This is a genomic window from Amycolatopsis lexingtonensis, assembly GCF_014873755.1.
In the GTDB taxonomy this organism is placed as follows: Bacteria; Actinomycetota; Actinomycetes; order Mycobacteriales; family Pseudonocardiaceae; genus Amycolatopsis; species Amycolatopsis lexingtonensis.
In genome coordinates, this window is the sequence record NZ_JADBEG010000001.1 from 8,514,387 (window position 1) to 8,570,542 (window position 56,156).

Annotated in this window: 57 protein-coding genes and 1 tRNA gene (2 of these 58 cut by a window edge); 34 read left to right on the forward strand and 24 right to left on the reverse strand. The window is 71.1% G+C overall.

Translation table 11 applies throughout. The annotated features are described in order from the left end of the window. The 4 genes from H4696_RS39665 to H4696_RS39680 all read right to left on the reverse strand — a co-directional run. Positions 1-136 carry the 5' end (the start) of a DivIVA domain-containing protein gene (locus H4696_RS39665; protein WP_086857161.1) on the reverse strand. Its footprint begins 221 nt before the window's first position, so 136 of the gene's 357 nt are visible here — the first part of the coding sequence; it begins with the start codon at positions 134-136; its stop codon lies beyond the left edge, outside the window. 170 nt (positions 137-306) lie between these two features. Continuing rightward, the gene (locus H4696_RS39670) at positions 307-621 is read right to left on the reverse strand and encodes a DivIVA domain-containing protein (RefSeq protein WP_086857160.1); all 315 of its coding nucleotides are present in this window, start codon (positions 619-621) and stop codon (positions 307-309) included. Between the two features lie 21 nt (positions 622-642). Next, entirely contained in the window at positions 643-1,236 is a 594-nt protein-coding gene (gene pth, locus H4696_RS39675; protein ID WP_086857159.1) for an aminoacyl-tRNA hydrolase, read from the reverse strand. Positions 1,237-1,300: 64 nt separating this feature from the next. After that, positions 1,301-1,903, reverse strand: a complete 603-nt coding sequence (locus tag H4696_RS39680; RefSeq protein WP_086857158.1) for a 50S ribosomal protein L25/general stress protein Ctc — start codon at positions 1,901-1,903, stop codon at positions 1,301-1,303. 347 nt (positions 1,904-2,250) lie between these two features. Here H4696_RS39680 and H4696_RS39685 point away from each other — a divergent pair, with 347 nt between their 5' ends. Together H4696_RS39685 and H4696_RS39690 are read left to right on the forward strand one after the other, a co-directional pair. Continuing rightward, entirely contained in the window at positions 2,251-3,366 is a 1,116-nt protein-coding gene (locus H4696_RS39685) for a hypothetical protein (RefSeq protein WP_225955934.1), read from the forward strand. Positions 3,367-3,464: 98 nt separating this feature from the next. Further along, a complete protein-coding gene (locus H4696_RS39690; protein ID WP_086857156.1) occupies positions 3,465-4,106 on the forward strand; it encodes an NAD(P)-dependent oxidoreductase in 642 nt (213 codons plus the stop codon). On the opposite strand, the gene H4696_RS39695 is transcribed toward H4696_RS39690, so the two are convergent. From H4696_RS39695 to H4696_RS39715, 5 genes are all read right to left on the reverse strand, one after another. After that, positions 4,090-4,965: a TIGR03621 family F420-dependent LLM class oxidoreductase gene (locus H4696_RS39695; protein WP_086857155.1), complete on the reverse strand. Its 876-nt coding sequence runs from the start codon at positions 4,963-4,965 to the stop codon at positions 4,090-4,092. The genes H4696_RS39690 and H4696_RS39695 overlap by 17 nt on opposite strands. A 313-nt stretch (positions 4,966-5,278) precedes the next feature. After that, on the reverse strand, positions 5,279-6,259 hold the full coding sequence (locus H4696_RS39700; RefSeq protein ID WP_086857154.1) for a ribose-phosphate diphosphokinase: 981 nt from the start codon (positions 6,257-6,259) through the stop codon (positions 5,279-5,281). After that, entirely contained in the window at positions 6,256-7,728 is a 1,473-nt protein-coding gene (gene glmU / locus H4696_RS39705) for a bifunctional UDP-N-acetylglucosamine diphosphorylase/glucosamine-1-phosphate N-acetyltransferase GlmU (protein WP_192782788.1), read from the reverse strand. The genes H4696_RS39700 and glmU overlap by 4 nt, the downstream gene beginning before the upstream one ends. A 48-nt stretch (positions 7,729-7,776) precedes the next feature. Beyond that, positions 7,777-9,531, reverse strand: a complete 1,755-nt coding sequence (locus tag H4696_RS39710; protein ID WP_086861235.1) for a GGDEF domain-containing protein — start codon at positions 9,529-9,531, stop codon at positions 7,777-7,779. 36 nt (positions 9,532-9,567) lie between these two features. Further along, positions 9,568-9,639, reverse strand: a tRNA-Gln gene (locus H4696_RS39715). A 206-nt stretch (positions 9,640-9,845) separates the two neighbouring features. Here H4696_RS39715 and H4696_RS39720 point away from each other — a divergent pair. From H4696_RS39720 to H4696_RS39730, 3 genes are all read left to right on the forward strand, one after another. Then, a complete protein-coding gene (locus H4696_RS39720; RefSeq protein WP_086861234.1) occupies positions 9,846-10,811 on the forward strand; it encodes an acyl-CoA desaturase in 966 nt (321 codons plus the stop codon). A gap of 95 nt (positions 10,812-10,906) precedes the next feature. Next, positions 10,907-11,500 (forward strand): TetR/AcrR family transcriptional regulator, encoded by a 594-nt coding sequence (locus H4696_RS39725; RefSeq protein ID WP_125312529.1) that lies wholly within the window; start codon positions 10,907-10,909, stop codon positions 11,498-11,500. Further along, complete coding sequence (locus tag H4696_RS39730) at positions 11,497-11,880, forward strand: DUF6228 family protein (RefSeq protein WP_086861230.1); 384 nt, start codon at positions 11,497-11,499, stop codon at positions 11,878-11,880. The genes H4696_RS39725 and H4696_RS39730 overlap by 4 nt, the downstream gene beginning before the upstream one ends. Here H4696_RS39730 and H4696_RS39735 read toward each other — a convergent pair. From H4696_RS39735 to H4696_RS39745, 3 genes are read right to left on the reverse strand one after another with little or no spacing between them, the layout of a single operon-like run. Next, positions 11,873-12,262 carry an NUDIX hydrolase gene (locus H4696_RS39735; protein WP_086861228.1) on the reverse strand — a complete coding sequence of 130 codons (390 nt, stop codon included), beginning with the start codon at positions 12,260-12,262 and terminating at the stop codon, positions 11,873-11,875. The genes H4696_RS39730 and H4696_RS39735 overlap by 8 nt on opposite strands. Beyond that, on the reverse strand, positions 12,259-12,651 hold the full coding sequence (locus H4696_RS39740) for an NUDIX hydrolase (protein ID WP_086861227.1): 393 nt from the start codon (positions 12,649-12,651) through the stop codon (positions 12,259-12,261). The genes H4696_RS39735 and H4696_RS39740 overlap by 4 nt, the downstream gene beginning before the upstream one ends. Continuing rightward, a complete protein-coding gene (locus H4696_RS39745) occupies positions 12,648-13,142 on the reverse strand; it encodes an isochorismatase family protein (protein WP_086861226.1) in 495 nt (164 codons plus the stop codon). The genes H4696_RS39740 and H4696_RS39745 overlap by 4 nt, the downstream gene beginning before the upstream one ends. 30 nt (positions 13,143-13,172) lie before the next feature. Between H4696_RS39745 and H4696_RS39750 the strand changes: the two genes are divergently transcribed. After that, positions 13,173-13,892 carry an SDR family NAD(P)-dependent oxidoreductase gene (locus H4696_RS39750; RefSeq protein ID WP_086861225.1) on the forward strand — a complete coding sequence of 240 codons (720 nt, stop codon included), beginning with the start codon at positions 13,173-13,175 and terminating at the stop codon, positions 13,890-13,892. Positions 13,893-14,113: 221 nt separating this feature from the next. Here the strand turns inward: H4696_RS39750 and H4696_RS39755 are convergent, their stop codons facing one another. From H4696_RS39755 to H4696_RS39765, 3 genes are all read right to left on the reverse strand, one after another. Next, positions 14,114-15,295, reverse strand: coding sequence for a PQQ-dependent sugar dehydrogenase (locus H4696_RS39755; protein ID WP_086861224.1), 1,182 nt, complete (start codon positions 15,293-15,295; stop codon positions 14,114-14,116). Positions 15,296-15,575: 280 nt separating this feature from the next. After that, the gene (locus H4696_RS39760; protein ID WP_086861223.1) at positions 15,576-16,232 is read right to left on the reverse strand and encodes a response regulator; all 657 of its coding nucleotides are present in this window, start codon (positions 16,230-16,232) and stop codon (positions 15,576-15,578) included. Then, on the reverse strand, positions 16,229-17,347 hold the full coding sequence (locus tag H4696_RS39765; RefSeq protein ID WP_249027027.1) for a sensor histidine kinase: 1,119 nt from the start codon (positions 17,345-17,347) through the stop codon (positions 16,229-16,231). The genes H4696_RS39760 and H4696_RS39765 overlap by 4 nt, the downstream gene beginning before the upstream one ends. Positions 17,348-17,479: 132 nt before the next feature. Between H4696_RS39765 and H4696_RS39770 the strand changes: the two genes are divergently transcribed. Both H4696_RS39770 and H4696_RS39775 read left to right on the forward strand, forming a co-directional pair. Next, positions 17,480-18,076, forward strand: coding sequence for a class I SAM-dependent methyltransferase (locus H4696_RS39770; RefSeq protein WP_086861239.1), 597 nt, complete (start codon positions 17,480-17,482; stop codon positions 18,074-18,076). Continuing rightward, positions 18,048-18,536 carry a DedA family protein gene (locus H4696_RS39775; protein ID WP_086861221.1) on the forward strand — a complete coding sequence of 163 codons (489 nt, stop codon included), beginning with the start codon at positions 18,048-18,050 and terminating at the stop codon, positions 18,534-18,536. Before H4696_RS39770 ends, H4696_RS39775 begins: the two co-directional genes overlap by 29 nt. Here H4696_RS39775 and H4696_RS39780 read toward each other — a convergent pair. Beyond that, complete coding sequence (locus tag H4696_RS39780; RefSeq protein WP_086861220.1) at positions 18,512-19,285, reverse strand: helix-turn-helix transcriptional regulator; 774 nt, start codon at positions 19,283-19,285, stop codon at positions 18,512-18,514. The genes H4696_RS39775 and H4696_RS39780 overlap by 25 nt on opposite strands. A 74-nt stretch (positions 19,286-19,359) precedes the next feature. On the opposite strand from H4696_RS39780, the gene H4696_RS39785 reads away from it, so the two are divergent. Both H4696_RS39785 and mfd read left to right on the forward strand, forming a co-directional pair. Next, the gene (locus H4696_RS39785) at positions 19,360-20,283 is read left to right on the forward strand and encodes an LLM class flavin-dependent oxidoreductase (RefSeq protein ID WP_086861219.1); all 924 of its coding nucleotides are present in this window, start codon (positions 19,360-19,362) and stop codon (positions 20,281-20,283) included. A gap of 52 nt (positions 20,284-20,335) precedes the next feature. Beyond that, on the forward strand, positions 20,336-23,890 hold the full coding sequence (gene mfd / locus H4696_RS39790; RefSeq protein WP_086857614.1) for a transcription-repair coupling factor: 3,555 nt from the start codon (positions 20,336-20,338) through the stop codon (positions 23,888-23,890). 58 nt (positions 23,891-23,948) lie between these two features. Here mfd and H4696_RS39795 read toward each other — a convergent pair whose 3' ends face one another. Next, a complete protein-coding gene (locus tag H4696_RS39795) occupies positions 23,949-24,356 on the reverse strand; it encodes a hypothetical protein (RefSeq protein WP_086857613.1) in 408 nt (135 codons plus the stop codon). 85 nt (positions 24,357-24,441) lie between these two features. On the opposite strand from H4696_RS39795, the gene H4696_RS39800 reads away from it, so the two are divergent. The 10 genes from H4696_RS39800 to helR all read left to right on the forward strand — a co-directional run bounded on the left by H4696_RS39800 (position 24,442) and on the right by helR (position 35,575). Further along, the gene (locus tag H4696_RS39800) at positions 24,442-25,479 is read left to right on the forward strand and encodes a hypothetical protein (RefSeq protein ID WP_420831536.1); all 1,038 of its coding nucleotides are present in this window, start codon (positions 24,442-24,444) and stop codon (positions 25,477-25,479) included. Further along, positions 25,476-26,408 carry a nucleoside triphosphate pyrophosphohydrolase gene (locus H4696_RS39805; protein WP_086857611.1) on the forward strand — a complete coding sequence of 311 codons (933 nt, stop codon included), beginning with the start codon at positions 25,476-25,478 and terminating at the stop codon, positions 26,406-26,408. The genes H4696_RS39800 and H4696_RS39805 overlap by 4 nt, the downstream gene beginning before the upstream one ends. Positions 26,409-26,462: 54 nt before the next feature. After that, positions 26,463-27,020, forward strand: coding sequence for an RNA polymerase sigma factor (locus tag H4696_RS39810; protein ID WP_086857610.1), 558 nt, complete (start codon positions 26,463-26,465; stop codon positions 27,018-27,020). Beyond that, a complete protein-coding gene (locus H4696_RS39815; RefSeq protein WP_192782790.1) occupies positions 27,017-27,805 on the forward strand; it encodes a zf-HC2 domain-containing protein in 789 nt (262 codons plus the stop codon). The genes H4696_RS39810 and H4696_RS39815 overlap by 4 nt, the downstream gene beginning before the upstream one ends. A gap of 9 nt (positions 27,806-27,814) precedes the next feature. Beyond that, a complete protein-coding gene (locus H4696_RS39820) occupies positions 27,815-28,618 on the forward strand; it encodes an ABC transporter ATP-binding protein (protein WP_086858891.1) in 804 nt (267 codons plus the stop codon). Continuing rightward, the gene (locus tag H4696_RS39825) at positions 28,615-29,973 is read left to right on the forward strand and encodes a hypothetical protein (RefSeq protein WP_249026962.1); all 1,359 of its coding nucleotides are present in this window, start codon (positions 28,615-28,617) and stop codon (positions 29,971-29,973) included. The genes H4696_RS39820 and H4696_RS39825 overlap by 4 nt, the downstream gene beginning before the upstream one ends. Then, complete coding sequence (locus H4696_RS39830; RefSeq protein ID WP_086858893.1) at positions 29,970-30,533, forward strand: hypothetical protein; 564 nt, start codon at positions 29,970-29,972, stop codon at positions 30,531-30,533. Before H4696_RS39825 ends, H4696_RS39830 begins: the two co-directional genes overlap by 4 nt. Positions 30,534-30,746: 213 nt before the next feature. Continuing rightward, on the forward strand, positions 30,747-31,922 hold the full coding sequence (locus tag H4696_RS39835) for a glycosyltransferase (protein ID WP_249026963.1): 1,176 nt from the start codon (positions 30,747-30,749) through the stop codon (positions 31,920-31,922). A 27-nt stretch (positions 31,923-31,949) separates the two neighbouring features. Beyond that, entirely contained in the window at positions 31,950-33,383 is a 1,434-nt protein-coding gene (gene rox / locus H4696_RS39840) for a rifampin monooxygenase (protein WP_086858895.1), read from the forward strand. An 8-nt stretch (positions 33,384-33,391) separates the two neighbouring features. Continuing rightward, positions 33,392-35,575 carry an RNA polymerase recycling motor ATPase HelR gene (gene helR, locus H4696_RS39845; RefSeq protein ID WP_192782791.1) on the forward strand — a complete coding sequence of 728 codons (2,184 nt, stop codon included), beginning with the start codon at positions 33,392-33,394 and terminating at the stop codon, positions 35,573-35,575. A gap of 3 nt (positions 35,576-35,578) precedes the next feature. On the opposite strand, the gene H4696_RS39850 is transcribed toward helR, so the two are convergent. From H4696_RS39850 to efeU, 6 genes are read right to left on the reverse strand one after another with little or no spacing between them, the layout of a single operon-like run. Next, the gene (locus tag H4696_RS39850; RefSeq protein ID WP_086858896.1) at positions 35,579-35,989 is read right to left on the reverse strand and encodes a PPOX class F420-dependent oxidoreductase; all 411 of its coding nucleotides are present in this window, start codon (positions 35,987-35,989) and stop codon (positions 35,579-35,581) included. Between the two features lie 17 nt (positions 35,990-36,006). After that, the gene (locus H4696_RS39855; RefSeq protein WP_086858897.1) at positions 36,007-37,149 is read right to left on the reverse strand and encodes a GDSL-type esterase/lipase family protein; all 1,143 of its coding nucleotides are present in this window, start codon (positions 37,147-37,149) and stop codon (positions 36,007-36,009) included. Continuing rightward, positions 37,146-37,715 (reverse strand): TetR/AcrR family transcriptional regulator, encoded by a 570-nt coding sequence (locus tag H4696_RS39860; RefSeq protein ID WP_086858898.1) that lies wholly within the window; start codon positions 37,713-37,715, stop codon positions 37,146-37,148. Before H4696_RS39860 ends, H4696_RS39855 begins: the two co-directional genes overlap by 4 nt. 48 nt (positions 37,716-37,763) lie before the next feature. Then, a complete protein-coding gene (gene efeB / locus H4696_RS39865) occupies positions 37,764-39,023 on the reverse strand; it encodes an iron uptake transporter deferrochelatase/peroxidase subunit (RefSeq protein ID WP_086858899.1) in 1,260 nt (419 codons plus the stop codon). Continuing rightward, a complete protein-coding gene (gene efeO / locus H4696_RS39870; RefSeq protein WP_086858900.1) occupies positions 39,020-40,165 on the reverse strand; it encodes an iron uptake system protein EfeO in 1,146 nt (381 codons plus the stop codon). The genes efeB and efeO overlap by 4 nt, the downstream gene beginning before the upstream one ends. Then, positions 40,162-41,007 (reverse strand): iron uptake transporter permease EfeU, encoded by an 846-nt coding sequence (gene efeU / locus H4696_RS39875; RefSeq protein WP_086858901.1) that lies wholly within the window; start codon positions 41,005-41,007, stop codon positions 40,162-40,164. Before efeU ends, efeO begins: the two co-directional genes overlap by 4 nt. Positions 41,008-41,377: 370 nt before the next feature. On the opposite strand from efeU, the gene H4696_RS39880 reads away from it, so the two are divergent. Next, entirely contained in the window at positions 41,378-42,124 is a 747-nt protein-coding gene (locus H4696_RS39880; RefSeq protein ID WP_086858904.1) for a lysozyme family protein, read from the forward strand. Positions 42,125-42,338: 214 nt separating this feature from the next. Here H4696_RS39880 and H4696_RS39885 read toward each other — a convergent pair whose 3' ends face one another. Continuing rightward, on the reverse strand, positions 42,339-42,743 hold the full coding sequence (locus H4696_RS39885; RefSeq protein ID WP_169734945.1) for a tetratricopeptide repeat protein: 405 nt from the start codon (positions 42,741-42,743) through the stop codon (positions 42,339-42,341). A gap of 72 nt (positions 42,744-42,815) precedes the next feature. Between H4696_RS39885 and H4696_RS39890 the strand changes: the two genes are divergently transcribed. From H4696_RS39890 to H4696_RS39950, 13 genes are all read left to right on the forward strand, one after another. Continuing rightward, a complete protein-coding gene (locus H4696_RS39890; protein ID WP_086858905.1) occupies positions 42,816-43,262 on the forward strand; it encodes a VOC family protein in 447 nt (148 codons plus the stop codon). 96 nt (positions 43,263-43,358) lie between these two features. Next, positions 43,359-44,645: a phosphopyruvate hydratase gene (eno, locus tag H4696_RS39895; RefSeq protein ID WP_086865093.1), complete on the forward strand. Its 1,287-nt coding sequence runs from the start codon at positions 43,359-43,361 to the stop codon at positions 44,643-44,645. 195 nt (positions 44,646-44,840) lie between these two features. Then, on the forward strand, positions 44,841-45,203 hold the full coding sequence (locus H4696_RS39900) for an FtsB family cell division protein (RefSeq protein ID WP_086865095.1): 363 nt from the start codon (positions 44,841-44,843) through the stop codon (positions 45,201-45,203). Between the two features lie 24 nt (positions 45,204-45,227). After that, entirely contained in the window at positions 45,228-45,737 is a 510-nt protein-coding gene (locus H4696_RS39905) for a DUF501 domain-containing protein (RefSeq protein WP_086865094.1), read from the forward strand. A gap of 139 nt (positions 45,738-45,876) precedes the next feature. After that, a complete protein-coding gene (locus H4696_RS39910; RefSeq protein ID WP_192782792.1) occupies positions 45,877-47,052 on the forward strand; it encodes a lytic transglycosylase domain-containing protein in 1,176 nt (391 codons plus the stop codon). Between the two features lie 9 nt (positions 47,053-47,061). After that, positions 47,062-48,015, forward strand: coding sequence for a Ppx/GppA phosphatase family protein (locus H4696_RS39915; protein ID WP_086863662.1), 954 nt, complete (start codon positions 47,062-47,064; stop codon positions 48,013-48,015). A gap of 436 nt (positions 48,016-48,451) precedes the next feature. After that, a complete protein-coding gene (locus tag H4696_RS39920; protein WP_225955936.1) occupies positions 48,452-50,077 on the forward strand; it encodes a peptide ABC transporter substrate-binding protein in 1,626 nt (541 codons plus the stop codon). Positions 50,078-50,165: 88 nt separating this feature from the next. Then, positions 50,166-51,095: an ABC transporter permease gene (locus H4696_RS39925; RefSeq protein ID WP_086863660.1), complete on the forward strand. Its 930-nt coding sequence runs from the start codon at positions 50,166-50,168 to the stop codon at positions 51,093-51,095. Further along, positions 51,088-52,041, forward strand: coding sequence for an ABC transporter permease (locus H4696_RS39930; RefSeq protein ID WP_086863659.1), 954 nt, complete (start codon positions 51,088-51,090; stop codon positions 52,039-52,041). The genes H4696_RS39925 and H4696_RS39930 overlap by 8 nt, the downstream gene beginning before the upstream one ends. 6 nt (positions 52,042-52,047) lie before the next feature. After that, the gene (locus H4696_RS39935) at positions 52,048-53,043 is read left to right on the forward strand and encodes an ABC transporter ATP-binding protein (protein ID WP_086863658.1); all 996 of its coding nucleotides are present in this window, start codon (positions 52,048-52,050) and stop codon (positions 53,041-53,043) included. Then, positions 53,036-54,034, forward strand: a complete 999-nt coding sequence (locus H4696_RS39940; protein ID WP_086863657.1) for an ABC transporter ATP-binding protein — start codon at positions 53,036-53,038, stop codon at positions 54,032-54,034. Before H4696_RS39935 ends, H4696_RS39940 begins: the two co-directional genes overlap by 8 nt. 103 nt (positions 54,035-54,137) lie before the next feature. Beyond that, a complete protein-coding gene (locus H4696_RS39945; protein ID WP_169735126.1) occupies positions 54,138-55,829 on the forward strand; it encodes a S8 family serine peptidase in 1,692 nt (563 codons plus the stop codon). Positions 55,830-55,910: 81 nt separating this feature from the next. Further along, a protein-coding gene (locus tag H4696_RS39950; RefSeq protein WP_143265312.1) for a hypothetical protein crosses the window boundary here: on the forward strand, positions 55,911-56,156 show its 5' portion. 561 nt of this gene lie beyond the right edge of the window; the window shows 246 of its 807 coding nt (coding positions 1-246); its start codon is at positions 55,911-55,913; its stop codon lies beyond the right edge, outside the window.

Here is a 56,156-nt window from a genome sequence, read left to right on the forward strand (position 1 = left end):
TCAGGTCGTCCTCCTCGGCGAACGTCTTGGCGATCCGCCGGACGAACTCGTCGACCTCGTGCTTCGCGTAGCCACGGCGGCCGATCGGGGCGTTACCGAAGGTGACCTCGGCGAGGTCTTCGGCGGTGAACGACATGCAACTCTCCGATTCCGGGGTTGGGCGGTGCGAACTGCCGTACACCGTCCTAGTCCGCGAACAGGCTCCCCCGGAAGGGGTGGACCTCGAAGCTCACCCCGACGGGCGGACGCCGTCCGCCTGTGAGTGAGCCGGGACTACGCAGCGCTGTGTGGCCGGTTTCACACCGCTCAGGTGCGGCCGAACCACTTCCGCGGGCCCTGCGGACGCTGCTCCTCGACCACCGGCCGCGGGTTGCGCAGCTCCACCAGAGCCGCCTCGGCCTCGTCCAGGAACAGGTCGACCTGGGCCTGGTCGTAGCTGCGCATGCCGACCGGCATGATCGTGAACTCGACGTAGTGGATGTCGTCCGCGGTCAGGATGTTGCGGCCGGACAGCGCCTCGGCGATCAGGTCGAGGAACGCGTCGACCTCGTCCTCGTTGTAGCCGCGACGGCCGAACCGGGGTTTGCCGAAAGCGATCGCCCGGACTTCGTCAGGGGTCATGGCTTCACCATCCCACCCATGTCAGCCCGCGTGGAAGGCGTTTTGCGCGGCCGCCAGGCCGGTGCCGACGAGTGCCTCGGTCGCGTCCGCGCACCGGTCCACCTCGAACGGGAGCTCCTTGCGCTCGACCGTCGAGAAGTCCTTCAGCACGAAGTCCGCCGGGTCCTGGCGGCCGGGCGGGCGGCCGATGCCGAAGCGCACGCGGTAGTAGTCACGGGTGCCCATCGACTTCGTGATCGAGCGGAGTCCATTGTGGCCGTTGTCGCCGCCGCCGAACTTCAGCTTCAGCGCGCCGAAATCGACGTCCAGCTCGTCGTGCACCACCACGACACCGGTCGGCGGCACCTTGTAGAACCGCGCCGCGCCGACCACCGGGCCGCCGGAGAGGTTCATGTACGAGCGCGGCTTCACCAGCACGACGCGGCGGCCGGCCAGCCGGCCTTCGAGGACTTCGCCGCCGGTCTTGTGCGTCTTGAACTTGCCCCCGATGCGGGCGGCCAGCTCGTCCAGCACCATGAAACCGACATTGTGCCGGTTTCCGGCGTACTGGGGCCCTGGATTGCCAAGGCCGGCGAGCAGAATCAGCTCGCCGGCCCCGGGTACGTCTTCGGTCACGCGGAAACGGTAACAGTGGAGCGAAGCTCCTCCGTTGAGGGTGGTGGCGGGGAGGAAGGCGGAGCTATTCGGCGGCTTCGGCCGACTCTTCGCCCGCTTCGTCGGCCTCGTCGCCGGCCTCTTCACGCTGCGGCTCGTTGACGGCCACGACCAGCGACTCGGGGTCGGTGACCAGGGTGGCGCCGGCGGGCAGCTCGACCTGGCCCGCGAGGACCTGGGAGCCGATCTCGAGGCCCTCGATCGAGACCTCGAACTGCTCGGGGATGTGCAGCGCCTCGACCTCGACCTGCAGGGTGTCGACGTCCTGGTTGACCAGGCCGCCGGGGCCGGGGTTGCCGGTGACGACGACGGGGACGTCGACGACGATCTTCTCGCCGCGCTTCACGACCAGCAGGTCGACGTGCTCGATGTAGTTCTTGAGCGGGTGCACGACGATGGTCTTCGTCAGCGCGAGCTCGTCGGAGCCCTCGATGGCGAGGGTGATGACGGCGTTCGAGCCGTTCTCGCGCACGACGCGGGCGAACTCGATGGCCGGCAGCGCGAAGTGCCGCGGGTCCGAGCCGTGGCCGTACAGCACGGCGGGGATCTTGCCGGCGCGACGCGTGCGACGCGCGGCGCCCTTGCCGAACTCGGTGCGCGGCTCGACGGACAGACGTACCTCGGACACGGTGTGGCACTCCTTCAAATCACGAACATGGTGCGGGAGACAGCATGCTGCGGCGGGGATGCTTGCGTTGTTCTGTTCAGGCGGTTGCGTTCGGCGGCGAGTTTCGGGCGTGCACGACAGCCGGGGCTACTCGAGCCGCCGCGTCGATCACGCCGGGCACCCCAGAAGGGCCCCGCCTCGCCGAGACAACCTCAAGAGTGTAAACCAACCTCATCACGGTGGGTTGCGGCGGGGGCACCGGCCAGGCTAGAACCCTCCTGAACCCCGGTGCGTGACGACACAAATCCGGTGGCGCGACTTCACCGGCCGAGGTGCACTCGGGCGCAACGCTAGAGCGAGGGGCGGCAATGCGGGCTGGACGGGGCATGGCGGCGGCGGTGCTGCTGCTGGGCGGACTGCTGGCCGGCTGCCAGGTGGCGGTCCCCGGCAGCGCCGGCGTCTCCGCGGCCGACCGGCAGACGGCGGAGCACCGCGCCGAGCAGCGCACCGCGGTCGACGCCGCGCTGACCGCGCTGGGCCAGGCGCCCGCGCTCGCGCTCAAGGCCACGGTCAAGGGCGCCGAGCAGCAGTTCCGGGTCACCCGCGGCGGCACCGCCGTCGGCGGCGTGCCGCTCGAAGGCGGGGTCGTGCAGGTCGCGGCCGTCGGCGGCGAGTTCTACCTCCAGGCCGACGCCGACTACTGGAAGGCGCACGCGATCGACGAGGGCACGCAGTTCGGCACGAGCTGGGTGCGCTCGCTCGGCTCCGAGCTGCCGCTGGACCCGGCGGCCCGGTTCGCCCCGGCCGCGCTCGCCGACGGCCTGCGCAAGGCGCTGCCCGGCCTGGACCGGCTGGGTGAGCCGGTCAAGGCGAAGCTCGCGGACGGCACCGAGGTCTACCAGCTCGGCGCCGCGCCGAGCGTGTTGCGCGTGACCACGGCCAAGCCGAACCGCGTCGTCAGCTTCGCGCCGGCGCTGCTCGACCCGCAGGCCGGGCCGAAGTACGGCGCCGAGTTCCAGGTCGCCGCGCTCGCCGGGGACGCGCTGAAGACGTTCCACGCCGACCTCGACGCCACCGTCGGCGCGCTCGGCTCGCCGTTCGAGGGCCTGGTCCAGGCCAGCGCCGTGGTCACCAACGACAAGCTCGACTGCAAGGACTTCGTCGGCTCCTGCACGACGACGGTCGACGTCTCCACCAGTGTGGTCGGCTCGCCGGCCTCGGGTGGGAAGAGCGTCGTGCACATCAACCTCTCGGTCGAGGTGAGCGCCGATTCGCTCGGCGCGCAGACGTGCACGACCGCGGCCGACGCCGAGCCGTACGCGACGGTCAAGATGTCCTGCACGGTCAAGTTCAAGCTGCCCAACAAGACGGCCAGCTACCAGGTCCTGTCGAAGCCGAACGCGACCGCGGAGGTCCGTGCGGCGCTCGACGCCAACGCCGTGAAGCAGAAGGTGGCCGCGGAGTTCGCCGGCCTGGGCGGCTGAGCTGGACACCTACCCGGGGGTGCGTTGCTCCCGTTGAAGTAGGTGATCTTCCGTTCTTACGATCGGCCTCGAAGGCCGAATTCGAACGAGGAGATCCCATGGCCAAGCTGGTGGTTTTCGGAGCGACGGGGTACGCGGGCGGCAAGATCAGCGCGGAGGCGCTGCGCCGCGGGCACGAGGTCGTCGGCGTCGCGCGCAACGAGGGCTCGGTGCCCGAGGGCGTCGAGGCGCGGCAGGGCTCGCTGCACGACGAGGAGTTCGTCGCGCAGCTCGCCAAGGAGGCGGACGTGCTCGTGGTCGCGACGCCGGCCCGCGCGATCGACGGCAAGAAGCTGATCGACGCGGTGCCCGGGCTGGTCCGCGCCGCGCGCGAGAACGGCGCCCGGCTGTCGTTCGTGGGCGGGGCGTCGAGCCTGCTCGTCGCCGAGGGCGGCCCGCGCCTGTTCGACACCCCGGAGTTCCCGGACGAGTACAAGGAAGAGGCGGGCAACCACGCCGAGGTGCTGTACCTGCTGCGCGAGCAGCCGGAAGACCTCGACTGGTTCTACGTCAGCCCCGCCGCCGAGTTCGGCGCCTGGGTGCCGGGCGAGCGCACCGGGAAGTTCCGCCTCGGCGGCGACGTCCTGGTGACCGACGAGAACGGCAAGTCCTTCATCGGCGGCGACGACTACGCGATCGCGTACGTCGACGAGATCGAGCAGCCGAAGCACCGCCGCGCGCGCTTCACGGTCGCTTACTGAGTTCCTCGATCACCGGGGCGAACGTTTCGAGCGCCGTCTCGAACACGCTGATGTAGGTGAAGCCGTAGCGTTCGCGCCGCTCCACCAGCTGCCCGGCGATCTCCTCGACCGTGCCCAGCAACAGCTGCGGCGCGTCGAGGAGTTCGCCGGCGTCGGCGACGGCACTGCGCTCCGTTTTTTCGTGCCACGCCTCGGCGGCCGCGCGCCGGTCGCCGGTGATTTCGACGTGCTGGACCAGCATGTTGTACTCGACTTCGCGGTTCGCTTTCCGGCGGAAGTAGGCAACCCGTTCGTCGAGCGCTTCGGCGTTGTCGAGCTTGAAGGTGCCCGGCGGTTTCCCGGGCTGCTGCCGGAGCCCGGCGAACCCGACGACGTCCGCGTGTTCCGCGGCCAGGCCGAGCACGCCGTCGCTGTTGCCCGCGATGAGCAGGCGGGGCATCGGAATACCCTCGGCTTCGAAGTGCTTCCGCAGGTGGCCGATGCTTTCGCCGAGGTAGTCGATCCGTTCGGAAGCCTTGTGCCACGGCAGCCCGGCGGCGTCGAATTCGGCTTTCATGTGCCCGGACCCGAGCCCGAGGTCGAGCCTGCCGTCGAGCAGCGCGGCCGTCGAAGACGCTTCCCGCGCGAAGAGCGCGTGGTTGTAGAACGGCACGTTGGAAACGAGGGTCCCGAGCCGCGGCCGTTCGGTGACGGCCCCGGCCATCGCGAGCACCGGAAACGGCGCCAGCCGCCCGTTCCCGAGGTGGTCGGGCACGGTGATGACGTCGTAGCCGAGTTCTTCGGCTCGACGGCACCGCTCGATCCACGTTTTCCGGTCGCTGATTCCGCGGAGGCTCACCCCGAATTTGAATTTCCCCATGAATGGCACGTTAGCGGCGGGCGGGTGGGGAGGGGACCGCCTTTCGCTAGGGGCGAATACTCCTGGTGGTGCCGTGAACGACGCATTCAGGACGCGGGCGCTGTGAATGGGTCGTTCACGTATTTTGCCTGATGCCGGGCCCGAAACGTCCGGAAAGCCGCCGGGGTGGGCCTGCGAGGTCCTGAATGAGTCATTCAGGACTTCCGAAGACCTGAATGACTCATTCAAGACGTCGGGGCGGGCCCGCTGCCGGACCACAGGCAGCGGAAAGCCCGCCCACCCCGAAGGGTGAGCGGGCTTCCGGTCGAAATCCTCAGGCGTTGCCGTCGAACAGCGAAGTCACCGAGCCGTCCTCGAAGACCTGCTGGATGGCCTCCGCCAGCATCGGGGCGATCGACAGCACCGTCAGCCCGGGGAACCGCTTCTCCTCCGGGATCGGCAGCGAGTTCGTCACGATGACCTCGCGCGCCTTGCACTGCGAAAGCCGCTCGGTCGCCGGGTCGGACAGGATGCCGTGGGTCGTCGCGATGACGACGTCCGCCGCGCCCTCGTCGATCAGGGCCTCGGTGGCCTTCACGATCGTGCCGCCGGTGTCGATCATGTCGTCGATCAGGACGCAGAGCTTGCCCTCGACCTTGCCGACCACGCGGTTGGCCACGGCCTGGTTGGGCTTGTCCGGGTCGCGCGTCTTGTGGATGAACGCGATCGGCCGGTCGCCCAGCTGCTGCGCCCACTTCTCCGCCAGCCGCACGCGGCCCGAGTCCGGCGAGACGACCGTGATGTCGGCGTCGCCGTAGGTGGCCTTGATGTGGTCGGCCAGCACGGTCTGGGCCATCAGGTGGTCGACCGGGCCGTCGAAGAAGCCCTGGATCTGCGCGGTGTGCAGGTCGACGGTCATGATCCGGTCGGCCCCCGCGGTCTTGAACAGGTCCGCGATCAGCCGCGCCGAGATGGGCTCGCGGCCCTTGTGCTTCTTGTCCTGGCGCGCGTACGGGTAGAACGGCATCACCACGGTGATCCGCTTCGCGCTCGCCCGCTTGAGCGCGTCCACCATGATCAGCTGCTCCATCACGTACTCGTTGATGGGCGTGGTGTGCGCCTGGATGACGAAGGCGTCGGTGCCGCGGACGGACTCCTCGAACCGGACGAACAGCTCGCCGTTGGCGAACGTGTGCGCCGTCTGCGGGGTGATCGTCACGTTGAGGTGCTTGGCCACCTCTTCGGCGAGCTCCTGGTGCGCGCGTCCGGAGAAGAGCATCAGATTCTTCTTCGGCGTGCCTTGCTTCGGACTCATGCTGGCGACTCCCCGTCGGTTCCTGCTGCTGACTCGGCGTCGAGGGCGGCCTGGGCCGCCTCCGCCGCGGGTGTACCCGGCCGGCGCCGGATCGCCCAGCCTTCGATGTTGCGCTGCGGCGGCGCCGACACCGCGAGTGTGCCCGGCGGGACGTCCTCGCGGATCACGGCACCCGCACCACTGTAAGCGCCGTCACCGACCTGCACCGGAGCGACGAACGTGTTGTCGGCGCCCAACCGGACATACGACCCGATAACGGTGCGGTGCTTGTTGACGCCGTCGTAGTTCACGAACACGCTGGAGCAGCCGATGTTGCTGTGCTCACCGATCGTGGCGTCGCCGACGTAGGTCAGGTGCGGCACCTTCGTGCCGGCGCCGATGTCGGCGGACTTCGTCTCGACGAACGCGCCGAGCTTGCCCTTTTCGCCCAGCTTCGTGCCGGGCCGCAGGTAGGTGAACGGGCCGACGTTGACGCCGTCGCCGAGTTCGGAGTCCGAGCCGTGCACGCGCACCACCGAGGCGCGGGCGCCGATGGTCATGTTCGTCAGCGTGCTGTCCGGCCCGACCGTCGTGCCTTCGCCGACCGACGTCGTGCCCTTGAGCTGCACGCCGGGCTCGATGACGACGTCACGCGAGAGGGTGACGCCGGCGTCGATCCAGGTCGTGGCCGGGTCGACGACCGTGACGCCCTCGCGCTGCCAGCGCCGCACGATCCGGCGGTTGAGCTCGGCGCCGAGCACCGACAGCTGGACGCGGTCGTTGACGCCCTCGGTCAGCCACGGGTCGTCGACGACCAGCGCGCCGACGTGCAGGCCGTCGCCGTTCGCGATGCCCAGGACGTCGGTGAGGTAGAGCTCGCCCTGCGCGTTGTCGGTCGAGAGGCGCGAGAGGCCGTCGCGCAGCACGGCGGCGTCGAAGGCGTAGACCCCGGAGTTGATCTCGGTGATCTCCGCCTGCTCCGGGGTGGCGTCCTTGTGCTCGACGATCCCGGTGACCTTGCCCGTCGCGTCGCGCACCATGCGGCCGTAGCCGGTCGGGTCGTCGACCACGGCGGTGAGCACGGTGACGGCGTTCTTCGCCTCGGTGTGCTCCTCGAGCAGGGCGCGCAGGGTCTCGGTGTCGAGCAGCGGGACGTCGCCGTAGCTGACGAGCACGGTGCCGGTCAGGTCGGCGGGCAGGGTCGCGAGCGCGCAGGACACGGCGTGGCCGGTGCCCTTCTGCTGGTCCTGCACCGCGGTGCCGACCGCGCGGCCGAGGGTGCCGGCGACCTGGGCGAGGTGCTCGCCGACGGCTTCGCGGCCGTGGCCGACGACGACCACGAGGTGCTCGGGGTCCAGTCCGGCGGCGGCCCGGACGGCGTGCTCGACCAGGGGGCGCCCGGCGATCGGGTGCAGCACCTTGGGCGTCGAGGAACGCATGCGGGTGCCCTCACCCGCGGCGAGGATCAACGTGCTCAGCGGGCCGGTCAACGGCGCTCCCAACGGTTACCAATAAGTGGCTTCTGTCGGGCACCGATCCTAACTGTGGTCCTCGGCGTCCCACGCGGGGTCGGTCGGAGGGGCCTCGCTCGCCCACGCGGCGGCCGGATCGGCGGCCATCGAGTTCGCCGACGCCACCTGGTTGCCGCCGCCGCGTTTCGCCTGGTACATGGCCGCGTCGGCGCGCGCGAGGACCTGCTCGCCGCGCTCCTGCGGCCGCAGCGAAACGAGCCCGATCGACAGCGTGACGCCGTGCGAAAGGTGGTGCGGCAGGCCTGCGACGGACTTCACGGCGCGGCCGAGCGCCATCTTCGCCGCGGACGCCGGCGTGCCCGGCAGCAGCACGATGAACTCGTCGCCGCCGTAGCGCGCGACCAGGTCGTCCCCGCGCAGGGCGTCACGGAGTGTGCTTGCGACGACACGCAGCACGTTGTCGCCTTCGGCGTGCGACTGCTTGTCGTTGACGCCCTTGAAGCCGTCGAGGTCGACCAGCGCGACGGCGAGCGGCTGCGCGTCGGCCGACGAGGCGAGCTGGCGCAGCTTCTCGTCCAGCGCCCGCCGGTTCGGCAGGCCGGTGAGCGGGTCCTGCAGCGCCTGCTGGGTGATGGCGCCGTGCTCGGCGGAGAGCCGTTCGTGCTCGCGGCGGGCGTTCAGCGTGGCGATCTGCGACTCGCGCAAGCTCCACATTTCGGACTCGAGGCGGGTCGCGTAGTCGATCAGCGACTGGCTGGCACCGGACGCGTAGTCCGGGCTCGTGTCGAGCCGGGCCAGCTCGCGCGCGATGTTCAGCCGCATCGACGGCTGCGAGGTGTCGTCGCCGAGGAACTCGCGGGCCGAGCGCAGCACGTCGAGGGCCTCTTCGCGGCGGCCGCCCTTGTCCAGGCAGCGGGCCAGCGCGATCGCGACGATCTCGCGTTCGCCCGGGTAGCCGGTGCCCTCGTGCAGCGCCCGGAGCCGGTCGATCTGGTCGGTGGTCGGGTTGTGCAGCGCCTGCGCGGCGGCGAGGACGCCGACCTGGTCGACGGCCGGGACGTTCGCCCGCCGCGGGAACAGCGACTCGGTGAACGGGCCTTCCGCGGCGACCGCCATCGACGCGGCCGTGCGGAACTTCTCGGCGCTCTCGTCGTACTCGTCGATCCGCTCCAGCCGCAGGCCCCAGCCCAGCAGCATCTTGACGCGGTTCATCAGCTGCAGCGTGATCTCGTGCGGGCTCGCGCTCTCGCGGATTGCGCTCGCGGCGCGGCCGATGACCTCTTCGGCGGCTTCGTAGACGCCGAGCTGGTTCAGCACGATCCAGCAGTCGTTCAGCGTCGACCACAGCATCCGGTTCCAGGCGCGGATGCCGACCTGCCGGCTCGGGATCGCGGAGTCGTCGAGGATGGCCAGCGCGCGGGCGATCTCGGTGAGCGCGGGGTCCTCCTGCGCGGCGATCACCAGCCGGCGCCCGCGCAGCGCGTGCGCGTCGGCCCGCAGCAGCGCGAGGCCGTGGCGCCGGGTGTGCGCGAGCATCTCGTCGAGCCGCGGCTCGGCCTCGGCGGCCAGGCCCTTCGTGATCAGCCGCGCGACGGCGGAGGCGCGCAGCAGCTGCGCGACCATGGTCGGCTCGCCGCGGCGCTGGGTCTCGTCGAGCAGCTCGTCCATCAGTTCGACGATCTGGAGCTGCTGCGTGTACTCCTGCCGCTGGACCGCGGCGATCAGCTCCCGCGCGCGCCCGACGAGCCAGGCGTCGGACATTTCGGCCAGGGCGGGACGCCTGGCCGCCACCGGGTCGGTCGCCTCGTCGGTCAGCGCCAACCTCCCGGTGTCGTGGGGTTTCGGGTCCTTCTGCTGCTCCGCCGCCAGGATTCGAACCTGAACTGTCAGAACCAAAATCTGAAGTGCTGCCGATTACACTACGGCGGATCGATCCTGGTCAGGATAGCGACGATCGGGTGTCGTCCGCGCGGGGGATGCGTTAGCGGCCCGTCCGCCGGGTACCCGGCTTCGAACAACCGGTGTGAGGTTCAGGCACTCCCCAGCCGCCGAAACCTCCTGTACCGTAACTTACGGCATCGTAGGTTAGGGCACCCTACGTCTTAGGGTCGCCCGCGTAGGGAGAAGTGAAGCGTATGACGGCCACGCTCGACCGTTCTCAGCCCACCGGGGAGCCTTCGGCCCCCAAGGGCCCCAAACCCGTCACCGAAGGCACGCGCGGCATCGGCGTGCAGCTGTCGGTCTACTTCGGCGTGATCGCGCCGCTGGTGGCACTGCTGGTCGCGGTGCCCTTCGCCTGGGGCTGGGGACTGAGCTGGGTCGACGTCGCCATCTTCGTCGTCTTCTACGCGATCAGCGGGCTCGGCATCACGGTGTCGTACCACCGCTACTTCACGCACGGCTCGTTCAAGGCCAAGCAGTGGCTGCGCGTGCTCATGGCCATCGCGGGCAGCATCGCCCTGCAGGGCCCGGTGATCACCTGGGTCGCCGACCACCGCCGCCACCACGCGTTCTCCGACCGCGACGGCGACCCGCACTCGCCGTGGGCGTTCGGCACCTCGCCGTGGGCCATCGCCAAGGGCTTCTGGCACGCGCACATGGGCTGGCTGTTCGAGCGCGACCAGACCAACGCCGAGCGCTTCGCGCCGGACCTGGTCAAGGACCCGGCGATCAAGAAGGTCGACGACCTGTTCTGGCTGTGGTCGCTGGTCAGCCTGCTGCTGCCGGCGCTGCTGGGCGGGCTCATCTCGTGGTCGCTCTGGGGCGCGGTCACCGCGTTCTTCTGGGCGGGCCTGGTGCGCATCTGCGTGCTGCACCACGTGACCTGGTCGGTCAACTCGATCTGCCACATGATCGGCGAGCGCCCGTTCGCCGCCCGCGACAAGTCGGCGAACTTCTGGCCCCTGGCCATTTTCTCGTTCGGCGAGTCGTGGCACAACCTGCACCACGCCGACCCGACGTCCGCGCGCCACGGCGTCAAGCGCGGCCAGATCGACATCTCCGCGCGGCTGATCTGGATCTTCGAGAAGTTCGGCTGGGTGCACGACGTCCGCTGGCCGACCCCGCAGCGCCTGGCCCGTATCGCGACGGAAAAGAGCTAGTCAACTAGGCTGCGACGGTGGCGGGGAGACGACGTTCGAAGCGAGAGCAGCAGGTCACCGGGGCGCGTCCGGCCGCCCCGGTGACGCGGGTGCGGATGACCGGCAGCGAACGGCGCCGTCAGCTGCTGAACGTGGCCAGGGCCCTGTTCGCCGAAAAGGGCTTCGACGGCACGTCGATCGAGGAGATAGCCCACCGCGCCAACGTGTCGAAACCGGTGGTGTACGAGCACTTCGGCGGCAAAGAGGGCATCTACGCGGTGGTTGTGGACCGCGAAACCCAGCTGTTGCTGGACCGCATGGTCTCCACCCTGCACGGCGGCCACCCCCGCGTGATGCTCGAACAGGCGGCGACGGCGTTGCTGTCGTACGTCGAGGATTCCCACGACGGCTTCCGCATCCTGGTGCGGGATTCTCCGGTGGCGAGTTCGACGGGCACGTTTTCCACGGTGCTGAACGACATTGCGAGCCAGGTCGAGCACATCCTGGCCCAGCAGTTCGCGGCTCGGGGGTATGACGAGAAGCTGGCGGCGTTGTACGCGCAGGCTTTGGTGGGGATGGTCGCGCTGACCGGGCAGTGGTGGCTGGACGCGCGGAAGCCGAAGCGTGATGAGGTCGCGGCTCATCTGGTGAACCTGGCTTGGAACGGGCTGTCGCACCTGGAGCACAAGCCGAAGCTGCGGCTGGGGTGACGGTTTCGGTCGCCGGGCCGGGCGTGACGCTGACCCTCGCGGACCTGGACCGGTCCGAAGGCGACCTGATCTACTTCACGGCCCGGGCGGAAGGCGACGGCCTTTCCGCCACGGTGAGCGTCGAAACCCTCTACGGCGACAGCCTCGAGACCTTCGCGGCCGGCCTCGACCGCGATTTCGGCGGCTGGGCCGGCGCCCGGACCTGGACGTCGTTCCGCGGCGACCTCGAACTGCGCGCGACGCACGCCGGACGCGTGGTCGAGCTGGTGTGGACGCTCCGCCGTCCGGGGTGCTGGGAGTGCACGGTCCGGACGCTCGTCACGCCGGGCGAGGAACTCCGGCGGTTCAGCGCGGACGTGGCGGACTTCCTCGTCAGCTGAGCTGCCCGGTCTCGTGCAGGTGGTCGAAGATGAGCTTGTCCACCGCCGAAACCCGGTCGCGGTCCGCGTACGTCAGCCAGGCGATCTCTTCGATCTCGCTGCTGGCGGCCGGCGTGCCGGTGTACTCCGCCGTGTAGCAGGTCATCCGGACCAGGGTGCCCGCGTGGCCGTGCGCCTCCGCCTCGAACACCCCCGCCGGGGCGATCGTCGACGGCGTGATCGCGACGTCGAGTTCCTCGTGGATCTCGCGGATGAGCGTCTCGGCGTCCGACTCGCCCGGCTCGCGCTTGCCGCCCGGGAGGTAGTACACGTCCTTGCCGCGCGAGCGGGTGCTGAGGATGCGGCCGCCGACCGGGTGCAGCCAGGCGATCTTGTCGATCACCGCAGCTCGCCGGTGCGGCGCAGGTGGTCGAAGATCAGCTGGGCGACCAGGGAAACCCGCGGCCGGTCCGCGTGGGCGAGCCAGGCGATCTCCTCGATCTCGCTGCTCGCCTTGAGCGTTCCCTGGTAGTCCGCGGTGTAGGCCGCCGTGCGGACCAGGGTGCCCGCGGCTTTGCCGTGTGCCTGGCCTTCGAACGTGCCCGCTGGCGCGATCGTCGACGGGGTGATCTCGACGTCCAGTTCTTCGCGGATCTCGCGGACCAGCGTTTCGGTGTCCGATTCGCCGGGCTCGCGTTTGCCGCCCGGCAGGTAGAACTTGTCCTTGCCCCGCGAACGCGCGGCCAGGACCCGGCCGTCCACGACGTGCAGCCACGCGACCTTGTCGATCACGCCAGCACCTCCTCGGTCGTCATGACCGTGCCGAGCCGCAGGAAGATCTTCGTCATCGCGTTCTCGTGCGAGATGTCGGAAAGCGCTGTCATCGCGTCGGAGACCGCCACCGTGTCGTAGCCGTGGTCGGACGCCGCGCGCAGGGTCGATTCGACGCCGAACTCCGTCGCGATGCCGCCGAAGTACACCGTGCGGACGCCCTTGCCGCGCAGGTACTCGTCCAGGTCGGTGCCGGCGAAGCCGCCGATCGTGTACTTCGTGACGATCTTGTCGTCCTGCGCGTCGAAGACCAGTTCGTTGCCCGGCGGGTTGTCCGGCCGCGACACCCGCACGATCACCACCGGCGCGCCCGCCTCGCGGAAGGCGTCCCGTAGGCGCAGGGCGTTCCGCACTACCTCTTCGCCGCGGTACGGCGTGGTCGGCAACGCGACGATCCGCTCCTGCAGGTCGACGAGCACGAGCGCGGACGTGGCCGGATCGATCTTGGTCATGCCCCGATCCTAGGCACTAGGGTCGGGAGCATGGGGAACAACAGGGAAGTCGTGGTGACCGGTGGCGGCACGGGTATCGGCTACGCGGTCGCGGCCGCGTTCGCCGGTGATCGCGTCACGATCACCGGTCGTCGCGAACAGGTGCTCACCGAGGCCGCGGCGCTGCTGGGCGCGCGGCCCGTCGTGTTCGATGCCGCCGATCCCGCGGCCGTCGAAGCCGCACTCGCGGAGTTGCCGGAGCGGGTCGACGTGCTCGTCAACAACGCCGGCGGCAACACGGACTTCCTCGACGCGGAAGGGGAAGGGCTCGCCGGCTTCGCGGCCGCGTTCGAACGGAACCTGCGGTCCAATGTGGTCAGTGCGGCACTGGTGACGCACGCGCTGCGCGAGCGTTTCGCTGACAGCGCCCGGATCGTGACGATCGGCTCGATCGCCGCCCACACCGGCGCCGGCTCCTACGGGGCGGCGAAGGCCGCGGTCGAGGGCTGGAACGTGAGCGTGGCCAGGGAGTTCGGTCCGCGCGGGATCACCGCGAACGTCGTCGCGCCCGGCCTGATCGGGGACACCGAGTTCTTTCACGGGCAGCTCAGCGACGGCCGTCGCGAGTGGCTGATCGGCAACACGATGAACAAGCGACCGGGCACGCCGGAAGACGTGGCCGCGGTGGTCGCGTTTCTGGCGAGCCCCGCCGCCGGGCACGTCACGGGCCAAGTGGTGCACGTCAACGGCGGGGCTCACCTGGGTAACTAGTGGCTGGAGGCCGGTCCCCGATCGCCAGGTCGGCGATGGCGCCCGGGGACCGGCGCGGTGCTGCCGCGGGAACGCTTTCTTCGGACCGCGTCCAACACGCGTCGGGGGCGGGCGAAAACTCTTGGTGAGAACCATGTTCCGCGATCGAACCCCCGGACGACAGTGTCCCGGGCACCGGCTCGGTGTGTTTTTTTCATGGTCACGCCGCCGTGACCGACGGGTCAGGCGGGCGTGACCTTCAGCAGCTTGTCGTCGGTGCCGTCGGACGTCGTCACGTACAGGGCGCCGTCCGGGCCGCTGCGGACCGCGCGGAGGCGGCCGAACTTGTCGTCGAACTCCGGGGGGAGCGTGACGTCGAGGACCTTGCCCGCCGGGTCCAAGTGGTACAGCAGGAGCTTCTGGCCCTTCAGCGCCACCACGACCAGCGCGCCGTCGTTCGGGCCCCACTGGGCGCCGGTCAGGAAGGCGTCGCCGCTGATCGCCTCGGTGATCTTGCCGGACGTCCACAGTGGACTCACCGCGTCCGGGAACCGCTTGAGGTCGGTCATCGGGACGCTCTCGTCGTAGCTCGAGTCGGTGCCGCCCTTCGACGGGTCCCAGCCGTAGTTGGCGCCCGGCTTGAGGAGGTTGACCTCGTCGTCGAACGTCGGCCCGTGCTCGGCGGTGATCACCTGGCCGTTGCCCGGGCGGATCGCCACGCCCTGGACGTTGCGGTGGCCGTAGGTGTAGATCAGCCGCTCGTGCGGGTCCGACGAGGTGATGAACGGGTTGTCCGGCAGCGGGCTCCCGGTCTTCGCGTCCAGCCTCAGCACCTTGCCGCCGAGGGAGTGGCGGTCCTGCGAGATCGACGCGCGCGCGGTGTCGCCGGTGCCGACCAGCAGCGCACCGTCCGGGGCGAACGTCGGGCGGCAGCCGGAGTGGCGGCCGCTCGGGTTCACCGGGAGCCCGGTCAGCAGGTTCTTCACCTTGGTCGCGCTCGCGCCGTCCTCGGCCAGCTTCCACGTGACCAGCCGGATGTCGACGGCCTTGCCGTCTTCCTGGTGGTCCTGGCAGGTGATGAACTCGCGGCTGGTGGCGAAGTCGGGACTGACGACCATGCCGAGCAGCCCGCCTTCGCCCTTGACCAGGACGTCGGAGAAGTCGGCGCGGACTTCGGCCGCTTTCCCGTCGCGGACCAGCGCGAGCTTGCCGGGCCGCTGCGGCACGAGGATGCCGCCGTCGGGCAGGAACCCGATGTCCCAGCCGTGTTCGAGCCCGGCCGTCACCGTCTCGACCTTGAACTTCCCGCTCGAGGCCGACGGCGTCGCCGCGGGCGGGACGCTCTGGACCGGCTGGCTCGCCGCCCCCGAACAGCCCGCGACCAGCAGGGACACGACACCGATGAGACCCAGCACACGCCGCATAGGGCTCATCCTGCCATCAACCGGTGAAATCACCGTTCGCCGCGGCGCGGGTCAGGAAGCCCAGGTCGCCCACGCCCGGGAGGTGGTGCTCAGTGCCACGGCCGGGAGTTTCGCCGTGGGTCCGGCGACAGGGCTCCGGTGCGGCGGCTCGCCCGGCGGCGGGTTCGCCGACGTCTTGAATGACTCATTCAGGTCTTGGGAGGTCCTGAATGACTCATTCAAGACACCGCGGGCCCACCCGACACGACTTGCCGAGGCCGGGCCGATGTACGGCGAATGCTCAGGCACCCGGGCGGACCAGTCCGGACTCGTAGGCGAACACCACCGCGTGCACCCGGTCGCGCAGCCGCAGCTTGGCCAGGATCCGCCCGACGTGCGTTTTCACCGTCGTCTCGCCGATGTACAGCTTCGCCGCGATCTCGCCGTTCGAGAGGCCGCGCGCGACGAGCCCCAGCACGTCCTTCTCCCGCTCGGTCAACGCGCCGAGCCGGGCGGTGTCCACCGGGTCGCGTTCGTCGGCGAGGTACCGGTCGAGCAGCCGCCGCGTGACCGACGGCGAGACCATCGAGTCGCCGCGCAGTACCCCGCGGATCGCCACGAGCATCTCTTCGGACGGCGCGTCCTTCACCAGGAACCCGCTGGCCCCGCCGCGCAACGCCGCGTACGCGTACTCGTCGAGGTCGAAGGTCGTGATGATCAGGACGCGCACGTCCGGCAGCTCGGCGCAGATCCGCGCGGTCGCCGCCACGCCGTCGAGGACCGGCATCCGGACGTCCATCAGCACCAGGTCGGGCCGCAGCTCCCGGGCCAGGGCGACGGCCTCCTCGCCGTTAGCCGCTTCGCCCGCGACTTCGAGGTCGTCCTGGCTTTCGACGATCATCCGCAGGCCGACGCGGACCAGCTGCTGGTCGTCGCAGAGCAGGATCCGGGTGGTCACGACCCGACCACCAGGCTCGCGCGCACGCGGTAGCCGCCGTCGGGCAGCGGCCCGGTGGTCAGTTCGCCGTGGTACATCTCGACGCGCTGGCGCATCCCGGCCAGCCCGTGCCCGGACGAGGGCAGGGCGGGGGCCGGCGACGCGCGGCCGCCCGTGTTCGTCACCTCGATCCGGACGCGGGGTGGTTCGAAGGCGACGCGGACCCGTCCGGTCGCGTCGGCCGGCGCGTGCTTGATCATGTTGGTCAGTGCCTCCTGGACGATCCGGTACGCCTGCAGCGCGGCGCTCGCGGGCAGCTCACCCGGGTCTCCGGTGACGTCGAGCGCGACGTCGCGCCCGGACTGCCCGACGAGGTCACGCAATTCGCCGAGCGTCGGCTGCGGGTTGCGCGCCGCCTGGCCGGCGTGCAGGACTTCGAGGAGCCGCCGCAGTTCGGCCAGTGCGCCGCGGCCCGTGTGGACGATCGTGTCGAGCGTGCGGTCGACGGCTTCGGGATCGCGGTGCCGGGCGAGCTTCGCGCCCTCGGCGTTCAGCACGATCACGCTCATGCTGTGCGCGACGACGTCGTGCAGCTCGCGCGCGATCCGCGTGCGCTCCTCCGCGACCGCGGCGCGCGACTGGGCTTCGCCGAGCTTCTCCTCCTCCGCGGTCAGCTGTTCCTTGGCGCGGAAGAACTCCCCGAGGGCCCACGCGGCGATGTGCAGCGGCCAGATGCCGACGATGGTGATGGTCGGGTTGTCGGTGTAGGTGCCCCAGAGGAAGCCCCACTGCCAGCCGAGCGTGAAGACCGCGACGGCGATCACCGCCGCGAACCGCCGGTCGCCCAGCTTCACCAGGTTGAACAGCACGACCGCCATGGCCAGTTCGGTGCGGCCGCGGTCGTACGCCCAGATCTCGTTGAGGTACACGCACGCGGCCCCGGCGATGATCAGCACCGCGGCCGTGCGCGGGAACCGCCGCCGCACGACCACCGGCAGCACGAAGACCATCGAGAGCGCGCGAACCGCCCAGGGGGTGTCCCCGGCCCAGTTCGGCGCGAGGAACAGGAACACCGCGTACAGCGGGAGATCCACTGTCCACCGGTGTCCGCGCACCCACTTCACGAGTCGTTCCACGCCACCGAACGTAACGCGGCGACCCGGCCCGCGTCGTCATCACTTCGGTCCGACCGCATCCTCCCGAAGGAGGACACGACCGGTCGATCCGACGGATTCGCGGCCACCCCCGCCGTTCCTACCGTCTGGCTCATGTCGATCACCAGTGAATTCCTCCGCCACCCGCTGCTGACGGGCGCGATCGCACCCAGCTCGCCGCGGCTGGCCGAACCGATGACGGCGGGCCTCGGCCTGGAACGCGCGACGCGGGTCGCCGAACTCGGCCCGGGCACCGGCGTCTTCACCGAAGCGGTCCTCGCACTGCTTCCTCCCGAAGCGCGCCTGACCGCCGTCGAGATCAACCCGCGTTTCGCCGACGCCCTGCGCAAGCGCTTTCCGCAGGTCGACGTCGTCACCGGCACCGCGGAACACCTCGACCAAGCCGGCCTCGACGTCGTCGTCTCCGGGTTGCCGTGGACGGCCATGACGGCGGCCCGCCAGCAGCGCATCCTCGACGCGGTCGTCGCGGCACTCGCCCCGACCGGCCGGTTCACGACGTTCGCGTACGCCCATGCGGCCTGGACACCGCCCGCGCGCCGCTTCGCCGCTTCACTGCGAAGCCGTTTCGCGGTCGTGGAGCGCACTCCGGTCGTCTGGGGCAACTTGCCGCCCGCGTTCGTCTACCGCGCGGCGCTCCCGGTCGCGGTGGGGAGGGCCCGGCGTGGACAGCCTGCTGCGGCCGCTGCTTGACGCGCCCCCGGCGGTCGTCTACCTGGTCTGCGCGCTGGTGATCGCGGCGGAAACCGCGCTGCTGCCGGGCATCGTGCTGCCGACGCTGTCGACGTTGCTGCTGATGGGGTTCCTCGCCGAGCGCGGCACGCTCGACTTCGGGCTCGCGTTGACGGTGGCGGTCGCGTCGGCCGTCCTCGGCGACCAGCTCGCCTACCTCGAAGGACGGCGCTGGGGGCCGCGGCTCGCGCGCCGCGTCGGCCGCGAGCGGTGGGACCGCGCCGAGTCGGTGATCTCGCGCTACGGCGTCCCGGCGGTGATCGCGGGCCGCTGCCTGGTGGGGTTGCGGACGCTGGTGCCGCGCGTCGCGGGCTCGGCGGCCATGCCGTACCGCCGGTTCGCGGCGGGCAGCGTGGCGGCGGCGGTGCTGTGGGCGGGCGCGGAACTGCTGGTGGGTCACACGACGGCGCTGGTGCTCTGAAGCCGTTCCGCGGTTTCGGCGTCCGCGGGCAGGAACGTCTCCAGCTTCAGCTCCGACACCGTCACGTCCGCCGCCGTCGCGAACGTGGTGATCGCCGTGATCAGCCGCAGCTCGCCGACCGAGCTGGCCAGCCGCACCGGCACCGCGAACCCGAGGTGCTCCGGGCCCGGCGGGGCCGGCGGCGGCAGGTACCCCTCCAGCTCCGCGAGCTGGGCGGCCAGCCGGTCGTCCGGGATGCGGGCCAGGTCGTTGCGGAGGCGTTCGAGGATGTGCCGCGCCCAGTCGTCGAGGTTGCGCACGCGCGGCGCCATCCCGCGCGGGTGCAGCGCGAGCCGCAGCGTGTCGACCGGCTCTTCGAGCAGCTCCGGCGCAACGCCTTCGGTGAGCAGCGCGAAGGCGTCGTTCTTCGCGACCAGCACGCCGTAGCGGTCGACGACGATCGCGGGGTAGGGCCGGTGGCCGTCGAGCAACCGCCGCAGCCCGTCGAGGACCGGCCGGATCGCCGGGTCGTCGAGCCGGGTCTCGGGGTACGACGGCGCGAAACCCGCGGCGTGCAGCAGGCCGTTGCGCTCGCGCAGCGGCAGTTCGAGCGACTCGGCGACGCGCAGCACCATGCCGCGGCCGGGGAGTGAGCGCCCGCTCTCCATGAAGCTCACGTGCCGCTGCGTCGTCCCGGCCCGCAACGCCAGGTCGAGCTGGCTGAGGTGCCGTCGCGTGCGCCAGTCCTTGAGCGCCGTTCCGAAGTTCACGCCTCCATCCTGCTCGGCCGCGCCATTCCCCGCGGGGAATTGAGCTCATACCCCGGTTTCGCGACGCTTCGGCCATGACGAAATACGGCTTGGTCGTCCCGACCTACCAGCCCATCCTCGACGCCGGGCGGACCGCGCCCGAACTGGTCGGCGTGGCCGTCGAAGCGGAACGCCTCGGACTCGACTCGGTGTGGGTCGGCGACACCCTCGCGCGCGCTCCGCTGGACGCGTTCACCATGCTGAGCGCCTTCGCCGCCCGCACCTCCCGGGTGACCTTGGGGACGTCCGCGCTGCTCCCGGCGTTGCGGGACCCGGTGCTCTCGGCGAACCAGCTGCTGTCCCTCGACCTGCTCAGCGAAGGTCGCCTCACGGTGGCGGTCGGCGCGGGGTTCGCGGGGCGCAGCGAACCGGAGTTCGCGTTCGTGGGGGTGCCGTGGGAGCGGCGGCGGGCCCGCCTGGACGACATCGTGGGCCTGTGGCGGGCGGCGTGGCGCGGCGAATCGTCGTTCCACGGCGAGGTGCTGCACTACGACTCGCTTCCCGCGTTCCCCTTGCCGGCGCGGGACGGCGGCCCGCCGGTCTGGCTGGCCGCGTACACGCCGGGCGCGCTGGAGCGCGTCGGACGGCTGTACGACGGCTGGCTCCCGTACCCGCCGGACCCGGCGGACTACGGGACCGGGCTGGCCCGGATCCGCGCGGTCGCCACCCGGCCGGTGACGCCCGCGTTGTTCGCGACGGTCCTGGTCGAGGACGACCCAGTCCGCGGGCGCGCGCTGCTGGAGGAGTACTGCCAGCGCAACTACGGGATGCCCGCCGACTTCGTCCAGGGCATCCAGATGCAGGTCACCGGGAACGCCGCGGAGGTCGCTTCGCGGCTGCGGGAGTACGAAGGCGCGGAGCACTTCCTGCTGCGCATCGCGAGCACCGACCCGAAGGTGTTCGACGAGCAGCTGACCCGGGTCGCGGAGGTGGTGGAACTGCTGCGCGACCAGCCGTGATCGGAAACCTGTCGGGGGTGGCACGTAGGCTGGGATCGTGACCGAAGCTCCACTGTCCGGACTCCTCACCGCCATCCTTCCCGACCCGGCCCTGCGCGGCGTGGTCGAGCGCGCCGGCGCGCCGCTGCTCGAGCTGCAGGGCCCGATCGCCGCCCGGCAGCTCGTCGCCGCCGCCCTCGCGGCGGACGACGGGGCGGGCAAACCCGTGCTCGCCGTCACCGCCACCGGCCGCGAGGCCGACGAGCTGACCGCCTCGCTCAGCGCCCTGCTCGGGGCGCGGAAAGTAGCCGACTTCCCGAGCTGGGAGACGCTCCCGCACGAGCGGCTCTCGCCCCGCGCGGACACCGTCGGCCGCCGCCTGGAGGTGCTGCACCGCCTCAAGACCGAGGACGATTCGCTGCGGGTCGTCGTCGCGACCGTCCGCAGCCTGATCCAGCCGATGGCGCCCGGCCTCGGCTCGCTCGAGCCGATCGACCTCGTCGTCGGCGAGGAGGAGCCGTTCGAGCAGCTGCTCGAACGGCTCGTCGAGCTGGCGTACACCCGCGTCGACATGGTCGAGAAGCGCGGCGAGTTCGCCGTCCGCGGCGGCATCCTCGACCTGTTCGGGCCGACCGCGCAGCACCCCGTGCGCGTCGAGTTCTGGGGTGACGAGGTCAGCGAGATCCGCGCGTTCGCCGTCTCCGACCAGCGGTCGCTGCCCGGCGAGATCCCGCGCGTCACCGCGCCGCCGTGCCGCGAGCTGCTGCTGACACAGCCGGTCAAGGAAAAGGCCGCGGAGCTGGCGAAGACGTACGAAGCGGACGCGCACCTGGCCGAAATGCTCACCAAGCTGGCCGACGGCATCCCGGTCGAGGGCATGGAGGCGCTCATCCCGGTGCTCTGCGAAGGCGAGCTGGAGCTGCTCACCGACGCGATGCCGGTCGGCACGCACGTGCTGCTCACCGACCCGGAGAAGATCCGCGCCCGCGCCGCCGACCTCGTGCGCACCGGCCAGGAGTTCCTCGAAGCGTCCTGGACGACGGCCGCGGCGGGCGGGCAGGCGCCGATCGACCTCGGCGCGTCCGCCTACCGCGGGCTCGACGAGATCGCGTCGCACGCGCAGGACACCAAGCGCGCCTGGTGGACGCTCACCCAGCTGACCAGCGAAGACCCCGACGTGTACCGCGTTTCCGTGGAAGCCGCGCCGGCGTACCGCGGCGAGCTGGACCGCGCGACGACGGACTTGCGCGCGCACATCGCGTCGGGCGGCACCGCGGTGCTCGTCGTCGCCGGCCACGGCACCGCGGCTCGCGCGGTCGAGCAGTTCTCGGCCGCCGACGTCCCGGCCGCGCTGGCGGGCGAAGGCCTGGAGAGCGCGCCGGCGCCGGGCGTCGTCACGGTCACCTGCGGCGGCCTGACCGACGGCTTCATCTCGCCGGAGCGCGCGCTGGTCGTGCTCACCGAGGCGGACCTGACCGGCCGCGGCTCCGGCGCCGGAACGTCCACAAAGGACCTCACGACCAAGATGCCGTCCCGGCGGCGCAACGCCGTCGACCCGCTGGCGCTGAAGGCCGGCGACTACGTCGTGCACGAGCAGCACGGCATCGGCCGGTTCGTCGAGATGGTGCAGCGGACGGTCGCCGGCGCCACCCGCGAGTACCTGCTGCTGGAGTACGGCTCGTCCAAGCGCGGGCACCCGGGCGACCGGCTGTTCGTACCGACCGACCAGCTCGACGAGGTGTCCAAGTACGTCGGGGGCGAACTGCCGACGCTGAACAAGCTCGGCGGTTCCGACTGGAAGAACACCAAGGCCAGGGCCAAGAAGGCGGTCAAGGAGATCGCCGCCGAGCTGGTGCAGCTGTACGCCGCGCGGCAGGCCGCCCCGGGGCACGCGTTCGGCCCGGACACGCCGTGGCAGGGCGAGCTGGAGGACGCCTTCCCGTTCACCGAGACCAACGACCAGCTCGCCGCGATCGACGAGGTCAAGGCCGACATGGAACGCGGCGTCCCGATGGACCGCGTGATCTGCGGCGACGTCGGCTACGGCAAGACGGAGATCGCCGTCCGCGCCGCGTTCAAGGCGGTCCAGGACGGCAAGCAGGTCGCGGTCCTCGTCCCGACGACGCTGCTCGCCCAGCAGCACCTGAACACCTTCCAGGAGCGGATGCGCTCGTTCCCGGTGACGATCAAGGGCCTGTCCCGGTTCACGAACAAGACCGAATCGGACCTCATCCTGGAGCAGCTCGCCGCCGGCGAGGTCGACATCGTGATCGGCACGCACCGCCTGCTGCAGACCGGCATCCGCTACAAGGACCTCGGTCTCGTGATCGTCGACGAGGAGCAGCGCTTCGGCGTCGAGCACAAGGAGCACATCAAGGCGCTGCGCACGCACGTCGACGTGCTCACCATGTCGGCGACCCCGATCCCGCGCACCCTGGAGATGTCGCTGGCCGGCATCCGCGAGATGTCCACGATCCTCACCCCGCCCGAGGACCGGCACCCGATCCTGACCTACGTCGGCGCGTACGACGACAAGCAGGTCGGCGCGGCCATCCGGCGCGAACTGCTGCGAGACGGCCAGGTCTTCTACGTCCACAACCGCGTCTCCTCGATCGAGAAGGCGGCGCGGCACATCCGGGAACTGGTGCCGGAGGCGCGCGTCGTCACCGCGCACGGCCAGATGAACGAGGACAAGCTCGAGAAGATCATCCAGGGCTTCTGGGAGAACGAATACGACGTCCTGGTGTGCACCACGATCGTCGAGACCGGGCTGGACATCTCGAACGCGAACACGCTGCTGGTCGAGCGCGGTGACCTGCTGGGGCTGGCCCAGCTGCACCAGCTTCGCGGCCGGGTCGGCCGCGGCCGCGACCGCGGGTACGCGTACTTCCTGTACCCGCCGGAGGCCCCGCTGACGGAGACGGCGCACGACCGCCTGGCGACGATCGCCCAGAACACCGAACTCGGTGCGGGCATGGCGGTCGCGATGAAGGACCTCGAGATCCGCGGCGCGGGCAACATCCTCGGCGCGGAGCAGTCCGGGCACATCGCGGGGGTCGGGTTCGACCTGTACGTGCGGTTGGTCGGCGAAGCGGTCGACGCGTTCCGCAGGCACGCGGGCGCGGAGCCGGCGGAGGACGAGGAGATGGCCGACGTCCGCGTCGACCTCCCGATCGACGCCCACCTCCCGCACGACTACGTCCCGGGCGAGCGGCTGCGGCTGGAGGCGTACCGCAAGATCGCGGCGGCGCCGGACACCGCGGGCCTCGACGCGGTGCGCGAGGAGCTGATCGACCGCTACGGCCAGCCGCCGGCCGCGGTGAACCGGTTGCTGGCGGTGGCGAAGTTCCGGCACACGTGCCGCGAGGCGGGCGTGACGGAGGTGGCGGTCCAGGGCAACACCATCCGGTTCGCGCCGTTGCCGCTGGCCGACTCGCAGCTGGTGCGCCTGAAGCGGCTGTACCCGAAGGCGGTGTTCAAGGCGGTGACGAACACGGTATCGGTGCCGAAGCCGACCGAGGGCCCGGCGGGCGGCCGGATCGGCGCGCCGACGCTGCGGGACGAGGAACTGCTGGACTGGTGCACGAAGCTGCTGGTGCAGCTGACGAAGAAGCCTGCCGCGGTTTAGCGGACGTTCGTGAAGGCCACCTTGCGCTTCCACAAGGTGGCCTTCACGGAACTCGGGGTCAGCCGACTTCGATGAACATCGGCGGCAGCGCCTCCGCCAGCCCCATCCGCACCTGCTCTTCCGGCACCGGAACCGCGCCGGCGCCGGACATCGGCAGCGGCCGGGGTTTCCGCGGCATCCGCGAGCCCGAACCCCCGCCCCGTCCGGGGTACACCAGCAACCCCCGCGCCGGATCCGGGACGGCGTCCAGTGCCGCCGTCACGACCGGCAGCCCCCGGAACGCGTCCCGCCGTTCCTCGCTCCCGAACTCGATTTCGAGCACCACACCCCACCGGTGCTCGTGCCACACCCACTGCTCGGCGCCGTTCGTCAGCGCCGCTTCGGTGAGTGCGTCACCGTAGGCGAGCCGCCACTTCGTGGCCGTGTGCTCACCGTCGAAGACTTCGATGGTCAGCCAATGGTCCATAAGTCGACATTACGGCTGCCGACACCCCAAGGGTGTTGCGGTTCGGCACCGATGGTGTGAGAGGGTATGCGTTGTGATGCGGATCATGGGGCGCCCTCGCGCGCTGGTCGCGGTCGTTGCCGGTGCTCTTCTGCTCGCCGGGTGCGGTGCGGGCCCCAGCCAGGTCGGCAGCGCCGTCATCGTCGGCGACCGGTCGGTTTCGCTCGACTCGGTCCAGTCGATGATCGACCAGGCGGTCCGCGACCACCCGTACGCGAAGAAGCTCGCCGGTGAGCACAAGCTCGACCTGCTGGGCCGCGAGATCGTCCGGCAGACCGTCCTCCACGAGCTGACCCTGCGCGCCACCAAGCAGGAGAACCTCGTCGCGGACCAGGCGAAGATCGCCGGGCTGGCCGCGCAGGTGACCCCGGAGCCGGTCACCGACACCGGGCAGGGCGACCAGGTCGCCGTCACGCAGATCGTCTCGAAGCTGCGTGACCGCAACGAGGTCGCGAGCGACGTCGTCTTCGAGCAGCAGCTCGCCCAGAAGACGCTGCCGAAGCTGTCGGTCGGCGCGGACTACGTCGGCATCACCGCGACCGCGGACAACGACCAGGCGGCCCGCACCCGCGCGTTCGACCTCGCGAAGGAATTCGCCGCCGACCCGAACAAGGTGCAGGCCACCGTCCAGCAGGCGCAGCAGGACGCCCAGCAGGCGCAGCAGGCCCAGCAGACCGGGATGCCGGCCCCGCCGAGCGTCTACTCCGCCGGCCAGACCGCCGAACTCTTCGGTGCCGCGCAGTACCCCGGCCTCGCGCAGACCGCGCTGTTCGGCTCCGAAAAGAACAGCGTCGTCGTCTTCCAGGCGCAGAAGCCGCAGAGCCCGGACTGGTTCGTCTTCGTCATCCGCGCCCGTGGCACCGACCGGGCCGTGCCGGCCGACCAGGAGGCGCAGAAGCCGACGGACGCGCAGCTGACGTCGATCGGCACCCGGCTGCTGCAGCCGTACCTCGGGCAGAGCGGCCTGCGCGTCAACCCGCGTTACGGCGTGTGGGATGTTGTGGGCATGAACCTCGTGCCGAACTCCGACGCCACCCAGGGCATCGTGCTGCCCGTGCGCGGTGCCGCATCCGCGCAGCAGTGACCGCAGGCGTCGTTGTAGTCGTCCGCGGGACGACGCTGCCCGGTGCGGCACTGAAGATCCTCCGCGAGTCCACGGCGGTCTACGCGGCCACCGACGTCGACCCGGCCGCGTTCGGGGTCCCGGCCGTCACCGAGGCGCCTTCGCTGAAGGATGTCGTGCTGCTCGCCGGGTCCCGGGACGAGCCCGCCGCGTCGCTGCTCATCGCGACCGGCGCGGTCGTCATCGAGACGCCGGTGCCGCCGCTGGTGCGGGCCGCGGACGTGATGGACCGGCTCCGTTCGCCGGGCGGCTGCCCGTGGGACGCGGTGCAGACGCACGAATCGCTGCGGCAGTACCTGGTCGAGGAAACCTACGAACTGCTCGACGCCATCGAAGACGGCGATCGTGAAGCGCTGCGCGAGGAACTCGGCGACGTCCTCCTGCAGGTGCTGTTCCACGCGCGTGTCGCGACCGAGGACCCGGCCGACCCGTTCGGCATCGACGACGTCGCCGCCGCGCTGGTCGAGAAGCTGGTCGGGCGGCACCCGCACGTGTTCGCCGACGCGGACAAGGTGCACACGGTCGAGCACCAGAACGTGAAGTGGGAAGAGCTGAAGCAGCGCGAGAAGCAACGTCAGTCCATTGTGGACGGCGTGGCGCTCGGCCAGCCCGCCGTGGCGCTGGCGGGCAAGCTGGGGCAGCGGTCCGGGCGGGCGGGCATCCCGCTCGACCTCTTCCCCGAAGGTTCGGGAACCGCGGCCCAGCTGTTCCGCATCGCGGCCACGGCGCGCCGCGCGGGCGTCGACCCCGAAGACGAGCTGCGCGCGCTGGCGAAGCAGTTCGCGCGGGACGTCCGGGCCGCCGAGCAGGCCGCCCGCGACGCCGGCCTGGAGCCGACGACCCTCGAAGCCGACGGCTGGCGGAAGTTCTGGCCCACCCGTTCGGTGTGACGCAGCACACAGTCGGGTGAGAACCGTTTCCGATCACCCGGCGTCTTGCCTGGTGTGAGACACCTGCCACTGGACAGTGCGGACGAGGAGCACCTCGTCCGGCGCGCGGCCAAGGGTGACCGCGCGGCGTTCGAGGAGCTCTACCGCCGCACGTCGCCCTGGCTCGCCGTGCGCCTGCGCCGCCGGTGCGCGGACGACCAGATCGTCGCCGAGGTCATGCAGGAGACCTACCTGGCGGTCTGGCGCGCGGCGGGTTCGTTCGCGGGGGCCGTCGCGGGCGGGAGCGCGGTCGGGTGGGTGTGGACGATCGCGGCGCGCCGGCTGGTCGACGCGTTCCGCCGCCGGGCGCACCACGCGCAGCCACCGCCGGAGATCGCGCTGGACTGCGCGCCGGTTGCGGCGGCCGAAGACGAGGCGCTGTCGGTGGCGCTGGGCGACGAGATCGGCGACGCGCTGCGCGACCTCGCGCCCGAACTGCGGGCGGTCCTGCAGGCGATGGTGCTCGACGGGCTGACCGTCCGCGAGACCGCCGTCCTGCTGGGGCTGCCGGAAGGAACCGTCAAGACCCGCGCTCGCCGGGCACGGATCGCGATGCGGGAGGCACTGTCATGAACCACGCGCCGGACCGGCTCATCGCCGTGTACGTGACGGGCGGCGACCTCCCGGGTGACCAGCTGTGGGGCCTGGAGGCCCACCTCGAGAACTGCCGGGTGTGCCGGGCGAAGGTCGCCGAGGTCGCGCCCGTCCAGCCGGTGGTCGACGTCGTCTGGAACCGGCTCGCGGCGGAGGTCGGGCCGGTCGCGCCGCGCGTCCGGCGGAGGTTTCGGTGGCTCGACACCTGGGTCACGCCGGCGATGGCGCCGTGGCTGGCGATGATCGTGGCGGTCACCCTGGTCGCGGTGCTGCTCGACGGGGTCTGGCACGCGGTGCTCGACATGACGGCGGTGCAGCTGTTCGCCCCGGTCCTGCCGGTGCTCGGGGTCGCGGCGTCGTGGGCGCGAGGGCTCGACCCGGCCTACGAGGTCGTCGCCGCGACGCCACGGGCGGGGCTCTACCTGGTCGCCCGGCGGACGGTGGCGGTGCTCGCCGTCGTGCTGCCGGTGCTCGGCTTCGCCGGGTGGCTGACCGGCACCGGGCCGGCGCTCTGGCTGCTGCCGAGCCTGGCGTTCACCACCGGCACGCTCGCGCTCGGCGGGGTGCTCGGGGTCAGCCGGGCGGCGTACGCGCTCATCGCGGTGTGGGTGGCGATCGTCGTGCTGCCCGCGTTCGTCCAGCGGGGACAAGCGTTTGCGCTCACCACCGGCGCGCTGCCGGTGTGGGCGGGGATCTTCGCGCTGACCACGGTGGTCGTCGCCCTGCACAGGGCGGCGTACACCCGGCTCGGCGCGCACGACTAGGGAGGAAGAATGCGGGCAGTGGGGGCCGCCGAGGTCGCACCGGCGACCTACGCCTGGGAAATCCAGGCGCAGGGGCTGAGGGTGCGGGTGGGGCGGCGGAAGATGGCCGTGGACGGGCTGGACCTGTCCCTCGGCAAGGGGGTGCACGGCCTGCTCGGGCCCAACGGCGCGGGCAAGACGACCCTGATCAGGGCACTGGCGACGGTGCTCCGGCCGGCGGAAGGCAGCCTGACGCTGCTGGGCACGCAGGCGGGCGGCCACGCCGGCCAGCGCGCCCTGCGCCGCCGGATCGGTTACCTGCCGCAGAACTTCGGCTACTACAAGCGGTTCACGGTCCGGGAGTTCGTCGAGTACCTGGCGTGGCTCAAGGAGGTGTCCAAAGAGGACATCCCGGGCGCGGTCCAGCGCGCGATCGAGCGCGTCGGGCTGGCCGACCGCGCCGACGACCGCATGAAAACCCTGTCCGGCGGCATGGTGCGCCGGGTGGGGATCGCCCAGGCGATCGTCAACGACCCGGACATCCTCCTGCTCGACGAGCCGACGGCGGGCCTCGACCCGGCGCAGCGCGTGCGCTTCCGGGAACTGGTGCAGGAACTGGGCCGCGACTCGTGCGTGCTGATTTCGACGCACCTGGTCGAAGACGTCGCGACGGCGTGCACGGACGTGGTGCTGTTCGCGGAGGGGAAGCTGGTGTTCAAGGGAACGCCGGGCGAGCTGACCGAGGCGGGCACCCTGGAGCACGTCGGCGACAGCCCGATCGAGCGCGGCTATTCGGCACTGCTGAACCACGAACCGGGCAAGGGGGCGTGGTGATCCTCCGCACCGAACTCCGGCGCTCCATCGCGCCCTGGGCCGGGCTGGCGGTCGTCGTCGTCGCGCTCGGGTTTCTCTTCCTGCTCTCCGGGCCGTGGTGGAAAGCGCCCGCGTCGTGGACCGTGCACAGCACCACCACCGCGTTGTGGCTGCGGTTCCTGCTGGTCTTCCTCTGGCCCGTCGTCGTCGGTGCCGGGGCCATCCAAGGCATGCGCGACAGCCGCTCCGGGATGGGTGAGCTGCTCGCCACCACGTCCAGGCCCGGGTGGCAGCGGCTGGCGCGGCTGGCCGGTGCGGTCGGCGGGCTGAGCGTGGCCGGTTTCCTGGTCGTGTTCGCCGTGGGGGCCGTCGAAGTCCTCGCGCACGACGGGTTCTTCTCGCTCGGCTTCCTGCCGGTGCTGCTCGTCGGGTCGCTCGGCGTCCTCGCGGGCAGCTGGCTCGGGCTGGCGGTCGGGCGGCTGCTGCCGCACCCGCTGGCCGCGCCCGGGGCGGCCGTACTGGCGTTCGTCCTGACGGTCCTCTGCTGGATGTCGCTCGAGCGCGGGCTGGAGCCGGTGTTCCCCGCCCGGGTGGGGCCGCTGGCGCCGTCGCTCGCGGAGCCGCGCGGGGAGATGGTGACGACCACCGCGTCGCTCGACTTGGGGCAGAGCGCGTGGTTCCTCGGGCTGGCCGTGACCTCGTTCCTGCTGCTGTCCGTGCGTTCCGTGCGGGCGCGGCTGCTCAGCCTGCTGCCGCTGGTCGCCGGGGTCGCCGTGGCGTTGCCGCTGTTCCCGGCGGCGCCGGCCGACGCGCTCACCATCGACAGCGTCGCCGGCCGGAAGGTCTGCGACGGGCCGATCTGCGTGTCCGAACTGCACCGGGACCGGCTGGCCGCGTTGCAGGGCCCGGGTCGCGAAGCGCTCGCGATGCTGGCGAAACTGCCCGACCCGCCGGCCCGGATCGAAGAGCAGGTTCTGCCGCCGCCGATCAGCGAGCCGGCTCCGCGTGATCCGCACGTCGTCTACCTGGACTTCCAGCGCAACGACCTCTTGCGCACCGCGGGCGCGGACGACCTGCGGCTGGCCGTCCTGTCCGGGGCCGGGGTGCCCAGCTGCCTGCGGCCGAGCACCAGCACCATCCCGGACCAGGCCGCCCGGGCGATCGCGGCGGGATACTTCACCGGAAAGCTCGAACCGCTGCCGGAATACACCCGGAACTGGTTCAAGCGGGAATTGCCGTCGATCGAACAGGTGTGGGAGAAGTTCCGCGCCCTGCCACCCGAAGTGCAAGCCACCCGGATCGCCGCGCTGCGGCAATCGCTGCTGACCTGCCGGGGCGAAGCGCTCGACACGCTCGTTCCCGGAGCGCTCAGATGAGGTGGGCGGCGCTGTACGCCCGCTCGCGCCAGCTGCCGGCGGCGGCCGCGGCGCTGCTCGTCGCGACGTCCGGGGTGTGGTTGCTCGGGCGGGACTCCTGGAGCGTGATCCCGGCGGTCGTGACGCTGACGGCGGGCGTCGCGGTGGCGGCGATCGGCCTGAGCGGGCAGGACGCCGACCTCGACCGGGCGGCGGCGCTCCCGTGGCCGCTGCGGCGGTTCGCGCACCTCGCGCTGATCGGCGTGGCCGCCGGGGGGCTGCTGGCCGGCGTGCAGGAGCTGGGGCCGGTCGCGGTCGACCTGACGGTCGTCACCCGGGACGCGGCGGGGCTGGCCGGGCTGGCGGGACTGGCCGCCGCGGTCGCGGGCGGGCAGTTCGGCTGGACGCTGCCGCTGGCCTGGTGCGCGATCAGCCCGTTCGTCCCGCCGGCGGACACGACGGCTGCCCGCGTCACGGCGTGGCTGCTGCAACCTGCGGGAACACCGGCGGCCACCTGGACGGCGGTAGTGCTGGCGGTGGGGGGTGCGGTGGCATACACGGGCTGGGGAGGGCGCCGCTGAAGGCAGGCCGAAGGACCCCGGAAGAGTGAATGGAGAGAAAACCAACTCCCTCCATGTTAAACGTATATCGCTTTGGGGGGCTTGCCGCAAGACCCCGGTCATACCGCAAAATCGTCGCCCTGAGCCGGAAAACCCCGGCTCGGGGATCAAACGGGGGTTTTGCGAGTGCGTGTTTTGCTGTCTACGTACGGGTCGCGAGGGGACGTCGAACCGATGGGGGGGTTCGGGGCGGCGCTGCGGGCCCGGGGCGCGGAGGTGCGGGTGTGCGCCCCGCCCGACGAGGACTTCGCCCGGCGGCTGGCCGAGGCCGGGGTGGAGTTCGTGCCGTACGGGCCGTCGGCCAAGGCGCTGACCAAGGCGGCGCCCGCGCCGTCGTCCCTGCCCGAGCGGGCCGCGCAGCTGATCGCGGCCCAGTTCGACGTCGTGGCCGCGGCGGCCGAGGGGTGCGACGTGGTCGTGGCGACCGGCCTGCTGCCGACCATGGCCGGCGCGCTGTCGATCGCGGAAAAGCTGGGCATCCGCTCGGTGGTCGTGGCCTTCCAGAAGGTGGTCCTGCCCTCTCCGCACCACGCGCCGCTGGCGTACCCGGGCCAGCCGGCGCCGGCGGGGGTGACCGACAACCGGGTGCTGTGGGAGCACGACGCCGCGAACGTGAACGCGCTCTTCGGGGAGGCGCTCAACACCCACCGCGTCGCGAACGGGCTGCCGCCGGTCGGCGACGTCCGCGGGTACGTCTTCCGGAACCCGATCTGGCTGGCCACGGACCCGGTGCTCGACCCGTGGGAGGCGGTGCCCGGCCTCGACGTCGTGCAGACCGGCGCGTGGCTCGTGCCGGACGAGCGCCCGCTGCCGGCCGCGCTGGAGGAGTTCCTGGCGGCGGGTGAGCCGCCGGTGTACGTCGGCTTCGGGAGCATGCCGATGGCCGCGGCGGCGGACGTCGCCCAGGTCGCCGTCGAGGCGGTCCGGGCGCAGGGGCGTCGCGTCGTCGTCTCGCGCGGCTGGGCCGACCTGGACCTGCTCGACGACGGCGAAGACTGCTTCGCCGTCGGGGAGGTCAACCACCAGGAGCTGTTCGGCCGGGTCGCGGCCGTCGTGCACCACGGTGGCGCGGGCACGACGATGACCGCGACGCGGGCCGGCGCGGCCCAGGTCGTCGTGCCGCAGGCGACGGACCAGCCGTACTGGGCGGGCCGGGTGGCCGCGCTGGGTGCCGGGGTCGCCCACGACGGTCCGGTGCCGACCGTCGCTTCGCTGTCCGCCGCGCTCGCCACGGCGCTGGCACCGGCGACCCGGGCGCGGGCCGCCGCGGTCGCCGCCACGATCCGCGCCGACGGGGCCGAAGCGGCCGCGAGGCTGCTGCTCGGCAGCCGCGAAACCCAGCCCGCCTGAACCAGTACCGACGAACAAGGGGATTCGATGATCGACGTGATCGTGGCCGGTGGCGGCCCGACCGGCACGATGCTGGCCGCCGAACTGCGGCTGCACGGCGTGCGGGTGGTCGTGCTGGAGCGCGAGGCGGAGCCGGTCAAGGAGGTCCGCTCGCTCGGCCTGCACGTGCGCAGCATCGAGGTGATGGCCCAGCGCGGCCTGCTGGACCGTTTCCTCGCGGAGGGGAAGCAGTTCCAGATGGCCGGGTACTTCGCCGGCATCGACAAGCCGTGGCCGGAACGGCTGGACAGCGCGCACGCCTACGTCCTCGGCATCCCGCAGCCGGTCACCCAGCGGCTGCTGACCGAGCACGCGCTCGAGGCCGGCGCCGAGGTCCGCCGCGGTGCCGAGGTGACCGGGCTGAGCCAGGACGACGAGGGCGTCACGGTCGAGCTGGCCGGGGGTGAGCGGCTGCGGGCGCGCTACGTCGTCGGCTGCGACGGCGGGCGCAGCACCGTCCGGAAGCTGCTCGGCATCGGGTTCCCCGGTGAGCCGGCCAGCCACGAGACGCTGCTCGGCGAGATGGAGGTGACCGCGCCGGCCGAGGAGGTGACCGCCATCGTGACCGAGATCCGCAAGACGGAGAAGTTCTTCGGGCTCGGCCCGCTCGGGAAAACGGGGCGGTACCGGGTGCTCGTGCCCGCCGCGCAGGTGAGCGAAGACCGCTCGGTCCCGCCGACGCTGGAGGAGTTCAAGCAGCAGCTGCGCGCTTACGCGGGCACCGACTTCGGCGTGCATTCGCCGCTGTGGCTGTCCCGCTTCGGCGACGCGACGAGGCTCGCCGAGCGCTACCGGGACGGCCGGATCTTCCTGGCCGGCGACGCGGCGCACATCCACCCGCCGCTGGGCGGGCAGGGCCTCAACCTCGGGCTCCAGGACGCGCTGAACCTCGGCTGGAAGCTGGCCGCCGAGCTCGGCGGGTGGGCCCCGGCCGGGCTGCTCGACACCTACCAGGCCGAGCGGCACCCGGTGGCCGCCGACGTGCTGGACAACACCCGCGCCCAGGGCGAGCTGATGCGGCCGGACGCGGGGCCGCAGGCCGTGCGCCGGCTGCTGGCGAAGCTTATGGACTTCGAGGAGGTGAACCGGTACCTGATCGGGCGGATCGTCGGCATCGAGATCCGCTACGACTTCGGCGACGAGGACGACCTCGTCGGACGGCGGCTGCGCGACCTCACGCTGAAGCAGGGGCGGCTGTACGACCTCATGCACGGCGGCCGCGGCCTGCTGCTCGACCAGACGGGGAGCCTGTCGGTCGCCGGCTGGGCGGATCGGGTCGACCACGTCGTGGACGTCAGCGAAGAGCTGGACGTCCCGGCGGTGCTCGTGCGGCCGGACGGCCACGTGGCGTGGGCCGGCGAAGACCAGGAACAACTGCAGGACCGGCTGGCGCGGTGGTTCGGCGCGCCGGCCGAGGCGTGAGGGGACGCATGACGGAACACGAAACGGAACTGCGCGCCGAACGCGCGCACGTGGCCGGGCTGTACGCCCGCCTCGACGCCGAACGCGAGCGCGTGCGGGCCGAGTACCAGGCGGCGCTCGGCGGCAACGACCTCGGCGCGATGGAGCGGGACGTCCGGGTGCGGGCGCTGAGCCGGGAGGTGCGGCGGCTCGACGTCGTCGACAACGGGCTGTGCTTCGGGCGGCTCGACGCCGTTTCGGGGGAGCGCTCGTACATCGGCCGGATCGGGCTGTTCGACGAAGAGCGCGACCACGAGCCGGTGCTGCTCGACTGGCGGGCGCCGGCCTCGCGGCCGTTCTACACCGCGACCGGCGCGAACCCCGAAGGCATGCGCCGGCGGCGTCAGTTCCACACCCATCGGCGGGAAGTCGTCGATTTCACCGACGAGGACCTCGGCCGGCCCGGCGGGGACGCTTCGGGGGACGCGGCGCTGCTCGCGGCCGTCAACGCGCCTCGCGGCGAAGGCATGCGGGACATCGTCGCGACGATCCAGGCCGAGCAGGACGAGATCATCCGGCTCGACCACCCGGGCGTGCTGGTGATCGAAGGCGGGCCGGGCACCGGGAAGACGGTGGTGGCGCTGCACCGCGTCGCCTACCTGCTCTATACCCAGCGGGAGCGGATGGAACGCCACGGCGCGCTCGTGGTCGGGCCCAATCCGGCGTTCCTGAGCCACATCGGGCGCGTGCTGCCGTCGCTCGGGGAGACCGACGTCGTCTTCACGACGACCGGTGGCCTCGTGCCCGGCCTGCACGTCACCGCCGAGGACGCGCCGGAAGCCGCGCGGCTCAAGGGATCCCGCAAGATCCTGGACGTGCTCGCGGCCGCCATCGCCGACCGGCAGCGGCTGCCGGCCGAGCCGGTGGAGATCCAGCTGCGGGACGCCACCGTCCGGATCGACGCCGCGACCGCGGAGTGGGCCCGGCAGGAGGCGCGGGACAGCGGGCAGCCGCACAACGAAGCCCGCGCGGTGTTCGCCGACATCGTCACCTACGTGCTCACCGAACGGGCGATGAAGCGGATCGGCCAGGGCTGGCTGAGCCGCGACGACCGCGAGGAGTGGGAACGGTTCCGGGCCGAACTGGTCAAGGACCTCAACGCCGACGAGACGTTCACCCGCGCGCTCGACGAGCTGTGGCCGATCCTGACCCCGGAAACCCTGCTGGCGCAGCTGTATTCGGAGCCGGAACGGCTGCGCGCGGCGGGCGGCGACGCCGTGCTGGCGCGGGCCGAGGGCGACGCCTGGACGGTCTCGGACGTGCCGCTGCTCGACGAGCTCGTCGACCTGCTGGGCCGTGACCTCGCGGCAGAAAACGCAGTGGCCCGGGCGGCGGAGCGCGAGCGCAAGGCGAAGGCCGCCTACGCCGCCGATGTCCTGGACAACCTCATCGAGCGCGAAGACGTCGACGAGGACGTCGGCCTGATCGCCCGGGACCTGCTCTACGGCGAGGACCTGGCGGACCGGTTCGTCGAAACCGACACCCGGACGCTCGTCGAGCGCGCCTCGGCGGACCGGGACTGGACCTACCGGCACGTCGTGGTCGACGAGGCGCAGGAACTGTCCGAAATGGACTGGCGGGTGCTGATGCGGCGGTGCCCGGGCCGGTCCTTCACGGTGGTGGGCGACCTCGCCCAGCGCCGGTCCGCGGCCGGGGCGCGGTCGTGGGGCGCGATGCTCGACCCGTACGTGCCCGGCCGCTGGGTCTACCGCTCGCTGACGGTGAACTACCGCACGCCGGCGGAGATCATGAGCGTCGCCGCCGCGGTGCTGGCCGGGTTCGCGCCCGACGTGCGGCCGCCGGAATCGGTGCGCGCGTGCGGGGTCCAGCCGTGGGCGCGGCGGGTCACCGACGACGAACTCGTCGCGGCCGTCGCGGAGTTCACCGGTGTGGAAGCGGGGCGCGAAGGCACCAGCGTCGTGATCGGGCCGCCGGGGGTGCCCGGTGCCGTGCCGGCGTCCGAGACGAAGGGCCTGGAGTACGACGCCGTGCTGGTCGTGGACCCGGACCGGATCCTCGACGGCGGGCCCCGCGGCGCGGCCGAGCTCTACGTGGCGCTCACCCGCGCCACCCAGCGCCTCGGCGTCCTGCACCGGGGTCCGCTGCCGCGGGAGCTGGCCGGGCTCGCCGAAACCCCGGTGCCGGTGCCGTGACGCTCAGACGTTCCGGATGTTCGTCTCCAGCTCGAGGGGCTCGCGGTCCCAGTCCTCGACGCCGAAGGCGAGGATGCGCTCCGGGTGGATGCGGATCACGGCGTCGTCGAAGTGGTTGTCCGGCAGGTTGACGCCGGTCAGCGCTTCGGCGCGGCCGCGGATCTCCAGGCACCGCACGCGCCACGGGTTCGTCGAAGGGAGGTCGTCGACGACGAAGGCGACGTGGTCGTCGGTCGCGATGTTGCGGAACTTCTTGCTGTTCCGCAGGTTGTGCCCGGTGACGTCGATGGTCTTCTCGTCCGGGTTGTAGCGGAAGCCGACGGGGTTGGCCTGGAGCGTCCCGTCCGGCTGCCGGGTGGCGAGGCGGCCCAGCGGCTGGGCGGCGAGGTAGGCGAGTTCTGCGTCCGTGAACATGCCGCCAGTCTCGGACTTCAAGCTCCCTTGAAGTCAAGGACCAGCTCGGCGAACCGCGCGCCGATCCGGCGGTGGGCCGCGGGGGACGGGTGGAGGGCGTCCGGCAGCGGGAACTCGGCGAAGTCGGCTTCGCCGTACAGGGCGAGGCCGTCGAGGTAGCGCAGGTTCGCGTCCTCGGCCTGCCGCTGGGAGACGATCCGGGCCAGCTCCTCCCGGACGACTTCCAGCGTCAGCTTGCCCGCCGCCCGCTCGGCGGGGTCCCCGGTCGCCCGGAACCGGACCTCGCCGGCGGCCAGCGCCGCCTGGTCGAAGTCGCCCGGCCCCGGCGTCCGCTCGTGGATCGGGCAGTACAGCGGGGAGACGACGACCAGCGGCGTGTCCGGGTGGCCTTCGCGGATGGTGTCGAGGAAGCCGTGCACGGCCGGGCCGAACGCGCGCAGGCGCATCAGGTCGGCGTTGACGACGTTGATGCCGAGCTTGACGCTGATCAGGTCGGCGGGGGTGTCGCGCAGCGCGCGGGCGGTGAACGGGTCGAGCAGCGCGTTGCCGCCGAACCCGAGGTTGATCAGGTCGACGCCGGCCGCGGTGGCGGCCAGCGCGGCCCAGGTGCCGGCCGGGCTCGCGGCGTTCGAGCCCTGGCTGATCGAACTGCCGTGGTGCAGCCACACCCGGCGCTCGGGCAGTGCCTCGACGGGCGCGTCGGTGCGCAGGGCGAGCAGTTCGGTGATCTCGTGGTGCGGCAACCAGATCTCGACGTCCTTCGGGTGCGCGCCCAGCCCGCCGAACCGCACGGTGCCGGGCGGGCCGTCGCGGCGCTCGCCGGTCCCGGTGCGCGGGTCGACCGTGAGCGTGCTGCCGCCTTCGACGCTCCCTTGGGCGACGAGCTCGCCGTCGACCAGCAGGTCGTACACCCCGTCCGGCCGCGGCGGGGCCCCGGCGTACACCACCTTGGTGGGCCGGGTTTCCAGCTCGACGACGTCCGCGCGGGTCCGGAACCGCAGCCGCACGCCGGCGGGCTGCGCTTCGGCCATGGCGAGCCGCGGGTCGGTGTTCTGCGCGCGGGCCCGGGCAGGCAGCCGGTGCGGGGCGAGGCCCTGCCCGGTGGACTCGAGTTCGAGGGCACCGCGGACGAGTTCGGCGGTCAGCGGGGTGGTGATCATGCGGTGGGCCAATCGCGAAGGACGGTATCGAGCACCGTGAGGATCCGGTTCCAGGACTCTTGCGAGGACGGCGAGCTGTGGTCGAAGCCGCCTTGGGTCTCCAGGTCGACGTACCCGTGGAAGACGCTGCCCAGCAGGCGCACGGCGTGCGTCTCGTCCGGCCCGGTCACGGCGTAGCCGCGCAGGATCGCGCGCATCATCTCGGCGTGCCGGGGCCCGGCGCTCGCGGCGGCGGTCTCGGCGTCGAGCCGGAACCGCGCGGCGGCGTACCGGCCGGGGTGCTCCCGGGCGTAGTCGCGGTAGACGTCGGCGAAGGCCACGAGCGCGTCCTTGCCCGCCCGCCCCGCCAGTGCGGCGGCCGCGCGGTCGGCGAGCTCGTCCAGCGCGAGCAGCGCGATCTTCGTCCGCAGGTCGTGCGCGTTCTTGACGTGCGAATACAGGCTCGCGACCTTGACGCCGAAGCGCCGCGCGAGCTCCGACGGCGTCACGTTCTCGAAGCCGGCCTCGTCGGCCAGTTCGGCGCCTGCGCGCACGACGCGTTCCGTGGTCAGCCCGGCTCGAACCATGAACTCACTCCCTTTTGCCTAAAGAGAGTGTAGCTCAGCCTAAAGCCTTTAGGAAAAGAGGGCGTCCGCCCAGCTCGACTCGCGGGTCACGCCCGGCGGGACCGCGAAGTGCGCCGAGCCCGTGTGCTGGACGTACTCCATCATCGCGTCCTTCGACGACAGCGCCTGCTGCATCGGCACGTACTGCTTGCGGGTGTCCCGGTTGAACGCCAGGAAGAACAGCCCCGCCTCCAGGTGCCCGACGCCGTCGGAACCGTCGACGAAGTTGTAGCCGCGGCGCAGGATCCGGACGCCGTTCAAGGCCTGGTGCGAGGCCAGCCGGACGTGCGCGTCCTCCGGGATCACCTTCTCCCCGCCCTTGCCGCCGACGTCGAGGTCCAGCTCGTCGAACTCCGCGGTCTGGCCGAGCGGGGCGCCGGTGCCCTTGGTGCGGCCGATGATCTGCTGCTGGCCGTCGAGGGTTTCGCGGTCCCACGTCTCGATGTGCATCCGGATCCGGCGCGCCACCAGGTACGAGCCGCCGGCCATCCAGGCTTGGCCGTCGCCGGCCGAAGCCCACACCTGGTCGCGCAGGAAGTCCGTGTCCTCGGACTTGATGTTGTTCGTGCCGTCCTTGAAGCCGAACAGGTTCCGCGGCGTCGCCTGCGCCCGCGACGTCGACGAGCTGCGGCCGAAGCCGAGCTGCGACCAGCGGACCTCGGTGACGCCGAAGCCGAGGCGCACCAGGTTGCGGACCGCGTGCACCGCGACCTGCGGGTCGTCCGCGCAGGCCTGGATGCACAGGTCGCCGCCGCTGCGGGCCGGGTCGAGCTTGTCCTTCGGGAACAGCGGCAGGTCGATCAGCTGCGGCGGCCGCTTGCCCGCCAGGCCGAACCGGCCGTCGAACAGCGACGGCCCGAAGCCGATGGTCAGCGTCAGGTTCGACGCCGGCAGGTCGAGCGCTTCGCCGGTGTCGCCGGGCGGGGCGTACTGGCCGCCGTCGATCGCGCCGCCCGCCACGACCTCCTGGCCGGCGGTCATCCGGCGGGCGGCGTCGGTCCACGTCTTCAGCAGCTGCCGCAGCTTCTCGCGGTCCTTCGTGATGACGTCGAGGGCCGCGAAGTGCAGGTTCGCCTGCGTCGGCGTGACGATCCCCGCCTGGTGCTCGCCGTGGAAGTCGACGGTGTTCACCGACGCCTCGGCGTTGCCGCTCGTCGCCTTGTCGATCCCGATGCCGGCGGCGGCGCCCGCCCCGGCGAGCGCGACGCCCGCGCCCGCCATGCCGAACAGCTTTCGCCGCGAAACCCGCGTGCCCTCTGTCGACGTCACTTCGAGACGACCTCCGCAACCTTGCTCAGCGGCTCGCTCAGCGCGTCGACGGCCGAGGCGAACTCCTTGACCTGCTCCTGGGAGAGATCGGTGTAGAGCTTGAAGCCGTCACCGGCGCGCTGCTTGTCCAGCAGGCCCTGGACGTTCGCGAACTCCTTGTCCAAAGTGGACGTGAGGGCGGGGTCCTTCGCCTGCAGGATCGGCCGCAGGGACGTGATCGCGCCCTTCGACCCGTCCACGTTGGCCTGGAAGTCCCAGAGGTCGGTGTGCGAGAAGGCCTCCTCCTCGCCGGTGATCTTGCCGGTCGCGACCTCGTCGAGCAGGCCCTTCGCGCCGTTCGCGAGGTCCAAAGCGGACAGTTCCAGGGTCTTCGTCTTGGCGACCAGGTCCTTGACGTCGGTCACCAGCTTGTCCGCGATCTGGCCGCTGTCGGGCTGCAGGCCGGTCTTGAACAGGTCCTTCTCCAGCCGGTGGAACCCGGTGAACTGCTGGTTCGGCTCGAGGTCGGCCTCGCGGACGTCGATGGCCGGGTCCAGGTCGCCGAACTTCTCGGCCACCGGCTCGATCCGCTCGTAGTAGACGCGGGTGCGCGCGTACGCGGCCTTCGCCTCGTCGGTCTTGCCCGCCTTCACGAGTGCGGCGAACTTGCCGGTCTCCTCCTGCAGCGCGGCGGTGTTGTTCGCGATGTAGTCGTTGTAGCTCTTGGTGGCCTGGGCCTTCTGCGCGTCGGCGTTGTTCTGCTTGGCGACGCCGCCGGTGACGGTGAAGTCGCCGCGGATGCCCGCGCCGGCCATGCCCGGCTTGCACGCGGTCTGGTACTTGCCCGCGTCGGCGACCTCGACGATCAGCCGCCGGTTCAGGCCGGGCGCGATGTTCTCGACCTCGCCCATGATCCGGTCGCCCTCGGCGTAGAGGTAGAACTCGGTGACCTTGGTGCCCTTGTTGGTGATCTCGAAGGTCAGGTTGCCCGCACCCGCGGTGGTCGCGGACACCTCGCACGCGGTGTCGGACGCCGACACCTTGATCGGGCCGCCGTCCGCCGCGGCACCAGCGGTGTCGCTCTTGCTGTCGCAGGCCGACAGCGCCACCAGGGCGGCGGCGCCGGCCACGACGGCCAGCGGGGTGGTCTTGCGCACGGTCACTCCTTCGGGGCGGCCGCGACGGCGGGTGCCGGCGCGGTCTTCTTGCTGGGCTTGAGGAACAGGGGCAGCACGATGGCGACGTAGGCGACCCACGCGACGGCCTGCAGCACGGTCGTCTGCTGCGAGTAGTTGAAGATGCCCTTGAGCAGGGCGCCGTACCAGGACGTCTCGGGCAGCGTCGCCGAAGCGTCGAAGGCCAGGGTGCCGATGCCCGGCAGGAACGCGGCCTCCTGCAGGTCGTGCAGGCCGTAGCCGAGCACGCCCGCGGCGACGAACACGAGCAGCACGCCGGTGATCGTGAAGAACTTGCCCAGGTTGAACCGGACGGCGCCCTTGTAGAGCAGCCAGGCCAGCACGACGGCGGCCGCGATGCCGACCGCGAAGCCGATCAGCGGCTGCACGGTGTCCGACTGCGCGGCCTGCACGGTCGAGTAGAAGAACACGGCGGTCTCGAGCCCTTCGCGCCCGACCGCGAGGAACGACAGCAGCAGTACGGCCGCCGGGCCGACGTCGAGCGCGTCGTCCATCTTCCCGCGCAGCTCCGCGGCGATGCTCTTCGACGCCTTGCGCATCCAGAAGATCATCGCGGTGACGAACACGACGGCGACGATCGACAGGCTCCCGCCGAGCAGCTCCTGGTGCTCGAAGGACAGCTGGGCGGTCGTGAAGGTGAGGACGGCGCCGACGGCGACCGACAGCAGCACCGCGGCCCCGACGCCGGGCCACACCCAGCGCAGCGCGTGCCGCCGCTCGGTCTTCACGAGGAAGGCCACGAGGATGCTGACGACCAGCGCGGCCTCCAGGCCTTCCCGCAGCCCGATCAGCGCGCTCGAGAACAACACCGGTTCCGCCTCCCTGGGTTTGCTGGCTCCAAGTAGGTTTTTAGGTAAGGCTCACCTGTAAGTCCAGCGAGCCCAGGTCGGTTCGAAACGATGCAATCGGGCAAAAGGGACTCGGCTGCGAAGTTAGGTTAGGGTAACCGCAGGTCAGCGCCTTGCGCGTCGACTCGATAACGAATTCTGTGACGTCGGTGGCAGCAAGCCGGTTTTTACCCTCCGCTTGCCTGGTCAGACGGCCGGGGGTCCCCCTTGAGTGGCTCCGTAACCTGATCGGGTGGCCGAAACCGCTCAGCCGACCGTCACGCCTCCGTCGTCGCCCCCGGGCGGCCCGCCCAGGCGGTACGTCGGGCGGATCGCGCTCTCGCTGGGCCTCGTGGTCACCGGCGTGGTCCTGGTCGTCACCATCGGTGTGCAGAACCCGGACGCGCCCGCCGAGGCGCCGGCCGTCCAGCCGGCGCTGGCCATCCCGGAGCAGCGCCCGCAGCCCGGCGCCGAAGCGCCGCGGGCCGGGCTCGCCGCCCCGGTCGACCGGCCGCAGGTGTCGGACCAGGCCGAGCTGGACACGTGGGCGACGCGCGTCGCGGACAAGACGCACATCCCCGCGCGCGTGCTCGCCGCGTACGGCCGGGCGGAAATGTGGATGCAGCGCCAGAAGCCGACGTGCCACCTCTCGTGGGCGACCCTGGCGGGCATCGGCCGGGTCGAGACCGAGCGCGGGGACTTCGACCTCGCGGCGATCAGCGCGAGCGGCCGCCTGGTGAAACCCGTGGTCGGCCCGCCGCTGGACGGCTCGCCGGGCGTGCCGGCGGTGCACGACTCCGACGGCGGCAAGCTCGACGGCGACAAGTCGTGGGACCACGCGATCGGCCCCCTGCAGTTCCTGCCGTCGACGTGGAAGAAGTACCAGGAGCGGGCGAACGGCGACGGCGGCGCGCCGGACCCGCAGAACGTCGACGACGCGGCCTTCACGGCGGCCCGCTTCCTGTGTTCGGGCGGCGACGACCTCGGCACCCCGGCCGGCTGGTGGCGGGCGATCCTGTTTTACAACCAGGCGCTCGCCTACGGCCAGGACGTCTTCAGCGCGGCGGACGCCTACGCCGAAGCGAGTGTCGCGCCTTAGAGCTCGCGGTCGGCGAAGAACGGCGTGACGGCCATCAGCACCAGCAGCAGCACCCCGGCGTAAGCACCCAACGTGGTGAAGATCGACATTTTCGGTTCCTCCCTGTTCCGGTCTGGAACCAGCATCGCCGCCGGGAGGGGGTCCGCGGATCGGCCGACGGGCCCGCGCCGATCGGCCGAAAGTCTGATCACCGAGGGGCCGAACGGCCCTGGTGTCAAATCTCGCGCAGGGCGATGCGCGCCTTGACCTCGCTGGCCGCTTCGAGGTATTCGGGCACCGGGTTCATCGCCGACGCCATCCGGATCTGCGCCAGCGCCTCGACGAACCGGCCGAGGCGCTGCAGGGTCCGGCCCAGGACGAACCGTGCGTAGTGGTCGGTCGGATCCAGTTCCAGCACCCGGGTGAACGCCTGCTCGGCGCGCCGCAACTGAGCGGAGTGGAAGTACGCGCGCCCGGCCAGCAGGTGGACCGACGGCTTGTCCTCCTCGGCGTCCAGCAAGGGCTGAAGCACCTTCAGCGCGTCCAGCGGACGGCGGCGCGCGACCAGGTCTTCGGCCTGGCGGAAGGCGTGGAACCGCGACTCCTCGGGAGGCTGCGAAGCAGCTGCGGCGTCCGTCATGGTCACTCCCACGTTACCCCGGAGGAGGGGGTTGCACACGCCTCCGAAAGGGACGTGATGGACTGTGCCGCCATGAGCAGCGGGTACCGGGGCCTGGCGCCCTACCTCTACTACGCCGACGCCACCGCGGCGCTCGCCTGGCTGACCAGGGTCTTCGGGTTCACCGAGGAAGTCCGGTTCTGCGACGCGGCGGGCGAGGTCTTCCAGGCGACGCTCTGCGTCGGCGAAGCGAAGGTCCAGATCGCGGGCGTCGGGGCGGACTACTGGCAGGCCAAGGGCGTCGACGGGCCGGTCGGCCAGCTCAACATCGTCTACGTCGACGACGTCGACGAGCACTTCGCGCGGATCGAGGCCGCACTCGGGGACGAAGGCGAGCTGGACCCGCCGCAGGACCAGCCCTACGGCGCCCGGGTGTTCACCGTCGCCGATCTCGGCGGCAACAGCTGGACGTTCTGGCAGCAGACGTCCGAGACCGTCGAGCTGCCGCCGGGCTGGCAGGCCGTCCGCGCGGACGGCTGAGGACCACCCGCTACCGGCCGTGCCTCCAACGGGTGAACTGCGGCGACGGCTAGGCTGGGCGCGTCACCGCAGGCACGACGCACCGAGGAGCATGGCGTGGCTCTCATCGAGCAGGTAGGCGCGCGCGAGATTCTGGACTCGCGCGGCAACCCGACGGTCGAGGTGGAGGTGGCTCTCGACGACGGCACCCTGGCGCGGGCCGCGGTCCCGTCGGGTGCGTCGACCGGTGAGCACGAAGCGGTCGAGCTGCGGGACGGCGACACCGGCCGCTACAACGGCAAGGGCGTCGAGCGCGCGGTCGCCGCGGTGCTCGACGAGATCGGCCCGGAGATGGTCGGCATCGAGGCCGTCGACCAGCGGATCGTCGACCAGAAGCTGGTCGACCTCGACGGCACCCCGGCGAAGTCCCGCCTCGGCGCGAACGCCATCCTCGGCGTCTCGCTGGCCGTCGCGAAGGCCGCCGCCGAGTCGGCCGAGCTGGAGCTGTTCCGCTACCTGGGCGGGCCGAACGCGCACGTGCTGCCGGTCCCGATGCTGAACATCCTCAACGGCGGTTCGCACGCGGACAGCAACGTCGACGTCCAGGAGTTCATGATCGCGCCGATCGGCGCGGAGACCTTCCGCGAGGCCCTGCGCTGGGGCGCCGAGGTCTACCACTCGCTGAAGTCGGTCCTGAAGGGCCGCGGCCTGTCCACCGGCCTCGGCGACGAAGGCGGCTTCGCGCCGAACCTGGCGAACAACCGCGAGGCGCTCGACCTGATCCTGCAGGCCATCGAGAAGGCCGGCTACACGCCGGGCCGCGACGTGGCCCTCGCGCTGGACGTCGCCGCGACGGAGTTCTTCGCCGACGGCGCGTACACCTTCGAAGGCAGCAAGAAGAGCGCCGAGCAGATGTCGGCGTACTACGCCGAGCTGCTGCGCGACTACCCGCTCGTGTCCATCGAGGACCCGCTGAGCGAGGACGACTGGGACGGCTGGGTCACCCTGACCGCCGAGGTCGGCGAGAAGGTCCAGATCGTCGGCGACGACCTGTTCGTCACCAACCCGGACCGCCTCGAGGAGGGCATCACCCGCCGCGCCGCGAACGCGCTGCTGGTGAAGGTCAACCAGATCGGCACCCTGTCCGAGACGCTCGACGCGATCTCGCTGGCCACGTCGTTCGGCTACAAGTCGATGATGAGCCACCGCTCCGGCGAGACCGAGGACACCTTCATCGCGGACCTGGCGGTCGCCACCGGCGTCGGCCAGATCAAGACCGGTGCCCCGGCCCGCGGCGAGCGGATCGCCAAGTACAACCAGCTGCTGCGCATCGAGGAGACCCTCGGTGACGCCGCCCGGTACGCCGGCGAGCTGGCCTTCCCGCGGTTCAGCGCCGAGGGCTGATCGCCGATGGCGGACCGGGGGAGGACGACGCGCAACCGCCGAGGCGGCGGCGGAGCCACGCGGGCCGGCCGGCCCGCGCCGGCCCGCCGTCCCGAAGCGGCGCGGCGGCGCACCGGCGACGCCGACACGACGCGGGCCCGGCTGCGCCGGAGCCTGGCGGCGAAGCGCGCGTCGGGTGCGGCGAAGGTGCTCGGCATGTCCACCACCCGCCGCGCGGCGGTGGTGGCGATCGTGGTGTGCGCGCTGGCGTTCACCATCGCCGTGCCCCTGCGCACGTACCTCGCCCAGCGGACCGAGGTCCGCGAACAGCAGGCGCAGCAAGCACAGCTGCAGCAGGAGGTCGCTCAGCTCCAGGGCCGCAAGGCGGAGCTGAGCGACCCCGCGCAGGTCGAGGCCGAAGCCCGGCGGCGGCTGCGGTACGTCAAGCCGGGCGAGACGCCGTACATCGTCCAGCTGCCGGAGGACAAGGCGCCGGACGCGGCCCCGCCGGCCGGACAGCAGCAGGTCGCGGGCGGCTCCTGGTACGAGAACCTCTGGAACCAGGTCTCGGGCGGCTGAAGCCCACGCTCTAACCTGGACGGCGTGGACAACGCGCAGCAGCACCGGTTCGAGCCCGTCACCGAAGCCGACCGCGAGGTCATCGCGGAGCAGCTCGGGCGGCCGCCGCGGGCGTTGCGCGCCGTCGCCGCGCGGTGCCCGAGCGGGCACCCGTCGGTGGTGCAGACCAGCCCGCGGCTCGAGAACGGCACCCCGTTCCCGACGCTCTACTACTTGACCTGCCCGAAGCTGAATTCGATGATCGGCACCATCGAGGCGTCCGGGATCATGAAGGAGATGACGGATCGGCTCACCACCGATCCGGAGCTCGCCGCGCAGTACCAGCGCACCCACGAGACGTACCTCGCCGAGCGCGACGCCATCGAGCCGCTCGGCCACCAGGTCACCGCCGGCGGCATGCCCGGGCGCGTCAAGTGCCTGCACGTCCACGTGGCCCACACGCTGGCGGTCGGTCCCGGCGTCAACCCGTTCGGTGACGAGACCCTGGCCATGCTTAAGGCGAACGGGTGGCCCTCGGGTGACTGCGCCGCGTAACACTCGCGCCGCGTAAAGAGATAACTGGGCTGGGTGAGCGAAAACCCCGATCGGGCCTCTCGAAGGGGTGAAACCTCGCCTCGGGTACGGCAGGCTGTCACCCGAGACGGGATCGATCCGGCCAGGAGGGCTCTGAGTCATGCGCGTGCGGCGGCTGCCAGACGCAGTCGGGAGCTACACCCGAAGACTCGGGCTCCGCCACCGCACGGCGTACCCCCTGATCACCGGCATCTTCGCGGTGATCCCGGCGCTGCTCGCCGGCGGCGGCACCCTCGGCTGGCTCGGCGGGAGCGGTGACCACACCCGCGACGCCGCGCTCGGCCAGGGCTACGACCCCGGCCACGCCGCCATCCAGCAGATCGCCGTCGACGGCACCCTCCCGGGCGCGCCCACCCCGCTGCCCCTCCCGGCTTACGAACTCCCCGACGGCCCGCTCGGCATCCCGGCCACCGCGCTCGCCGCGTACCGCAACGCCGCCGACATCCTCGGCCGCGAGCAGGCCGCCTGCCACATCGACTGGGCTCTGATCGCCAGCATCGGCCGCATCGAGTCCAACCACGCCCGCGGCGGCTACGTCGACGCGAACGGCACCACGCGCGAGCCGATCCTCGGCCCGCAGCTCAACGGCCAGGGCGGGTTCGCCGCGATCCCGGACACCGACCAGGGCCTGCTCGACACCGACCCGGTGTGGGACCGCGCGGTCGGCCCGACGCAGTTCATCCCGGGAACGTGGAAGGGCTACGCGTCCGACGGCAACGGCGACGGCAAGTCCGACCCGAACAACATCTTCGACGCGGCGCTGGCCACCGGCCGCTACCTGTGCTCCGGCGGCTTCGACCTGGCGAAGCCGGACCAGCTGCGCGGCGCGATCTACCGGTACAACAACTCCGACACGTACGTGAACACGGTGATCCTCTGGGCCGACGCCTACCGCAACGGGATCATGCAGGTGCCGGACAGCACGGTGCCGATCGGCGCCCCGAACGCGGCGCTGGCCCCGGCCCCGCCGTCCGTCCCGCCGCCCCCGGTGCCGACCACGACGCCGACCAGCGCGCCGCCGCCGACGACGACGCCGACCGTGCCGACTTCGAAGCCGTCGATCCCGTGCGCCTCGCCGACGACGACGGTGACCACGACGACGGTCACCAGCATCACGACCGTGCCGTCGCCGACGAACCCGCCGTCGTCCGATGGCACGACGACCCCACCGCCGACTACGACCCCGACGCCGACCTGCGGGGCGACGGTCACCTCGGTCACCACGTCGACCACCCCGACGACCACGACCGTGGGGACGACGACACCCGCCGGTTAGGGTGATCGCATGCCTCGTGTTGCCGCGATCGACTGTGGGACCAACTCCATCCGCCTGCTCGTCGCCGAGCTGACGCCGCGCCACGACGGCACGGTCGACCTGCGCGACCTGCACCGCGAAATGCGGATCGTCCGGCTCGGCCAAGGCGTCGACGCCACCGGGCAGCTGGCGCCCGAAGCGCTCGAACGCACGCGGGCCGCGCTCGCCGACTACACGATCGCCGCGCGGCGCAAGGGCGCGGAGAAGGTGCGCATGGTCGCCACCTCCGCCACCCGGGACGCGAAGAACCGCGACGACTTCTTCCGCATGACCCGCGAGACCCTCGGCGTCGAGGCCGAGGTGATCAGCGGCGACGAGGAAGCCCGGCTCAGCTTCACCGGCGCCGTCGGGGAGCAGGACCCGGACGACGGCCCGTTCGTGGTGGTCGACGTCGGCGGCGGCTCGACCGAGCTGGTCCTCGGCACCTGGGACGGCAGGCAGGCCGAGGTGCTCGCCGCGAAGTCCGTCGACATCGGCTGCGTCCGGATCACCGAGCGCGCGCTCAAGAGCGACCCGCCGACCGCCGACGAGATCGCCGCCGCCCGCGACCTGGCGGGCAAGGTCCTGACCGACGCGTTCGACGTCGTCGACGTGGCCCGCGCACGCACGTGGGTGGGCGTCGCCGGCACGGTGACCACGCTGTCCGCGATCGCGCTCGGGCTGCCGGAGTACGACAGCGACCGGGTGCACCTGTCCAAGCTGAGCCCGGCGGACATCGACCGGCTCGCCTCGGAGCTGCTGCAGAGCGACCACGCCACCCGCGCGGCGAACCCGGTCATCCACCCGGGCCGCGTCGACGTCATCGGTGGCGGTGCGGTGGTGGTCCAGACCCTCGCCGAGCAGCTCGCGGCGCGGGGCGGGCCGACCGAGCTGGTGGTGAGCGAGCACGACATCCTCGACGGCATCGCCCTGTCGCTGGCCTGAGTACGTCGGGTCCCCGGGGCGTCCGGCTCGGCCGTGCCGCGCGAGTCCGGCGCTCGGCCCAAGGTGCAGTGAGGTCTTGAATGACTCATTCAGGTCTTCGGAGGTCTTGAATGAGTCATTCAAGACCTCCGGCGAGGCGATCGTGGTCCGGACCCGCGCTGCTCAGCGCGGCTGCGAGCCCCTCCCGGGTCCGTCCCCGACCGACCGTTCGGCCGTCCGGAAGGGCTTGCGCCACAAGGGAAACCCAGGGTGAGCGGGTGATGACCACCAGTCCGCGCTGGGCCGTCCGGACCATCCCGTTTGCTACCTTGGTTGTGCTCCAACCAGGTGGTCCTGACGGTCGTCACTGATTTGCAACACCGCAGTCCTGTGATCGGCTTCATCGCCCCCGATAGCGTGCGTCTCACCTTTCGGGCAGACGGAGATGGAGGGGATCATGCGTCGTTCGCGCAGGCTCTGGGGACCCACGGTGGTGATGACTTCGCTGGCGCTTGTGCTCGCCGCGTGCGGTGGCGGGTCGGGTAGTTCCGCGGGGGCCGGCGGGACGGATCCGGACGGCACGGTGAGCGTCTACGGCACCGAACCGCAGAACGCGCTGGTCCCGACCAACATCAACGACCTCGGCGGCACCAAGGCCATCCAGGTCATGTTCGCGACGCTGGTCGGCTTCAAGGGCGCGGACGCCAAGCCGTTCAACCTGATGGCCGACTCGATCACGACGACCGACTCCAAGGTCTACGACATCAAGATCAAACAGGGCTGGAAGTTCCACGACGGTACCGAGGTGAAGGCGCACAACTTCATCGACGCCTGGAACTACGGCGCCTACGCCCCGAACGGGCAGCTCAACACCGACTTCTTCTCGAACATCCAGGGGTACAAGGACGTCCACCCCGAGGACGAGAACGCCAAGCCGGCCACGGACAAGATGTCGGGCCTGGTGCAGAAGAACGACTACGAGTTCCAGGTCACGCTGGACGCGCCGTTCTCGGTGTTCGACATCAAGGTCGGCTACCAGGCGTTCGCGCCGCTGCCCGACGCGTTCTTCAAGGACCCCAAGGGCTTCGAACAGCACCCCATCGGCAACGGCCCGATGAAGTTCGCCTCGCGGACGCCCAACCAGGACATCAAGCTCACCCGCTTCGACGACTACAAGGGTGACGACAAGGTCCACTTCAAGGACCTCGACATCAAGATCTACTCCAGCCAGGAGACCGCCTACCAGGACCTGCTGAGCGGGCGGCTCGACTTCATGGAGGCGCTGCCGCCGTCGGCGGTCGCGGGCGGCAAGTACAAGAACGACCTCGGCGACCGGCTCGTGACCGGCCACCTGCTCGGCATCAGCACCATCGCGGTGCCGTACTACGTGCCGGGTTACAACAACCTGGAGCTGCGCAAGGCGATCTCGATGGCGATCGACCGCGCGCAGATCACCAAGACCGTCATGAACGACACCTACGTGCCGGCCGACGGCTACATCTCGCAGGGCATCCCGGGCTACCGGCCGGGGGTCTGCCAGTTCTGCAAGTTCGACCCCGCGGCGGCCAAGGAGGCGTTCGCGAAGTCCGGCTTCAAGGGCAAGCTGACCATCGCGTCCAACGCGGACGGCGGCCGCAAGGAACCGCTGGTCGCGGCGTGCAACAGCATCAAGAACACCCTCGGTGTCGAGTGCGACTTCGTGCCCGCGACCGACTTCGGCCAGTGGCGCAGCATCGTGACCGGCCACAAGCTGACCGGCATGGGCCGCTCGGACTGGTCGGCGGACTACCCGTCCATCGAGGACTTCCTCAACCCGATCTACAAGACCGGCGGCTCCTCGAACGACTCGACGTACTCGAACCCGCAGGTCGACGCGATGCTCGCGCAGGCGGACGCCACCGCCGACAAGGACGCGGCGGTCAAGCTCTACCAGCAGGCCGAGGACCTGATCGCCAAGGACCTGCCCTCGATCCCGGTGTGGGACGAGAAGGGCGTCGCGGCGAAGTCGAAGAACCTCAAGTCCGCGGCCCTGGACTTCCGGCGCATGCCGGACTACCCGTCCATCGAGGTCCTGAAGAAGTAGTGACGCGCTGAGAAGCCGCACCCACCACCACGGCGTCGTGGGCGGGCCGATCCCGCCCACGACGCCCGGCGCGCACTAGGAACTCGTCATGATCCGCTATGTCCTGCGACGGCTGCTCCAGCTGATCCCGGTGTTCTTCGGCACCACGTTCCTGATCTACGTCCTCGTCTGGGCCGTGCCCGGCGACCCGTTCTCCGGCAAGTGCGGCCAGACCGCCTGCCCGCCGGCCTACATCGCCCAGATGACCGAGAAGTTCAACCTGAACGACAACATCTTCGTCCAGTACTTCAAGTACCTCGGGAGCCTGTTCACCGGCGACTGGGGCGAAACCTTCAACGGCACCTCGGTCGGCGAGCTGATCGGCACCTCGTACCCGATCACGCTGCGCCTCGCGGTCATCGCGGTGGTCATCGAGGCGGTCATCGGCCTCACCGCGGGCGTGCTGACCGGCTTGCGGGGCAAGGGTTTCCTCGACAACCTGGTCCTCGTCTCGACCACGTTCCTGATCTCGCTGCCGGTGTTCGTGACGGCGATCGTGCTGCAGCTCGCCCTGGGCAGCAACGGGCTCGGCCTGATCGAAGCGAGCGTCTCCGACAACCCGAGCGTCGGCGAGCTGATCGTGCCGGGCATCGCGCTCGGCAGCCTGTCCATGGCCTACGTGGCCCGGCTGTCGAGAACGAGCATCGCCGAAAACCGCCGCGCCGACTACGTGCGGACGGCGATCGCCAAGGGCCAGCCGCAAAGCCGCGTCGTCGGCGTCCACCTGCTCCGCAACTCGGTGATCCCGGTGCTCACGTTCCTCGGCACCGACCTCGGCGCCCTGATGGGCGGCGCGATCGTCACCGAAGGCGTGTTCAACATCAACGGACTGGGCGGGCTCATCTTCCGCGGCATCCAGAACCGGGAGAGCGCGACCGTCGTCGGCGTCGTCGTCCTGCTGGTGCTGGTCTACCTGCTGATGAGCCTGATCGTCGACCTGCTCTACGCCGTTCTCGACCCGAGGATCCGCTATGACTGACCCGAACCTGGTGGGCGGCGGCGGGGCCGACGCGGCCGAGCTGTCCCGCGTCGACGACTCCGCCACCGGCCCGCGCAAACCCCGCAGCCTGTGGAGCGACGCGTGGCGCCAGCTGCGGCGCAAGCCGGCGTTCGTCGTGTCCGCGGTGATCATCGCCCTGATCGTGCTGATCGCGATCGCGCCCGGCCTGTTCAGCTCGCGCGACGCGGGCTTCAGCGATCTCACGCACGCCAACGAAGGCCCGTCCGGGGACGCCTGGTTCGGCTACGACAACCAGGGTTACGACGTCTACGCGCGCACGATCTACGGCACCCGCGCGTCGCTGCTGGTCGGGGTGTTCTCGACGGTGCTGACCGTCCTCATCGGATCGATCGTCGGCATCCTGGCCGGCTACTACGGCCGGCTCGTCGACAGCCTCCTGTCCCGCTTCGGCGACATCTTCGCCGGCCTGCCGTTCGTGCTCGGCGCGATCGTCATCCTGACGACGTTCAACGCGCCCGGCAGCAACCCCGCCGCGGTCACGATCATCGTGCAGGTGGTCTGCTCGATCGCGGTGCTGAGCTGGCCGGTGGCCATGCGCATCATGCGCTCGGCGACGCTGGTGGCCAAGCAGCTCGACTACGTCAAGGCCGCGCGCGGCCTCGGCGCCAGCACCCCGCGGATCATCTTCCGGCACCTGCTGCCGAACACGATCGCGCCGGTGCTGGTGTACGCGACCATCGCGCTCGGCGCGTTCATCGGTGCCGAAGCGACGCTGGCCTACCTCGGCATCGGGGTGCGGCCGCCGGTGATCTCGTGGGGCGTGATGATCAGCGACTCGCGGGACTACTTCCGCGTCGACCCGCACATGCTGCTGTTCCCCGGCGCCTTCGTGACCCTGACCGTGCTGGCCTTCGTGATGCTGGGCGACGGCATCCGCGACGCGCTCGATCCGAAGTCGAGGTAGATCCCCTTGTCCGACAACGAACTCCTGCTCGAAGTCGATGATCTGCACGTCGAGTTCCGGACCTCCGACGGCGTGGCGAACGTCCTCAACGGCGTCGGCTACTCCGTGCACGCCGGGGAAACCCTGGCCGTGCTCGGGGAATCCGGCTCCGGGAAGAGCGTCACGGCGCAGACGGTGATGGGCATCCTCGACATGCCACCCGGCGTGATCACCGGCGGCGCCGTGCGCTGGCGCGGCGAAGACCTGCTGACGGCGTCCGAGGAGCGGCGCCGCGAAGTCCGCGGCAGCGAGATCGCGATGATCTTCCAGGACGCGCTTTCGGCGCTGAACCCGGTGTTCACCGTGGGCTTCCAGATCGAGGAACAGCTGCGCGTCCGGCTCGGGATGTCCAAAAAGGACGCGCGGAAGCGGGCGATCGAGCTGCTCGACACCGTCCGCATCCCCGCCGCCGAGCGCCGGATCAAGGACTACCCGCACCAGTTCTCCGGCGGCATGCGCCAGCGCGCGATGATCGCGATGTCGCTCGCGCTCGACCCCGACCTGCTCATCGCCGACGAGCCGACCACCGCGCTCGACGTCACCGTGCAGGCCCAGATCATGGACCTGCTGGCCGAGATCCAGGCCGAGCGCAAGATGGGGCTGGTGCTGATCACCCACGACCTCGGCGTCGTCGCGGAGGTCGCCGACCGGATCGCGGTGATGTACGCGGGCCGGATCGTCGAGCAGGCCGACGTCGTCGAGCTGTTCCGCGCCCCGGCCCACCCGTACACCGCCGCGCTGATGGACTCGCTGCCGCGGCTGGACCTCAAAGGACAGACGCTGGAGACCATCAAGGGCCTGCCGCCGAGCCTGCTCGACATCCCGCCCGGCTGCGCGTTCCACCCGCGGTGCAAGCGCGCCGAAGCCCGCTGTGCCGAAGAAGTGCCGCCACCGCTGGGGATCGGCTTCGGCCGGACCAGCGCGTGCCACTTCGCCGAAGAGGTGGTGAACTCCCGTGCCTGATCCCATCCTGTCGGTCTCCGACCTGAAGAAGCACTTCCCCGTCCGCACCGGCATCCTGTTCAAGCGCACGATCGGCCAGGTGAAGGCGGTCGACGGCGTTTCGTTCGACCTGCAGCCCGGGGAAACCCTCGGCGTCGTCGGCGAATCCGGCTGCGGGAAGTCGACCCTGGCCCAGGTGCTGATGCGCCTGGAGGAGCCGACCTCCGGCTCCGCGAAGTTCGAGGGCCGCGACATCTTCTCGATGCGCGGGGCCGAGCTGCGCAAGCTGCGGCGCGAGATCCAGATCGTGCTGCAGGACCCGTACACCTCGCTCAACCCGCGGATGACGGTCGGCGACATCGTCGGCGAGCCCTTCGAAATCCACTCCGAGGTCGCACCCAAGGGGTCGCGCGCGGCGAAGGTGCGTGAACTGCTGGAGGTGGTCGGGCTCAACCCCGAGCACCTCAACCGCTACCCGCACCAGTTCTCCGGCGGGCAGCGCCAGCGCATCGGCATCGCGCGGGCGCTGGCCCTGCGGCCCAAGGTGATCATCTGCGACGAGCCGGTGTCCGCCTTGGACGTTTCGATCCAGGCGCAGGTGATGAACCTGCTCGGCGACCTGCAGAGCGAGTTCGGGCTGTCGTACGTGTTCATCGCGCACGACCTGTCGGTGGTGCGGCACCTGTCGAACCGGGTCGCGGTGATGTACCTCGGCAAGATCGTCGAGGTCGGCACCGACGAGGAGATCTACGAACGACCGTCCCACCCGTACACCCAGGCGCTGCTGTCGGCGGTCCCGGTGGCGGACCCGGCCGTGCGCGGCCGCCGCCAGGTGATCCGGCTGACCGGCGACGTCCCGAGTCCCCTGGATCCCCCGTCCGGGTGCCGGTTCCGCACCCGGTGCTGGAAAGCGCAGGAGAAGTGCGCGGAGGAGGTGCCCGCGCTGGAGCCCAGGACGGACGGGCACTTGTCAGCTTGTCACTTCGCCGAGCAGAAGTCGGTTGTTCCATAACGTACGTTTGGCCGTTGTTTGCGCAATGTCCGATCTATACGGTGCAGGAACCGCTTTCCCGAGGAGGAGAATCGTGAAGAGACCCAGGCTTCTCGCCGCGGCCATGGCCGTCCCGCTGTTCGGGGCGATCTCGGCCGTCGCGGTGCCGGCGGCTTCGGCCCAGCCCGCGCTGGCCGGCCCGGCGACCGAGTTCACCGTGCTCGCCAAGGACGTCCAGAGCATCGCGACCGCGCAGCAGGCGATCCGGGCCGCGGGAGGCACGGTCCTGGAGACCAACTCCGCGGTCGGCCTGATCAAGGCCAGTGCCCCGGCCACCGGGTTCACCGAGCGCGTGTCCTCGAACCGCGCGGTGTTCGGTGCCGCCAAGGCGCAGGTCATCGGCTCGGTGCCGAAGAACGGCAAGAAGACCAAGAGCGACAACGTCGAGAAGGAAGGCCGCGGCGCCGCGGCCCAGAAGGCCGCCGCGAACAAGGCCGTCGGGATGGACCCGCTGGACGACCAGCTCTGGGGCCTCAAGTCCGTCCGCTCGGACCTTTCGCGCACCAAGCAGGCGGGCAGCAAGCAGGTCAAGGTCGGCGTCATCGACACCGGCATCGACGGCACGCACCCGGACATCGCGCCGAACTTCGACGAGGCCGACTCCCGCAACTTCACCCGCGACATCCCGACCGACGTCAACGGCGTCGAGGTCGACGGCCCGTGCGAGTTCCGCGGCTGCGTCGACCCGGTCAACCACGACGACGGCGGCCACGGCACGCACGTCGCCGGCACCATCGCCGCCGCGGCCAACGGCTTCGGCGTCTCCGGTGTCGCTCCGAACGTGACGCTGGTGAACATCCGCGCCGGCCAGGACTCGGGCTACTTCTTCCTGCAGCCGACCGTCGACGCGCTGACCTACGCCGGCGACGCCGGCATCGACGTGGTCAACATGTCGTTCTACACGGACCCGTGGCTGTACAACTGTGCCGCGAACCCGGCCGACTCGGCCGCCGAGCAGGCCGAGCAGCGCACGATCATCGAGGCGACGCAGCGGGCGCTGAACTACGCGCACCGCAAGGGCGTCACGATGGTGGTCGCGCTGGGCAACCAGCACACCGACCTCGGCGCGCCGCAGCCGGACACCACCAGCCCGGACTACCCGGCGAACACCACGCACCCGCGGCAGATCGACAACGCGAGCTGCCTCAACCTGCCGGTCGAGGGCAACCACACCATCGGCGTCAGCTCGTTCGGCCCGTCGCAGAAGAAGGCGGACTACTCGAACTACGGCACCGAGCAGATCTCGGTCTCCGCGCCGGGCGGCTTCTTCCGCGACGGTTTCGGCACCCCGTGGTACCGCACGGTCGAGAACGAAATCCTCTCGACGTACCCGAAGAACGTCGGGGTCGCCGAGGGCAACATCGACGCGGACGGCAACATCACCGAAGCCGGCCTCGCCGCGGGCATCAAGAAGGCGACGGCGGCCGACGGCCGGGTCGGCTACTACCAGTGGCTGCAGGGCACGTCGATGGCGACCCCGCACGCGACCGGCGTCGCGGCGCTGATCGTCTCGCAGTACGGCAAGAAATCGCACGGCGACTTCGGCCTGGACCCGGACAAGGTCCAGCGGGTCCTCGAGGGCACGGCGGCGCAGATCGCCTGCCCGGTGCCGCGGACGGTGGACTACCTCAAGGAAGGCCGCGACGCGACGTTCACGGCCACCTGTGAAGGTGACCCGTCGTTCAACGGCTTCTACGGCCACGGCGCCGTCGACGCCTACGCGGCGGTGACCCGCGGGTCGCAGTACCTGAAGTAACGAAACTCGAACTGGAACGCCCCGGACAGGCAACCTGTCCGGGGCGTTCCGCGTGTAAAGCGGGACTTGGGGGAGGTTTCGGTGAATACGCATGGACCGGTGCGGCCCGGCGAACCGACGTACCGGGAAGTCGTCGCCACCGGCGCGTGGCTGGCCCGCCACGGCGCACTGACGCGGGTGCCGACCCGGCTGATCGCGGTCCGGGTCGGTGCCCGGTCGCGCGAGCTGGCGCCGATCTTGATCCTGACCGCGGTGCTCTACTTCTGCCTGACGGTCGTGAAGCTGGCCTCCGGCGACCACGTCCTGTTCCACGTGTACCGGGAGCTG

Bases quoted from the DNA above. Each gene is read 5' to 3' on its own strand.
- H4696_RS39670 (WP_086857160.1), bottom strand. From the start codon at position 621: ATGACCCCTGACGAAGTCCGGGCGATCGCTTTCGGCAAACCCCGGTTC.
- H4696_RS39685 (WP_225955934.1), top strand. From the start codon at position 2,251: ATGCGGGCTGGACGGGGCATGGCGGCGGCGGTGCTGCTGCTGGGCGGA.
- H4696_RS39690 (WP_086857156.1), top strand. From the start codon at position 3,465: ATGGCCAAGCTGGTGGTTTTCGGAGCGACGGGGTACGCGGGCGGCAAG.
- H4696_RS39695 (WP_086857155.1), bottom strand. From the start codon at position 4,965: ATGGGGAAATTCAAATTCGGGGTGAGCCTCCGCGGAATCAGCGACCGG.
- H4696_RS39700 (WP_086857154.1), bottom strand. From the start codon at position 6,259: ATGAGTCCGAAGCAAGGCACGCCGAAGAAGAATCTGATGCTCTTCTCC.
- H4696_RS39720 (WP_086861234.1), top strand. From the start codon at position 9,846: ATGACGGCCACGCTCGACCGTTCTCAGCCCACCGGGGAGCCTTCGGCC.
- H4696_RS39725 (WP_125312529.1), top strand. From the start codon at position 10,907: ATGACCGGCAGCGAACGGCGCCGTCAGCTGCTGAACGTGGCCAGGGCC.
- H4696_RS39745 (WP_086861226.1), bottom strand. From the start codon at position 13,142: ATGACCAAGATCGATCCGGCCACGTCCGCGCTCGTGCTCGTCGACCTG.
- H4696_RS39750 (WP_086861225.1), top strand. From the start codon at position 13,173: ATGGGGAACAACAGGGAAGTCGTGGTGACCGGTGGCGGCACGGGTATC.
- H4696_RS39755 (WP_086861224.1), bottom strand. From the start codon at position 15,295: ATGCGGCGTGTGCTGGGTCTCATCGGTGTCGTGTCCCTGCTGGTCGCG.
- H4696_RS39770 (WP_086861239.1), top strand. From the start codon at position 17,480: ATGTCGATCACCAGTGAATTCCTCCGCCACCCGCTGCTGACGGGCGCG.
- H4696_RS39785 (WP_086861219.1), top strand. From the start codon at position 19,360: ATGACGAAATACGGCTTGGTCGTCCCGACCTACCAGCCCATCCTCGAC.
- H4696_RS39795 (WP_086857613.1), bottom strand. From the start codon at position 24,356: ATGGACCATTGGCTGACCATCGAAGTCTTCGACGGTGAGCACACGGCC.
- H4696_RS39800 (WP_420831536.1), top strand. From the start codon at position 24,442: ATGGGGCGCCCTCGCGCGCTGGTCGCGGTCGTTGCCGGTGCTCTTCTG.
- H4696_RS39815 (WP_192782790.1), top strand. From the start codon at position 27,017: ATGAACCACGCGCCGGACCGGCTCATCGCCGTGTACGTGACGGGCGGC.
- H4696_RS39820 (WP_086858891.1), top strand. From the start codon at position 27,815: ATGCGGGCAGTGGGGGCCGCCGAGGTCGCACCGGCGACCTACGCCTGG.
- H4696_RS39830 (WP_086858893.1), top strand. From the start codon at position 29,970: ATGAGGTGGGCGGCGCTGTACGCCCGCTCGCGCCAGCTGCCGGCGGCG.
- H4696_RS39835 (WP_249026963.1), top strand. From the start codon at position 30,747: ATGGGGGGGTTCGGGGCGGCGCTGCGGGCCCGGGGCGCGGAGGTGCGG.
- rox (WP_086858895.1), top strand. From the start codon at position 31,950: ATGATCGACGTGATCGTGGCCGGTGGCGGCCCGACCGGCACGATGCTG.
- helR (WP_192782791.1), top strand. From the start codon at position 33,392: ATGACGGAACACGAAACGGAACTGCGCGCCGAACGCGCGCACGTGGCC.
- H4696_RS39850 (WP_086858896.1), bottom strand. From the start codon at position 35,989: ATGTTCACGGACGCAGAACTCGCCTACCTCGCCGCCCAGCCGCTGGGC.
- H4696_RS39855 (WP_086858897.1), bottom strand. From the start codon at position 37,149: ATGATCACCACCCCGCTGACCGCCGAACTCGTCCGCGGTGCCCTCGAA.
- H4696_RS39860 (WP_086858898.1), bottom strand. From the start codon at position 37,715: ATGGTTCGAGCCGGGCTGACCACGGAACGCGTCGTGCGCGCAGGCGCC.
- H4696_RS39885 (WP_169734945.1), bottom strand. From the start codon at position 42,743: ATGACGGACGCCGCAGCTGCTTCGCAGCCTCCCGAGGAGTCGCGGTTC.
- H4696_RS39890 (WP_086858905.1), top strand. From the start codon at position 42,816: ATGAGCAGCGGGTACCGGGGCCTGGCGCCCTACCTCTACTACGCCGAC.
- H4696_RS39900 (WP_086865095.1), top strand. From the start codon at position 44,841: ATGTCCACCACCCGCCGCGCGGCGGTGGTGGCGATCGTGGTGTGCGCG.
- H4696_RS39910 (WP_192782792.1), top strand. From the start codon at position 45,877: ATGCGCGTGCGGCGGCTGCCAGACGCAGTCGGGAGCTACACCCGAAGA.
- H4696_RS39915 (WP_086863662.1), top strand. From the start codon at position 47,062: ATGCCTCGTGTTGCCGCGATCGACTGTGGGACCAACTCCATCCGCCTG.
- H4696_RS39920 (WP_225955936.1), top strand. From the start codon at position 48,452: ATGCGTCGTTCGCGCAGGCTCTGGGGACCCACGGTGGTGATGACTTCG.
- H4696_RS39925 (WP_086863660.1), top strand. From the start codon at position 50,166: ATGATCCGCTATGTCCTGCGACGGCTGCTCCAGCTGATCCCGGTGTTC.
- H4696_RS39930 (WP_086863659.1), top strand. From the start codon at position 51,088: ATGACTGACCCGAACCTGGTGGGCGGCGGCGGGGCCGACGCGGCCGAG.
- H4696_RS39945 (WP_169735126.1), top strand. From the start codon at position 54,138: ATGGCCGTCCCGCTGTTCGGGGCGATCTCGGCCGTCGCGGTGCCGGCG.